Origin of the sequence: Alcaligenes sp. AB3, assembly GCF_031844565.1 — a bacterium.
Taxonomy (GTDB): Bacteria; Pseudomonadota; Gammaproteobacteria; order Burkholderiales; family Burkholderiaceae_B; genus Alcaligenes; species Alcaligenes faecalis.
The window spans coordinates 1-56,330 of record NZ_JAUZVM010000012.1 but is presented as its reverse complement, the minus strand read 5'-3'; the positions used below and the strand labels follow the sequence as shown (position 1 = coordinate 56,330).

The 56,330-nt window shown below is 56.7% G+C and carries 54 protein-coding genes (1 of these 54 running past the window's edge); 23 read left to right on the top strand and 31 right to left on the bottom strand.

Annotation, left to right across the window (positions count from 1 at the left end; translation table 11 throughout):
* The 5 genes from Q9R35_RS17545 to Q9R35_RS17525 form a co-directional block, all read right to left on the bottom strand.
* Positions 1-1,032: the 5' portion of an ABC transporter ATP-binding protein gene (locus Q9R35_RS17545; protein ID WP_233249502.1), read on the bottom strand. It extends 555 nt beyond the left edge of the window; 1,032 of the gene's 1,587 nt are visible here — the first part of the coding sequence; it begins with the start codon at positions 1,030-1,032; the stop codon falls past the left edge of the window.
* Positions 1,033-1,119: 87 nt separating this feature from the next.
* Entirely contained in the window at positions 1,120-1,311 is a 192-nt protein-coding gene (locus Q9R35_RS17540; protein WP_009454854.1) for a YqaE/Pmp3 family membrane protein, read from the bottom strand.
* Between the two features lie 133 nt (positions 1,312-1,444).
* The gene (locus Q9R35_RS17535; protein WP_042489282.1) at positions 1,445-2,431 is read right to left on the bottom strand and encodes a diaminopimelate dehydrogenase; all 987 of its coding nucleotides are present in this window, start codon (positions 2,429-2,431) and stop codon (positions 1,445-1,447) included.
* A gap of 63 nt (positions 2,432-2,494) precedes the next feature.
* Complete coding sequence (leuE, locus tag Q9R35_RS17530) at positions 2,495-3,130, bottom strand: leucine efflux protein LeuE (RefSeq protein ID WP_042489280.1); 636 nt, start codon at positions 3,128-3,130, stop codon at positions 2,495-2,497.
* Positions 3,131-3,276: 146 nt separating this feature from the next.
* Positions 3,277-4,800, bottom strand: a complete 1,524-nt coding sequence (locus Q9R35_RS17525; RefSeq protein ID WP_109089948.1) for an acetyl-CoA hydrolase/transferase family protein — start codon at positions 4,798-4,800, stop codon at positions 3,277-3,279.
* A gap of 263 nt (positions 4,801-5,063) precedes the next feature.
* Here Q9R35_RS17525 and Q9R35_RS17520 point away from each other — a divergent pair, with 263 nt between their 5' ends.
* A complete protein-coding gene (locus tag Q9R35_RS17520; protein WP_042489272.1) occupies positions 5,064-5,972 on the top strand; it encodes a LysR family transcriptional regulator in 909 nt (302 codons plus the stop codon).
* Positions 5,973-6,628: 656 nt separating this feature from the next.
* On the opposite strand, the gene ahpF is transcribed toward Q9R35_RS17520, so the two are convergent.
* The 3 genes from ahpF to Q9R35_RS17505 all read right to left on the bottom strand — a co-directional run bounded on the left by ahpF (position 6,629) and on the right by Q9R35_RS17505 (position 10,529).
* The gene (gene ahpF / locus Q9R35_RS17515; protein WP_042488723.1) at positions 6,629-8,221 is read right to left on the bottom strand and encodes an alkyl hydroperoxide reductase subunit F; all 1,593 of its coding nucleotides are present in this window, start codon (positions 8,219-8,221) and stop codon (positions 6,629-6,631) included.
* A 116-nt stretch (positions 8,222-8,337) separates the two neighbouring features.
* Positions 8,338-8,901 (bottom strand): alkyl hydroperoxide reductase subunit C, encoded by a 564-nt coding sequence (ahpC, locus tag Q9R35_RS17510; protein ID WP_042488726.1) that lies wholly within the window; start codon positions 8,899-8,901, stop codon positions 8,338-8,340.
* Positions 8,902-9,092: 191 nt separating this feature from the next.
* The gene (locus tag Q9R35_RS17505) at positions 9,093-10,529 is read right to left on the bottom strand and encodes a PLP-dependent aminotransferase family protein (protein ID WP_252605422.1); all 1,437 of its coding nucleotides are present in this window, start codon (positions 10,527-10,529) and stop codon (positions 9,093-9,095) included.
* Between the two features lie 152 nt (positions 10,530-10,681).
* On the opposite strand from Q9R35_RS17505, the gene Q9R35_RS17500 reads away from it, so the two are divergent.
* The 4 genes from Q9R35_RS17500 to Q9R35_RS17485 all read left to right on the top strand — a co-directional run bounded on the left by Q9R35_RS17500 (position 10,682) and on the right by Q9R35_RS17485 (position 14,718).
* Positions 10,682-11,572 carry a DMT family transporter gene (locus Q9R35_RS17500; protein WP_026485485.1) on the top strand — a complete coding sequence of 297 codons (891 nt, stop codon included), beginning with the start codon at positions 10,682-10,684 and terminating at the stop codon, positions 11,570-11,572.
* 186 nt (positions 11,573-11,758) lie between these two features.
* Positions 11,759-12,496: a phosphoadenylyl-sulfate reductase gene (locus Q9R35_RS17495; RefSeq protein WP_042488733.1), complete on the top strand. Its 738-nt coding sequence runs from the start codon at positions 11,759-11,761 to the stop codon at positions 12,494-12,496.
* A 9-nt stretch (positions 12,497-12,505) separates the two neighbouring features.
* Positions 12,506-13,417: a sulfate adenylyltransferase subunit CysD gene (gene cysD / locus Q9R35_RS17490; RefSeq protein WP_063692291.1), complete on the top strand. Its 912-nt coding sequence runs from the start codon at positions 12,506-12,508 to the stop codon at positions 13,415-13,417.
* Positions 13,417-14,718 carry a GTP-binding protein gene (locus Q9R35_RS17485; protein ID WP_311220200.1) on the top strand — a complete coding sequence of 434 codons (1,302 nt, stop codon included), beginning with the start codon at positions 13,417-13,419 and terminating at the stop codon, positions 14,716-14,718. Before cysD ends, Q9R35_RS17485 begins: the two co-directional genes overlap by 1 nt.
* Positions 14,719-14,766: 48 nt before the next feature.
* On the opposite strand, the gene Q9R35_RS17480 is transcribed toward Q9R35_RS17485, so the two are convergent.
* From Q9R35_RS17480 to Q9R35_RS17465, 4 genes are all read right to left on the bottom strand, one after another.
* A complete protein-coding gene (locus Q9R35_RS17480) occupies positions 14,767-16,170 on the bottom strand; it encodes an amino acid permease (protein ID WP_026485481.1) in 1,404 nt (467 codons plus the stop codon).
* Positions 16,171-16,324: 154 nt separating this feature from the next.
* Positions 16,325-17,854 (bottom strand): aldehyde dehydrogenase family protein, encoded by a 1,530-nt coding sequence (locus tag Q9R35_RS17475; RefSeq protein ID WP_404977961.1) that lies wholly within the window; start codon positions 17,852-17,854, stop codon positions 16,325-16,327.
* A 70-nt stretch (positions 17,855-17,924) separates the two neighbouring features.
* Entirely contained in the window at positions 17,925-19,229 is a 1,305-nt protein-coding gene (locus Q9R35_RS17470; protein ID WP_042488743.1) for an FAD-binding oxidoreductase, read from the bottom strand.
* Complete coding sequence (locus Q9R35_RS17465) at positions 19,226-20,614, bottom strand: VOC family protein (protein WP_042488879.1); 1,389 nt, start codon at positions 20,612-20,614, stop codon at positions 19,226-19,228. The genes Q9R35_RS17470 and Q9R35_RS17465 overlap by 4 nt, the downstream gene beginning before the upstream one ends.
* A gap of 244 nt (positions 20,615-20,858) precedes the next feature.
* Between Q9R35_RS17465 and Q9R35_RS17460 the strand changes: the two genes are divergently transcribed.
* Positions 20,859-21,764: a LysR family transcriptional regulator gene (locus Q9R35_RS17460; RefSeq protein ID WP_197313535.1), complete on the top strand. Its 906-nt coding sequence runs from the start codon at positions 20,859-20,861 to the stop codon at positions 21,762-21,764.
* A gap of 29 nt (positions 21,765-21,793) precedes the next feature.
* Here Q9R35_RS17460 and Q9R35_RS17455 read toward each other — a convergent pair whose 3' ends face one another.
* From Q9R35_RS17455 to Q9R35_RS17440, 4 genes are all read right to left on the bottom strand, one after another.
* Complete coding sequence (locus Q9R35_RS17455) at positions 21,794-22,981, bottom strand: acetate/propionate family kinase (protein ID WP_197313536.1); 1,188 nt, start codon at positions 22,979-22,981, stop codon at positions 21,794-21,796.
* Positions 22,978-23,967 carry a phosphate acetyltransferase gene (locus Q9R35_RS17450; protein ID WP_311220199.1) on the bottom strand — a complete coding sequence of 330 codons (990 nt, stop codon included), beginning with the start codon at positions 23,965-23,967 and terminating at the stop codon, positions 22,978-22,980. The genes Q9R35_RS17455 and Q9R35_RS17450 overlap by 4 nt, the downstream gene beginning before the upstream one ends.
* A 248-nt stretch (positions 23,968-24,215) precedes the next feature.
* Positions 24,216-24,683, bottom strand: coding sequence for a nuclear transport factor 2 family protein (locus Q9R35_RS17445; RefSeq protein WP_042488755.1), 468 nt, complete (start codon positions 24,681-24,683; stop codon positions 24,216-24,218).
* 61 nt (positions 24,684-24,744) lie between these two features.
* Complete coding sequence (locus Q9R35_RS17440; RefSeq protein ID WP_042488758.1) at positions 24,745-25,662, bottom strand: LysR family transcriptional regulator; 918 nt, start codon at positions 25,660-25,662, stop codon at positions 24,745-24,747.
* A 97-nt stretch (positions 25,663-25,759) separates the two neighbouring features.
* Here Q9R35_RS17440 and Q9R35_RS17435 point away from each other — a divergent pair, with 97 nt between their 5' ends.
* From Q9R35_RS17435 to iaaH, 4 genes are all read left to right on the top strand, one after another.
* A complete protein-coding gene (locus Q9R35_RS17435; protein WP_042488761.1) occupies positions 25,760-26,461 on the top strand; it encodes a pirin family protein in 702 nt (233 codons plus the stop codon).
* A 515-nt stretch (positions 26,462-26,976) separates the two neighbouring features.
* Positions 26,977-27,177: a hypothetical protein gene (locus Q9R35_RS17430; protein WP_009454811.1), complete on the top strand. Its 201-nt coding sequence runs from the start codon at positions 26,977-26,979 to the stop codon at positions 27,175-27,177.
* 132 nt (positions 27,178-27,309) lie between these two features.
* Positions 27,310-28,455, top strand: coding sequence for a diguanylate cyclase (locus Q9R35_RS17425; RefSeq protein WP_042488765.1), 1,146 nt, complete (start codon positions 27,310-27,312; stop codon positions 28,453-28,455).
* Positions 28,456-28,577: 122 nt separating this feature from the next.
* Entirely contained in the window at positions 28,578-29,996 is a 1,419-nt protein-coding gene (iaaH, locus tag Q9R35_RS17420; protein WP_311220198.1) for an indoleacetamide hydrolase, read from the top strand.
* Positions 29,997-30,069: 73 nt separating this feature from the next.
* Here iaaH and Q9R35_RS17415 read toward each other — a convergent pair whose 3' ends face one another.
* Complete coding sequence (locus Q9R35_RS17415; protein WP_157664305.1) at positions 30,070-30,399, bottom strand: hypothetical protein; 330 nt, start codon at positions 30,397-30,399, stop codon at positions 30,070-30,072.
* A gap of 15 nt (positions 30,400-30,414) precedes the next feature.
* On the bottom strand, positions 30,415-31,248 hold the full coding sequence (locus tag Q9R35_RS17410; protein ID WP_311220197.1) for an aminoglycoside phosphotransferase family protein: 834 nt from the start codon (positions 31,246-31,248) through the stop codon (positions 30,415-30,417).
* A 321-nt stretch (positions 31,249-31,569) separates the two neighbouring features.
* On the opposite strand from Q9R35_RS17410, the gene Q9R35_RS17405 reads away from it, so the two are divergent.
* From Q9R35_RS17405 to pyrF, 4 genes are all read left to right on the top strand, one after another.
* Complete coding sequence (locus tag Q9R35_RS17405; RefSeq protein ID WP_009454802.1) at positions 31,570-31,857, top strand: co-chaperone GroES; 288 nt, start codon at positions 31,570-31,572, stop codon at positions 31,855-31,857.
* 34 nt (positions 31,858-31,891) lie between these two features.
* A complete protein-coding gene (groL, locus tag Q9R35_RS17400) occupies positions 31,892-33,538 on the top strand; it encodes a chaperonin GroEL (protein ID WP_042488773.1) in 1,647 nt (548 codons plus the stop codon).
* Between the two features lie 154 nt (positions 33,539-33,692).
* Positions 33,693-34,076: a diacylglycerol kinase gene (locus Q9R35_RS17395; protein WP_042488775.1), complete on the top strand. Its 384-nt coding sequence runs from the start codon at positions 33,693-33,695 to the stop codon at positions 34,074-34,076.
* A gap of 5 nt (positions 34,077-34,081) precedes the next feature.
* A complete protein-coding gene (pyrF, locus tag Q9R35_RS17390) occupies positions 34,082-34,909 on the top strand; it encodes an orotidine-5'-phosphate decarboxylase (RefSeq protein WP_042488778.1) in 828 nt (275 codons plus the stop codon).
* A gap of 176 nt (positions 34,910-35,085) precedes the next feature.
* Here pyrF and Q9R35_RS17385 read toward each other — a convergent pair whose 3' ends face one another.
* Both Q9R35_RS17385 and Q9R35_RS17380 read right to left on the bottom strand, forming a co-directional pair.
* The gene (locus Q9R35_RS17385; protein ID WP_311220196.1) at positions 35,086-36,333 is read right to left on the bottom strand and encodes a CaiB/BaiF CoA-transferase family protein; all 1,248 of its coding nucleotides are present in this window, start codon (positions 36,331-36,333) and stop codon (positions 35,086-35,088) included.
* A 26-nt stretch (positions 36,334-36,359) separates the two neighbouring features.
* Entirely contained in the window at positions 36,360-37,346 is a 987-nt protein-coding gene (locus tag Q9R35_RS17380; protein WP_252605436.1) for a tripartite tricarboxylate transporter substrate binding protein, read from the bottom strand.
* Positions 37,347-37,495: 149 nt separating this feature from the next.
* Between Q9R35_RS17380 and Q9R35_RS17375 the strand changes: the two genes are divergently transcribed.
* Positions 37,496-38,296, top strand: a complete 801-nt coding sequence (locus Q9R35_RS17375) for an IclR family transcriptional regulator C-terminal domain-containing protein (protein WP_042488788.1) — start codon at positions 37,496-37,498, stop codon at positions 38,294-38,296.
* A 4-nt stretch (positions 38,297-38,300) separates the two neighbouring features.
* Here the strand turns inward: Q9R35_RS17375 and Q9R35_RS17370 are convergent, their stop codons facing one another.
* Genes Q9R35_RS17370 through ribBA form a run of 6 tightly spaced genes read right to left on the bottom strand, consistent with a single transcriptional unit; the run spans position 38,301 to position 42,479 of the window.
* Entirely contained in the window at positions 38,301-38,807 is a 507-nt protein-coding gene (locus Q9R35_RS17370; RefSeq protein ID WP_026485462.1) for a CinA family protein, read from the bottom strand.
* Positions 38,804-39,325 (bottom strand): phosphatidylglycerophosphatase A, encoded by a 522-nt coding sequence (locus Q9R35_RS17365; RefSeq protein WP_035275669.1) that lies wholly within the window; start codon positions 39,323-39,325, stop codon positions 38,804-38,806. Before Q9R35_RS17365 ends, Q9R35_RS17370 begins: the two co-directional genes overlap by 4 nt.
* 9 nt (positions 39,326-39,334) lie before the next feature.
* Positions 39,335-40,297: a thiamine-phosphate kinase gene (gene thiL, locus Q9R35_RS17360; RefSeq protein WP_042488792.1), complete on the bottom strand. Its 963-nt coding sequence runs from the start codon at positions 40,295-40,297 to the stop codon at positions 39,335-39,337.
* Between the two features lie 13 nt (positions 40,298-40,310).
* A complete protein-coding gene (gene nusB / locus Q9R35_RS17355) occupies positions 40,311-40,826 on the bottom strand; it encodes a transcription antitermination factor NusB (protein WP_042488795.1) in 516 nt (171 codons plus the stop codon).
* Positions 40,780-41,298, bottom strand: a complete 519-nt coding sequence (ribH, locus tag Q9R35_RS17350; protein ID WP_042488798.1) for a 6,7-dimethyl-8-ribityllumazine synthase — start codon at positions 41,296-41,298, stop codon at positions 40,780-40,782. The genes nusB and ribH overlap by 47 nt, the downstream gene beginning before the upstream one ends.
* A 14-nt stretch (positions 41,299-41,312) precedes the next feature.
* Positions 41,313-42,479, bottom strand: a complete 1,167-nt coding sequence (gene ribBA / locus Q9R35_RS17345; protein ID WP_042488800.1) for a bifunctional 3,4-dihydroxy-2-butanone-4-phosphate synthase/GTP cyclohydrolase II — start codon at positions 42,477-42,479, stop codon at positions 41,313-41,315.
* 115 nt (positions 42,480-42,594) lie between these two features.
* Here ribBA and Q9R35_RS17340 point away from each other — a divergent pair, with 115 nt between their 5' ends.
* Both Q9R35_RS17340 and Q9R35_RS17335 read left to right on the top strand, forming a co-directional pair.
* A complete protein-coding gene (locus tag Q9R35_RS17340) occupies positions 42,595-43,422 on the top strand; it encodes an IclR family transcriptional regulator (RefSeq protein WP_045931249.1) in 828 nt (275 codons plus the stop codon).
* A gap of 119 nt (positions 43,423-43,541) precedes the next feature.
* On the top strand, positions 43,542-45,071 hold the full coding sequence (locus tag Q9R35_RS17335; RefSeq protein WP_086069599.1) for a CYTH and CHAD domain-containing protein: 1,530 nt from the start codon (positions 43,542-43,544) through the stop codon (positions 45,069-45,071).
* A gap of 141 nt (positions 45,072-45,212) precedes the next feature.
* Here the strand turns inward: Q9R35_RS17335 and ftsY are convergent, their stop codons facing one another.
* Complete coding sequence (gene ftsY / locus Q9R35_RS17330; protein ID WP_311220206.1) at positions 45,213-46,265, bottom strand: signal recognition particle-docking protein FtsY; 1,053 nt, start codon at positions 46,263-46,265, stop codon at positions 45,213-45,215.
* 499 nt (positions 46,266-46,764) lie between these two features.
* Here ftsY and rsmD point away from each other — a divergent pair, with 499 nt between their 5' ends.
* The 3 genes from rsmD to Q9R35_RS17315 all read left to right on the top strand — a co-directional run bounded on the left by rsmD (position 46,765) and on the right by Q9R35_RS17315 (position 48,264).
* Positions 46,765-47,394, top strand: a complete 630-nt coding sequence (gene rsmD, locus Q9R35_RS17325) for a 16S rRNA (guanine(966)-N(2))-methyltransferase RsmD (RefSeq protein ID WP_045931251.1) — start codon at positions 46,765-46,767, stop codon at positions 47,392-47,394.
* 20 nt (positions 47,395-47,414) lie between these two features.
* The gene (gene coaD, locus Q9R35_RS17320) at positions 47,415-47,921 is read left to right on the top strand and encodes a pantetheine-phosphate adenylyltransferase (RefSeq protein ID WP_045931252.1); all 507 of its coding nucleotides are present in this window, start codon (positions 47,415-47,417) and stop codon (positions 47,919-47,921) included.
* Between the two features lie 85 nt (positions 47,922-48,006).
* Positions 48,007-48,264, top strand: a complete 258-nt coding sequence (locus Q9R35_RS17315) for a YfhL family 4Fe-4S dicluster ferredoxin (RefSeq protein WP_009454772.1) — start codon at positions 48,007-48,009, stop codon at positions 48,262-48,264.
* 70 nt (positions 48,265-48,334) lie between these two features.
* Here Q9R35_RS17315 and Q9R35_RS17310 read toward each other — a convergent pair whose 3' ends face one another.
* A complete protein-coding gene (locus tag Q9R35_RS17310; RefSeq protein ID WP_199264956.1) occupies positions 48,335-48,727 on the bottom strand; it encodes an MOSC N-terminal beta barrel domain-containing protein in 393 nt (130 codons plus the stop codon).
* The gene (locus Q9R35_RS17305; protein ID WP_199264957.1) at positions 48,724-51,441 is read right to left on the bottom strand and encodes an AsmA family protein; all 2,718 of its coding nucleotides are present in this window, start codon (positions 51,439-51,441) and stop codon (positions 48,724-48,726) included. The genes Q9R35_RS17310 and Q9R35_RS17305 overlap by 4 nt, the downstream gene beginning before the upstream one ends.
* A gap of 273 nt (positions 51,442-51,714) precedes the next feature.
* On the opposite strand from Q9R35_RS17305, the gene Q9R35_RS17300 reads away from it, so the two are divergent.
* Complete coding sequence (locus Q9R35_RS17300; protein WP_199264958.1) at positions 51,715-52,995, top strand: bifunctional O-acetylhomoserine aminocarboxypropyltransferase/cysteine synthase; 1,281 nt, start codon at positions 51,715-51,717, stop codon at positions 52,993-52,995.
* 154 nt (positions 52,996-53,149) lie between these two features.
* Here Q9R35_RS17300 and Q9R35_RS17295 read toward each other — a convergent pair whose 3' ends face one another.
* Entirely contained in the window at positions 53,150-53,566 is a 417-nt protein-coding gene (locus Q9R35_RS17295) for a YidB family protein (RefSeq protein WP_063691411.1), read from the bottom strand.
* Between the two features lie 215 nt (positions 53,567-53,781).
* On the opposite strand from Q9R35_RS17295, the gene Q9R35_RS17290 reads away from it, so the two are divergent.
* Positions 53,782-54,702, top strand: coding sequence for a delta(1)-pyrroline-2-carboxylate reductase family protein (locus tag Q9R35_RS17290; RefSeq protein ID WP_311220195.1), 921 nt, complete (start codon positions 53,782-53,784; stop codon positions 54,700-54,702).
* Between the two features lie 111 nt (positions 54,703-54,813).
* Positions 54,814-55,554 carry a flagellar brake protein gene (locus Q9R35_RS17285; protein WP_311220194.1) on the top strand — a complete coding sequence of 247 codons (741 nt, stop codon included), beginning with the start codon at positions 54,814-54,816 and terminating at the stop codon, positions 55,552-55,554.
* On the opposite strand, the gene Q9R35_RS17280 is transcribed toward Q9R35_RS17285, so the two are convergent.
* The gene (locus Q9R35_RS17280) at positions 55,551-56,165 is read right to left on the bottom strand and encodes a nucleotidyltransferase family protein (RefSeq protein WP_311220193.1); all 615 of its coding nucleotides are present in this window, start codon (positions 56,163-56,165) and stop codon (positions 55,551-55,553) included. The two genes, Q9R35_RS17285 and Q9R35_RS17280, sit on opposite strands and share 4 nt — an antisense overlap.
* Positions 56,166-56,330: the final 165 nt, after the last annotated feature.

The following is a 56,330-nucleotide window of genomic DNA, read 5'->3' as shown; positions in this document are numbered from 1 at the left end:
ACGCTGGGCAATCGCCTGGCCATCCAGCAAAATCATGTCTGCCTGCGCACGGGTATCTTCACCCGACAAGGCCGCCAGCAACTCCTGCTGACCATTACCGGAAATACCGGCTACCCCCAGAATTTCACCCTGGTGCAGATCAAAACTGACATCCTGCAATTCACAGGCAAAAGGATGGGATTTGCTCAACTGCAGATTACGTACCTGCAAGAGCGTGCCGCCTTGTTGCATGCTGCGTTCACCCAGAGACTGGGGCTCGGCACCAATCATCAGGCGCGACAGGCTGGCCGTGGTTTCCTCACGAGGATCGCAGTAACCCGTGACCTTGCCCATGCGCATGACCGTACAGGCATTGCACAATTCGCGAATTTCATCGAGCTTGTGGCTGATATAGACAATGCTGCAACCTTCTGCGGCCAGTTGGCGCAAGGTGCCAAACAAACGGCGCACGGCCTGCGGCGTCAGCACTGACGTGGGTTCATCCAGAATCAGCAGCTTGGGCTTGCCCAGCAAAGCCCGCACAATTTCCACCCGCTGGCACTCGCCCACAGACAAGGTGTGAATGTGACGTTGCGGGTCCAGGTCCAGCCCGTACTGGCTGGCAGTCTCGCTAATGCGGCCCGCCAGCTCCTGCATATTGGTGGAAGCAGGCAAACCCAGCGCAATGTTTTCCGTGACAGTCAGGGTGTCAAACAAGGAAAAGTGCTGGAACACCATGCCAATGCCCAATTGTCGGGCTGCAGCCGGGCTGCTGATCTGAACGGGCTGACCGTCCCACAGAATCTGACCCTGATCCGGTTTGACCACCCCGTAAATAATCTTCATCAGGGTGGACTTGCCTGCGCCATTCTCCCCCAGCACGGCGTGAATCTGCCCCGGAAGAATAGACAGGGAAATATTGTCATTGGCCACCACCGCGGGATAGGCCTTGGTGATATTGCGAAGTTCGAGGCGTGGCACAGCCTTGGGGTCTGGGGATACCGTTTGCTCACCGGACTCAGAAGAATGGCCCACGGGAGACGATGGGGTCATGGCTGTATCAGCAAAAAAATATAAAACGCCCGAGCAAGCGCTGCATGGCCTGCTCAGACGTACAAAAAGGGAAGAAGAACCTGGGGCTTAACGCTTGCCCAAGGCTTGCTCTATTTTCTTATCAGTCTTGTATTGGCTAAGAGAATATACCGCCCAAATGGCGGCAGGAATCCATCCAATGACGGTCAACTGCAAAATCAGGCAAATAATGCCTGCTACAGGCCGACCAATCGTGAAAAAAACCAGCCATGGCAACAGCAGTGCGATCAGTAAGCGCATGAGAACACTCGCAATAATCTGAGAAGAGCGCTATTTTACCCTTTATTGCCCGACTGATTCATTTGCCTTCCAACAAGTACAACAAGAGGCCCGGATCAGCCGTGCTGAGCCGGGCCTGGATCACGAACAAAATTTACAGCAGTTCTTTGCGCAGTTGAGCTGGCGTCTTGGGCGAGAGCAGGCCTGGGGCCACGTCCAGGACAGTCTGGGCACCAGTCTGACCGTTCTTGTTCATGCGGTACGCGGCGCGCGCATAAGCGACCAGTACGCTGGACGTGAATTCGGGATTGCTGCCCAGATTCAGTGCGTACTCCACCACCTGCTGCGAACCCGAGCCGGACTGACCGCTACGAATCACAAAACCACCGTGCGGCATGGCGGCATGGTCGCGAGCCAGAGTTTCGGCATCAATGAAGTTCACTTCGGTGTCGTAGTCTGCAAAATAGTCAGGCATGGTGACAATTGCTTCACGCACGGTATCAGCATCCGCGCCCTGCTCCAGCACGACAAAGCACTGACGTTTGTGCTTTTCACGGGTACTGAGTTCAGGCTGTTCGCCATTGCGCACACGCTGTACCGCAGCTTCGATAGGCAAGGTGTATTGCACACCACCGGCCACACCAGCCACACGACGGATCGCATCCGAGTGGCCTTGGCTCAGGCCCTTGCCCCAGAAGGTGTAAGTCTGGCCAACCGGCAAAACGCATTCGCCGTACAGGCGATTCAGGGAGAACAGGCCTGGGTCCCAGCCCACCGCGATCAGAGCCGTGGTGCCAGCGCCCTGAGCGGCCGCATCGACAGCCGCGTAGTACTCGGGGATACGGGCATGGGTATCAAAGCTGTCCACCGTTGTGAACCAGCGCGCCAAGGCCGGGCCTTGCTCGGGCAGGTCATTTTTAGAGCCACCACAGAGAATCAGCACATCAATATCATTGCGGTACTGTTCGATCTGGTCCAGGGCGCGCACGGGCACGCCTGCACTTTGCAGACGCAGGGAAGCAGGGTCACGACGAGTAAAAACGCTGACCAGCTCCATGTCCGGGTTTTGTGCCAGGGCCAGCTCTACGCCTCGCCCTAAATTGCCGTAACCTGCAATACCGACACGGATTTTGCTACTCATGGTGTTTTCCTTAAAACTGATAAATAAGTGCTGTCAGAACTGCTGCGCTCTGAAGCGGCTGGCCTAGTCGCTGATCATGCGGGCGGCAAAGCCCATGAACAACAGCCCCACCGAGCCATTGCCCATACGGGACAAACGCTGATGACGTCGGAAAATTCCTGCCAGACGGTCACCGCCAAAAATCAGCAAAGACAAATAACAAATGCTGATCAGCTCCACCACCAGACCCAACAGCATAAAGGCCAGGCCTGTGTGACCTTTGGACGGGTCCACAAACTGCACGAAAAAGGACAGGAAGAACAAGATGGCCTTGGGATTCAACAAGCTCAGGAGCAAGGCCTTGCGAAAGCGGGTTTCGTGACGCAAACGCGTGTCCACGGACTGGACCGGGCCGCCTTGCCTGAAGGCTGACTGTAACAGCCGCACCCCCAAATACAACAAATAAGCCGCGCCCAGCCAGCGTATGCCCATATACAACATGGGCAGCGTCTTAAGCAGCGAGGCAGCGCCCAAGGCTGTCAGCGTCATCAAAATACCATCGCCCACGACAACACCCAAGGCCGCTTTATAACCTTCGCGCACGCCATGTCCGGCGCCACTGGCCAGAACGTATAAAGAATTGGGTCCGGGCAATAGCACGATAAACACCGTACCCACCACAAAGGCCCAGAAATTGATAACACCGATTTGTTCGAACACGCCGGCCTCGCTAAACGCAGCAGAATCCGCAATTTTAGCGCTAAAAAAATGCCCCTGGCACGGGTGGAATGCCAGGGGCGATCAGGTCAATTTGTAAGGTCTACGCTGCCGGACTGACTCGGCTACGCATTACCGGACCTGATGGACTACGCAGTCGCTAGTTCCTGGGTCTGGAACTGCTCCTGTTTCATGGTGCCTTCCTGCTGGAAACGAACGTGCCAGGACAAGGCCTCTTCCAAAATGTGGGGCGTATGGCCGCCACGTTGGCTGGCGCGTTCAACGTAGTCCAGCAAGGCAGGACGATAGTCGGGGTGAGCACATTTTTCGATGATGACGCGGGCACGCTCACGGGGAGCCAAACCACGCAAATCAGCCAGGCCCCATTCGGAAACCAGCACGGCCACATCGTGCTCGCAATGGTCTACGTGCGATGCCATAGGCACCACGCTGGAGATAGCACCATCTTTGGCGACGGACTTGCTGACAAAAATGGACAGGTGCGCATTACGGGCGAAATCACCGGAGCCGCCAATGCCATTCATCATGTGGGTGCCACAGACATGGGTGGAATTCACGTTGCCGTAGATATCAAACTCCAGGGCGGTGTTGATCGCGATAATGCCCAGGCGACGCACCAGTTCCGGGTGATTACTGATTTCCTGAGGACGCAGCACCAGCTTGTCGCGGTAGTTTTCCAAACCTTCCAGGAATTGCGCCATTTTGGGAGCCGACAGGGTCAAGGACGAAGCCGAGGCAAAGCTCAGCTGGCCGGAGTCCAGCATGGCAATCGCGCTGTCCTGCAAGACTTCCGAGTACATTTTCAGGTCGGTGAAGGGAGAATCCAGCAGGCCATACGTCACGGCATTGGCAATCGTGCCGATACCAACCTGCAAAGGCAGCAAGGAGTGGCTCATACGGCCAGCATCTACTTCGCCTTTCAGGAATTCAATAATGTGACCGGCAATTGCCTTGGTTTCTTCATCAGGTGGCAGCACGCTGGAGGGGCTGTCCAAAGCATCGGTCACTACAATACCCACGATGCGGGACGGATCCACCTGAATGGCGGTGCTGCCAATACGCTGGTCCACATCCGTCAATTCAATAGGCTGACGATTGGGGCGAGCCTCGGGCACGTAGATATCGTGCAAGCCTTCCATTTCCACCGGCATGCTCAGGTTCAGCTCAACAATGATTTGTTTGGCTTGCTGGGCAAAGCTGGCCGAATTGCCTACCGACGTCGTTGGCACAATCGCGCCGGTTTCAGTAATGGCAACAGCTTCGATAACAGCGATGTCGATGGCGGGCAGGTTGCCCGAACGCATGTGCTCCACCGTCAGGGACAAGTGCTGGTCGGTGAACAGGACCTTGCCTTCATTGATATGACGGCGCAATACCGAGTCCACTTGAAACGGCGAGCGGCGGGCCAGCACACCGGCCTCGGCCATCATGCCGTCGCTATCATTACCCAGCGAAGCGCCGGTAACCACATTCAGTTTTAATTGCTCGGTCTGGGCGCGCTCGGCCAAGGCACGAGGCATGACCTTACAGTCCCCAGCGCGGGTAAAACCGCTCATCCCGACATTCATCCCGTCCTTGAAGAAGGCGACTGCCTCCTGAGCGGTCATGACTTTGCCTTCCAATTCGGGGGAACGAATGCGATCCTTGAACATCGTGTGCTCCTGTCTCTGTGTCATTGATCTACCTGTTGTTGCTTTCGGAAGGAGCCGGGGCCGAAAGCGCCAGGCGAGATCTTCACGCAACAGAACGACATCACGCTTTAAAAATAGTGGCTGTATGAGCCGGAGATAAAAAGCCGAAATCGCCCTGACAACAGGCGTTTATGTTTTTTGAACAAAGCCAGCATAGCATCGCCATAATGAATAAAATAACTCATACGAAGTCGTAAAAGTCATAGACAAAAGGCCAGCTAATCATGGACATTCGATCCTTGCGATACTTCATTGAAACCGTTAAACATCAAAGCTTTACGCAAGCCGCACAGAGTCTGAACGTGACGCAATCGACCATCAGCAAGATGGTGAAGCAGTTGGAAGATGAGCTGGGCGAGCCCTTGCTGATCCGCGATCATCGTCAATTGCAGCTGACCGATTGCGGCAAAGTGGTGCTGGAGCGAGGGCAGGAAGTTTTGCAGAGCATGCAGGGCTTGCTGCGAGAGGTTCATGAAGTTCAAGCACTGCAACGCGGTCGTCTGGATGTCGGTATTCCACCCATGATTAATGTGCTGTTTACAGAGGTGCTCAAGACCTTCAAGAACCGGCATCCGCAGATCGAGCTGATTCTGCATGAGGAAACCGGCATGGGGATCGAGCGCATGGTCGCGGCGGGCACGGTTGAAATGGGGCTAAGTATTCTGCCTTTGGGGCCGGAGTTGAATGTGTCGGCTACTCCCGTGGCCAAACATGCTGTTTGGGCGATTGGCCATAAAGATACGCTGGCCGGTGCACAAAAGAAGATCAAGCTGCGGGAGCTGGAAAAGCATCCTTTGATTTTCCTGGGCGAAGACTATGCCCTGACCCGTATGTTGCGGCGTGCTTTTGCTCACGCAGGCTTGCGGGCGAATATTGCGGCGCAAAGCAATCAGTGGGATTGGGTGGCTTCCATGGCGCAGGCAGGCATGGGGGTGGCTTTACTGCCCCAGCCGTTTCTGTCTCGGCTGGAACCGGGGGACTGGGTTGCCAAAGAAGTGGTGGAGCCGGCGTTGAACTGGGAAGTGGCGCTGCTGTGGAATGGACGGTATCTGTCGCAGGCGGCCAGAGCGTGGCTACAGGTCTGTGCGGATGTGTTGGGCGGGAACTGGCCGGAGCTTGAAGGAGATTTATAGCAGGACTATTTATTAGCCCTTGAATGCTCATCGTGTATTCAACACCAGGCTAAGGCCGGCCCAATTGCATTGAATTGTCATGTACATGCAGGAGCATGTCTTTCTTATTTGACATCGCTTCGGTTTGGAAGAGCCTGGATTAATGCGTAGGCAATCTCTATGAAGCACCACATGGAACATAAAGCGTCAAACACCTCTTTGGTTCCACATCCCTGCCAATTTCTCGTACATGAAACGACTGAAAAATCGCGCCATCTCATGCATCGAGCCGCTCAAGCCGTCTGCCCCTGACTCGGGGCGATTCAGACTGCTTGCCGCGGGCTGTTCTGGAATCCGGGATGCAAGCCCTGTGTTGTTCGAGCGGGACGCTTGTACTTGGTCCGGGGGACCAAGTACCCCGGGAGTTCACAGGGCGCCCGGACTCCAGAACAGACAAGGGTACCGGTGCGCAGCACCGGCAAGTAGTCAAGCCCCGAGTCAGGGGCAGACGGCTTGAGCGGCGTCTTTCCTGAGACGACTTTTCTCAAAGAACCCGATCAATGCTGAAGCATTCCCGATACACAACAACTACTTGTCACCCCACCCCCAGACAAAAAAAAGAGCCACCCCAAACAGGGTGGCCCTCTTGAACAGCCAGGTCCAACAATCAGAAAGACTTAAGCAGTCACTTTCTCTGCAACCGTCTCTTCAACGTCAGCCGAACTACGGATCAGGTAATCAAATGCGCTCAAAGCAGCTTTGGCACCTTCACCTGCAGCAATAACGATCTGTTTGAAAGGAACGGTCGTTACATCACCAGCGGCAAACACACCAGCCAGCGAAGTCGCACCGCGAGCATCAACCTCGATCTCGCCATGACGCGACAGACCCACATCGCTATCCTTCAACCATTCCGTGTTGGGCACCAGACCAATCTGAACGAATACACCATCCAGCTTCAGGCTCTTGGCTTCCTGAGTAGCACGATCCAGATAATTCAGACCCACCACCTTGGTGCCATCACCCAGAACTTCAGTCGTCTGAGCCTGCATGATGATCGACACGTTAGGCAGACTGCGCAGCTTGGTCTGCAAAACCTGGTCAGCACGCAAGGCATCACCGAACTCGATCAAGGTAACGTGCTTGACCAAACCAGCCAGGTCAATCGCCGCCTCGACGCCGGAGTTACCACCGCCGACCACAGCTACGTCCTTGCCCTTGAACAAAGGACCATCACAGTGCGGGCAGTACGCCACACCACGGTTACGGTAATCCTGCTCACCAGGCACATTCAGTTCACGCCAGCGGGCACCGGTAGCCAGAATCACGGACTTGGCCTTGAGCTGAGCGCCGCCATCCACATCTACAATGACCTGCTTGCCTTCACGACGAATGCCCTTGGCACGATGCAGATTCATGATGTCCACATCGTAGGCTTTGACGTGCTGCTCCAGCGCCGTTGCAAACGCAGGACCATTGGTCTCAACCACCGAGATGTAGTTCTCGATAGACATGGTGTCCAGCACCTGACCACCAAAACGCTCGGCCAGCACACCCGTACGAATACCCTTGCGAGCAGCATACACAGCAGCGGCTGCACCAGCAGGACCACCGCCGACGATCAGCACATCAAACTCGTCCTTGGCATTCAAGGCTTCAGCACGAGCCGAGTTATCGCCCGTATCCAGCTTGGCCAGCAACTCTTCAGCACTGGCACGGCCTTGATGGAACATTTCGCCATTCAAGAACACGGCCGGAACCGACATGATGTTGCGCTGCTGAACCTCATCCTGGAACAGGGCACCGTCAATCGCCACGTGCTTGATACGTGGGTTGATCACGGACATGGCGTTCAAGGCCTGCACCACGTCAGGACAGTTCTGGCACGACAGCGAGAAATACGTTTCAAAAACAAAGTCGCCGGGCAGATTACGGATCTGCTCAATCACAGCGGCATCCAGTTTGATCTCATGGCCACCCACTTGCAGCAGGGCCAGAATCAAAGAGGTAAATTCGTGTCCCATCGGGATACCCGCAAAGCTCACGCTAATGTCGGTACCGGGACGGTTGATTTGGAAGGAAGGCTTGCGCTCTTGCGCATCCGCATCTTCGCGATAGCTGGTCTTGTCGGACAGACCATCAATTTCTTGCAACAGTTCGCGCAGCTCGACGGACTTGGCGCCAGTATCCAGCGTCGCAACGATCTCGATCGGTTGCGTGATCTTCTCGAGGTATGCCTTCAATTGAGTTTTGATGTTTGCATCTAACATGTGAAACGCCCTTTATCCTGTACTGAACGAAACAACTTGAGGTGCCTGAACCGGTCAGGCACCGGGGTGGCGGCGCAGCGCGCCGACCACCGCTTAAGACCCGTGTTTAAAAGGTCTTAGATCTTGCCAACCAGATCCAGGGAAGGAGTCAGCGTCTTGGCGCCTTCTTCCCATTTAGCTGGGCAAACTTCACCGGGGTGAGCGGCGATGTACTGGGCAGCCTTAACTTTGCGCAGCAGCTCGGAAGCCACACGGCCGATACCGTTGTCGTGGATTTCCAGAACCTTGATTTCGCCTTCTGGGTTCACTACGAACGTACCGCGCAAAGCGATACCTTCTTCTTCGATCAGCACGTCAAAGTTGCGCGACAGCTGATGAGTTGGGTCACCGATCATTGGGTAGTTAACTTTGCTGATGGCTTCCGACGTGTCGTGCCATGCTTTGTGAGCAAAGTGGGTGTCGGTGGACACGGAGTAAACCTCTACGCCCATTTTTTGGAACTCGGCGTAGTTGTCGGCCAAGTCTTCCAGTTCGGTTGGGCAAACAAACGTAAAGTCGGCTGGGTAGAAAACAAAAACAGCCCACTTACCGGCAACGGTTTCGTTGCTGACTTCGATAAATTTGCCGTTGTGAAAAGCTTGTGCTTTAAAAGGTTTGATGACGGTGTTGATCAAAGACATATTTGCTCCGGTGAGTGATTAATCATTGACAGTAAAGCCATTATAGGAAGCCACTGCCGATTAGTAAAATTGATTAATGCAATAACGTTAATTGCTATTAGCTATCGCACGTCGCATAAAAACTTCTTTCTATGCGTCGCACAGACTTATGCTAACAGAGCTAGATGACAGTGCAACTATCAGCGTTCAAGCTATAAGGCTACTTCGCTGGGCACGGGGCTGGAGGACTGCTTGGCGTTGAACAAACAACGGGCAAAATCCTGCCAAAACTGCGCATCGTCGCCTAAAGAAACATTAATACGTATATATGTAGATGGTTGCTGTTGCGGGGAAAACAAGGCCCCCGGTACTAATAAATGGCCGGGTCGCCCCAAGGCGCGCACCAGACTTTCCGTATCCACACCCGTATCCACCCAAACAAACATGCCTGCCTGGGGTGGTGCGTCCGGTGCCAGCCCCACATGAGCCAATTGTTCCAGGGTTCTATGCCTGTCGGCATCTGCATGACGGCGCAGTCGCTCCAGGTGCTTGCGATAGGGACCGTCTACCAGCACCCGGTGGATGACCCGCTCGCCCAGCTCCGGCGAGGTCAAGCCCGCCAGCATTTTCAGATTCACCAGGGCTTGCAAAAGCTCGGGAGCCGCTGCCATATAAGCCACCCGCAGGCCCGCAGCCATCACCTTGGAATAGCCCCCTACCAATGTCACCCGGTTCAACTGATCCAATTGGGCCAGACGGCAGGCAGGATTGGCATGCAGCTCACTATAGGTATCGTCTTCAATAATGTGGAAGTCCCAGGTCTGGGCCAAGGTCAGAATGCCGTGTGCCACCGCCGGGCTCAAACTAAACCCGGTAGGGTTATGCACCACGGTATTCAGGATGACCAGACGTGGACGATGTTCACGCGCCAATTGCTCCAAGACCGCCAGATCCGGACCATCTGCACGGCGCGGCACACTCAGCACTCGCACATCGACCACGGCCAGACGGGCGAACAGCAGATACCAGGCCGGATCTTCTACCACCACGGCATCACCGGGCCGCAACCAATGGCGCAAGAGCAAATCCAGCGCCTGCGTAACACCACTGCACAATAAGAGCTGGGTATCAGGGTCCGCCTGTATGCCGCTATCTTCCAGTTGCCCCGCAATATGTTGGCGCAAAGGTCGATAGCCATGAGAGTGCCCATAGCCCAGCAGGTTGGAGCCTGCACTACGACTGACCTGCCGCAAAGCAGCCAGAATCATCTCGTTATCCAGCCACTGACGGGGAATACCCGCGCTATCACTCTGCCCCATGAAGCTGTTCAGCATCCAGTTCACATCAATCTTGCGCGGCTCATTCTTTTCTACATGCAGGGATTCAGAACGCAAACGCCGGGGGCTGCGCACCCGCACAAAAAAACCTGAACCAGGCCGAGACTCCACCAGGCCCAAAGCCATCAATTTGTCGTAGGCGGCCACAACGGTATGCGTGCTGACGCCAGCAGACTGTGCCAACCGACGCACCGAAGGCAAGCGACTGCCACCCCGATAGCGAAAATGCAGAGCCTGCTGCACCCAGGCAACCAACTGATCGCTAAGCGTCACGTCCGAACCGCGCACGGGCTGCCAATCCAACCATTCCATGATGCTGACCTTTAAGCGAGAAAACCGACTGTAGCGGAAGTTTGACCAGTACAGCCTGGCCGACTGATTGATGAACTGTATCGCAACTGTATTGCTTATTTATTTTAAGCTCAAAGCTGTGATAAACCTATTTCTTATCCGTGGTGATTTTCATGAGCCGCAGCACCAGTCTTCCCATGCCTAGTACCGCCCCAGCATTGCTGATCTATCTCTACGCTTTTATCGGGGTTACCGTCTTTGCCTTCACCTTGCCCATGACGCGGCTGGCGGTGCAAAGCTTTGACCCCTGGCTGGTCGGGATGGCGCGAGCCAGTATCGCGGGGGTGTTTGCGGCCATCATTTTACTGGCTACCCGCAGCCGCCGCCCCACTGCTTCGGAATGGCGCGGTATTGCCCTGTCCTGTACAGGTGTGATCGTGGGCTGGCCCGTGTTTTCATCGATTGCCATGCAGACCGTGCCGTCCTCGCACGGGGCCGTGTTAAGCGGCCTGATTCCCCTGGCTACCGCCATTGTTGCCTCTGCCCGTAGCGGTGAACCCTTGAGCCGCCGCTTCTGGATGCTGAGCCTGCTGGGTGCCGTACTGGTGCTGCTCTACGCTTTCTATATTGGTGAAGGCGCACTGCAAACCGGGGATATCTGGTTGGCTCTGGCCGTGTTCATGTCCGGCGTGGGCTATGCCGAAGGTGGCCGTGTGGCTCGTACCCTGGGTGGATGGCGCACCATTTGCTGGTGCCTGGCAGCCAGCTTGCCGCTGACCATTCCTGCCACCTTGTGGCTGACCTTTCCTATGACAGAAATGCCTTCTTCCCAATCTGTCATGGCCCTGCTCTACCTGGCCCTGTTCTCTTCCCTGCTGGGCTTTTTCCCCTGGTACAAGGCCATGGCCATGGGTGGTGTGGCTCGTATCGGGCAGGTACAACTGGCCCAGCCCTTTCTGACCGTGCTGATTTCAGCAGTGTGGTTAAGCGAGCAAGTGGACTTGCTGACCTGGCTGTCCTGCATCGTCATCATCGCCATTATTGCGGCCAGCCGTCGCGCCTGAAAACACAATGGCAAGGCGGCTAAATACAGCAAGGGCATATTCACCTAACTAATACTTCGTTCCCAGCGGGGGCTCGCGCAAGCACACTGGCTCATCATTCCATGAACCATGTAAGGCAATAGCGCGGCCCACGTGACTCCGTTTTGAGCAGGGCCGGTACTGGTATTGCCGCAAGGACATCTGATCATGCCCGCCCAAGCCCCTGCCGCGCTTGCCCTGAGCGCCCGGCCCCTGATGCTGTGGAAACAGCTGCGCGACGACCTGCAAGTCATCGCACACGAACATGCTGATGCCGTTCTGGCCAGTTCCCTGGCCGCGGAAGACATGGTGCTGTTTCATGCCATGTCCATCTACACCCCCGAATTGCAAACTGTCACCCTGGATACCGGTCGTCTGCACGAAGAGACCTTGCAATTGGGGCGCGACATCCAGCAACACTACGAACGCCCTATCCTGTTTTTTCACCCTGACCCGGACCGGGTTCAGGAACACGTCACCACGCATGGCACACACGCTTTTTACGAAAGCGTGGAGCTGCGCAAAGAGTGCTGCGCGATCCGCAAGGTGGAGCCGCTGCGCCGTGCCTTGCAAGGCCGATCGGCCTGGATCACCGGCCAGCGTCGCGAACAGACCGCCAGCCGCACCGAACTGTCCAGCAAGGAATACGACAGCGTCTTTGGGCTGCAGAAATTCAACCCCTTGATCGAATGGACTCAGGACGATGTCTGGGCCGTGATCCGTGGATTAAGCATCCCCTACAACCCACTGCACGACCAGGGCTACCCCTCCATAGGTTGCGAGCCCTGTACGCGCGCCATTCGCCCCGGTGAAGACGTGCGCGCCGGGCGCTGGTGGTGGGAACAGCGCGACAGCCTGGAATGCGGCCTGCATGCCAGCAATCTGAATAGCAGTGTCAACACCTGAAGGAACCCCATGGGCGAACCACTCTCTACCCGTACTCATCTGGACTGGCTGGAAGCCGAGGCCATTTTTATTCTGCGCGAAATCGCGGCTGAAGCTGAAAAACCCGTGCTGCTGTTCTCCGGCGGCAAGGACTCCGCCGTGCTGCTGCAACTGGCCCAGAAAGCCTTTGCGCCCGGCCCGCTGCCGTTTCCGCTGATGCACGTGGACACCGGTCACAACTACCCGGAAGTGATTGAATTTCGGGATCGCCGCGCCGCGGAGCTGAACGCCGAGCTGATTGTGCGCAGCGTGGAAGATTCCATTGCGCGCGGCACCGTCGTGCTGCGCAATGAAACCGCCAGCCGCAACGGGGCCCAGGCCGTCACCTTGCTGGAAGCCATTGCCGAATTTGGCTTTGATGCCTGTTTCGGTGGTGCCCGCCGTGACGAGGAAAAAGCCCGCGCCAAAGAACGTATCGTGTCCTTTCGCGACGAATTCGGCCAATGGGACCCCAAAGCGCAACGCCCCGAGCTGTGGCACTTGTTCAACACCCGCATCCACAAGGGCGAGAACCTGCGTGTCTTCCCGATTTCCAACTGGACCGAACTGGACGTCTGGCAATACATCCAGCGTGAGGCCATTGATCTGCCATCCATCTACTACACCCACTCACGCGAAGTGGTGGAGCGTCAGGGCCTGGTCGTTCCCATCACCCCGCTGACTCCCCTGCTGGATGGTGAAACTTCTGAATGGCGCGATGTACGTTTCCGCACCGTAGGCGATATTTCCTGCACCTGCCCGGTGCTCTCTACCGCCGCCTCCGTGCAAGACATTATTGCTGAAACCGCCTTGGCCACCATTACCGAGCGCGGCGCCACCCGCATGGATGACCAGACTTCCGAAGCCTCCATGGAACACCGCAAGAAACAAGGATATTTCTAATGAACACAGTCAATGACGCCTGGCTGCAGGCTGCCGATCAGGGCGTGCTGCGTCTGATTACTGCTGGCTCCGTGGACGACGGAAAATCCACCTTGATTGGCCGCTTGCTGGTGGACAGCCAGGGCGTGTTTGCCGACCAGATTGCGGCTATCCAACGCTCCAAATACAAGCGTGGCGAGGACGCCGAACCCGATCTGGCCCTGCTGACCGACGGTTTGGAAGCCGAGCGCGAACAAGGCATCACGATTGATGTGGCCTATCGCTACTTCGCTACCCCCAAACGCAAATTCATCGTGGCCGACACCCCCGGTCACGAACAGTACACCCGCAACATGATTACGGGAGCCTCCACCGCCCAGGCCGCCATCATCCTGATTGATGCGCATCGCGCCAAAGACGGTGAACTGCTGACCCAGACCAAGCGCCACAGCACCGTTGCCAAGCTGCTGGGCCTGCGTCATATCGTGGTCGCAGTGAACAAGATGGACCTGGTCGATTGGGACCAGGCCGTGTTCGACCGTATCCACGAGGCCTATCGCCAACTGGCTACGCAGCTGGGGATTGAGCACTTTCACATCATTCCGCTTTCGGCCTTGAAGGGCGAGAACATCACCCAGGCTTCGCCCCACACACCTTGGTATCAAGGTTTGCCGCTGTTGCCTTTGCTGGAATCGCTGGATCTGCGCGAGAACATTCAACGCCCTGCCCGTTTGTTTGTGCAATGGGTGGCGCGTCATGGTGGCAGCAGCGCTGAGGGCTTCCGTGGCTATGCCGGCCAGCTCAGTGGTGGCCGCATCCAGGTAGGCGACAGCGTTCAGGTGTGGCCTAGCGGGAAAACCGCCGTCATCACGCAACTGTTCCGCGCCGGTACAGAACAAGTTTCCGTCAGTGACGGGGACGCAGTAACCGTGGTACTGGATCGTGAGCTGGATATTTCGCGAGGCGATTTGCTGACGCTGGCCCATGAAGCCATCAGCACCAGCAAACACTTTGATGCACAGCTGTGTTGGCTGGATGAGCAGGCCTTGAACACCACCCGCTCTTACTGGTTAAAGCAAGGCACGCGTCTGACGCAAGCCAAGGTGCAAGCCGTGCATGCCTTGCGCGATGTGCATAGTTTGCAAGAGCAGCAAGCCACTGGCACCTTGTCCTTGAATGATATTGGCCGTGTCAGCCTGGTCAGCCGTGATCCGCTGGTGCTGGACGATTATCAGAATCATTCCAGCACGGGCTCTTTCATCCTGATTGACCCCAGCACGAACCAGACCGTGGCTGCTGGTCTGGTCCAGAAGCGCGTATAAAGAACAGCCTGCGGCAGACCCACGTCTTGCCGCAGGCACCGTATAAGATCACGACGCCTCTTGCTGCCTGACTGACCGGCCCCGTGCTGAACCGCGCCTGAGCCTCATTAATGCCGCCAGCACAATACACGCGCTCACACCCAAAGTCATGGCTAACTGATAGCGGTACGCCTCCACCATCGCCATATACACCAGCACCGCCAAGATCAGCACGATGGACAAATAGGTCAGCCAGGGGAAAAACCACATCTTGAATGGCAAATCTATGCCTGAGTTTTCTGCCTGGCGACGCGACAGTAGCTGGGACACAGCAATCACCAGATAAACGATCAGGGCAATCGCACCCGTTGTGGATAGCAAGAACGAAAACACCTGTCCCGGCAAGAGATAGTTCACCAGGCAGCCTGCAAAACCGGCCAAGGTTGATACGAGTACGGCGTTATAAGGCACACCTTTGGACGATACCCTGGCAATACAAGCAGGAGCATCACCACGGACGGACAGGGAATAAATCATTCGAGAGGCCGTATACAAGCCGGAGTTCATGCAGGAAGTCACCGCAATCAGTACCACGACATCCACAACTAGCTTAGCCCCAGGCAAGCGAAGAACTTCCAGCGTGCGCTGAAATGACCCCACCTGCATCAGCCTGGGATCGTCGTAACCGACGATCAGCACAATCAAGGAAATCGACAACACATAAAACAGGGAAATACGGTAGACCACCAGATTGGTCGCCTTACGTATCTTTTCCTGCGGGTTATCAGTTTCGGCGGCGGCAATCGTCACAATCTCCGCCCCAAAAAATGAAAACATAGTAATTAGGATACCCGCCAACACGGCGCCCATGCCTTGCGGCGCGAAGTTGCTGAACACGGGAATCATCGGCACCTTCCCCCCGTCCACCCAGGGCCAGAATCCGGTCAGGGCGCAGAGACAGGCCACAATGAACACAATGATGGCCAGCACCTTGATCAAGGCAAACCAGAACTCAAACTCGCCAAAATTCTTGACACTAAACAGATTGGTCATCGACAAGGCGACCATGATGACAATGGAAAACTGCCACGAAGGGATATCCGGCATCCATTGATGCAAGATATAAGCCCCGGCAATGGCTTCAACGGGAATGATCAAGCCCCAGAACCACCAATACAGCCAGCCAATGGAAAAACCCGCCCAGGGCCCGATCGCCCGCGCGGCATAGGTGGAAAATGAACCACTATCAGGATTGGCGACAGCCATCTCGCCCAACATCCGCATGACCAGCAGCACCAATGCTCCCGTCAAGATATAGGACAGTACCGCTGCCGGCCCGGTCTTCGCGATGGCATTGGCTGATCCAATGAACAGTCCGGCACCAATGATCCCCGCGATAGAGATCATGGACATCTGTCTTGAGTTCAGGCCGTGCGCGAGCGCACCCTGGCCTGCCTGTTCAGGCATGGTCATTATTGTCTCCTCGCTTTTTATTCAATGGCGGGGCAGTTCTGACCCGCCCGGTGCGCCCCGACGATATGCTTCGCTTGCTATAGGCGCACGTCACCCGACAGCCAGGCCCTGCCGATCATCGCCCAGGACCCTCCGTCCGAACACTCAGGCAGCGTCAGAGGTCAAACTTCACCCCCTGCGCCAAGGGTAATTCTCGGGAGTAGTTGATGGTATTGGTCGCCCGGCGCATATAGGCACGCCAGGCATCGGAACCGGACTCGCGGCCCCCGCCGGTTTCCTTGTCCCCACCAAAGGCGCCACCGATCTCCGCCCCGGAAGTACCAATATTGACGTTGGCAATACCGCAGTCCGAACCACTGACCGACAGAAACTCCTCTGTTTCACGCAAGTCATTACTGAAAATGGCAGACGACAAGCCTTGCGGAACATCGTTTTGCAGCGCCAGAGCCTCGGACAAGTCCTCATAGCGCAGCACATACAAAATAGGTGCAAAGGTTTCCTGCCGTACCGTATCGGTCTGGCTGTCCATTTCCACGATGGCTGGTCTGACGTAATAAGCCGATGCGAACTCATCCTCCAGCACCCGCTCTCCACCGCTAACCCGCCCCCCTTGAGCACGCGCCGCATCCAGTGCGGTCTGCATCGCCTCAAAAGAGGCCCGATCGACTAAAGGTCCCAGCAGCGTTCCTTCCTGCAACGGATTGCCAATCCTGAGCTTGCCATACACCTGCTTGAGCCGTTCTACCAGTTGCTCACTGACACTACGATGCACAATCAAGCGTCGGGTACTTGTACAGCGCTGCCCCGCCGTCCCGACCGCCGCAAAGACAATCCCCCGGACCGCCAGATCCAGATCCGCATTAGGCGTGACAATAACGGCATTATTGCCCCCCAGTTCCAGCAAAACGCGCCCGAAACGACGCGCCACACGAGGCCCCACTTCCCGACCCATCCGTGTGCTGCCGGTGGCCGACACCAGCGCCACCCGAGGATCATCAACCAGTAGCTCTCCGGCTTCGCGCCCACCAATCAGCACTTGGCTCAGGTGCGCCGGCCCGGCCTCATACCGCGCCATTGCCCGCTCAAATACAGCCTGGCACGCCAGGGCGGACAAGGGTGTTTTTTCGGAGGGCTTCCAAATCACGGCATCGCCACACACCATGGCCAGCGCAGTATTCCAGGCCCACACCGCCATGGGAAAATTAAAAGCGGTGATCACCCCGACCACTCCCAATGGATGCCAGGTTTCCAGCATGCGATGACCAGGCCGCTCAGAGGCAATCGTCAAACCGTAGAGCTGTCGGGACAAACCCACCGCAAAGTCGCAGATATCAATCATTTCCTGGACTTCACCCAAGCCCTCACTCGTAATCTTTCCAGCCTCCAGGGAAATCAACTGGCCCAAAGCCTGCTTCTCGGCCCGCAGCTCCTGGCCCAGCAGTCGAACCAGCTCACCTCGTGCCGGCGCAGGCACGGTACGCCACACCTGCCAGGCATCATGGGCACGAGCAATCGCCTTGCTAAGCTCCTCGCTGCTGTGAGGCCGCAGATGGGCCAGAATGCCCCCGTCGATAGGCGAGCGCACCGACATTCCCCCTTGAACATCCAGCGCAGCCGTCACACCCAATTGGGCCAGGGTGGAATGGGCCAGTTCGCTTGTCTGCGTCATGCTTGTGTAAGTCATACGTGTACCCCATAAAAAATGCGGAATATCGGCTTTCAGAAGCACGCCCATTCCTCAAAAAAGTCTGCCTTCAAGACCGACGCCGCCCTTGGGCGCTGCGGGCACCGACAAGATGCGCCAACTGTGCGCCATATTCATAAGCGGCCTCCTTCACAGGCTTGCACGGGACCGACTTGAGCGGAGACAGAGGTAAAGGCAGCTCTTCCACCTTGATCCGCCCCAAAACCAGATGCGCCAGCTCGCGTCCAAAGACCGTTCCAGGAGCAATGCCACGCCCGTTGTAGCCGCTAAATGACAAGACCTGTCGCCCCAGCTGATGCAGGCGGGGCACGGCATCCGACGTCATGCCTATCCAGCCATACCATTCATAATCAAACTGCACGTGCTTCAAGGCCGGAAACAAGTGCTGCAATGCGCGTTGCGCCCACGCCTTATGTATTGCTTGTCCGCGTCCGCGCAATGCCCCCACACTGCCAAACACCAGGCGACCGGCTTGATCGAAGCGGTACGAGGATAAAACCGAACGCGTGTCCCACGCTCCCTGCCCCCCCGGCAGAATCTGAGCGCGCAGTGCAGTATCCAGCGGTTGCGTGGCCACATTGAAATAAGGCAGACGCACCAGTTCTGCGGGCAAGGCTGGCCAGATATCGCTGGTATAGGCATTGGTCGCCACAATGACCCAAGGTGCCAGCACCTCCCCGTCCTGCGTTTGCAACACCCAGTGCGTGCGGCCATCCTCAACCCGCCTGACGGCACTTTGCTCGCAAATGCGGGCCCCCGCCGTGATCGCTGCCCGCGCCAGTCCTCGAACATAGGCTAAAGGCTGGAGCGTGCCCGCGCGCCGGTCCAGCAAGGCACCCGCATAGGCGGTGGTTCCCGTTGCCGCCGTAGCCTGTGTGTGATCGAGCAACTCCACCGGCGCCCCGAGAGCTTGCCATTGCTGCCAACGCTTCCGGATGTTGCGAAGGCCACCCGCGCCGACCGCGCAGTGCAAAGTACCATTCTGCACGGCCTGACAATCAATCCGGTGTTGGGCTACCAATTCATACACAGCAGCCGGCGCCCCGCTTAACAAGTGCAATAGGCGGCCCCCGTAATAAGAACCCAAGGTTTTGAGCAACGTCTCTGGCTCAAGCCACAAGCCAGCATTGACCAGCCCCACATTTCGTCCCGATCCGCCAAAGCCGATCTGCGCCCCTTCCAGGACCACCACCCGCGCTCCAGCCTGTGCCAGATTCAGGGCTGCGGACAAGCCGGTAAATCCAGCGCCAATAACTGCAACATCCGCTTGGACTTGGCCTTGTAAACGCTGGCAGGCCACAGGGGCTGGAGCTGATGCCTGCCAGAGTCCATGGCTGCGCCCGTCCGCGTTCATAACCTCGACTCCGCCAGAAAACGTTGCTGCAAGGCGTGCTCGGAACGCATCTGAGCAGCGCGGTAAAGTTCAATTTCATCCAGCACGGGGCCACCCAGATCGCGTTCAAACTCAGACCGAGCCGCTTGCGATACATAGTTTCTCTGTTCAGCATCACCCAAGTTGGACTGGAAAATCCCCGCCGCGCTAACTGGCAGAAAATCCTCGTAAGTAATGGGGTTCAATGCGACTACGCCGCGCTTGATCAAATCAGGCAGATTCCAGGGCCGGCCGGCAGCCAGTTCCTGCTGCCAGATAGCAGGGTCCCGTGGTTCAAATCGAAAAAAAGCCAGCCCACGCTCGTACATTTCATCGCTGTCATCTGGAAACTGAGCAAACACGTGCTGGAGACGTTCGGCATACGTCTGTGTAGTAGCGGCTTGCTGCCCGGCATCTCTGGCTTGCGCCAACAAGGAGTCATAAAGTGCCCGGCCCGCCTGGGTCAAAGCCACGCCACGTTGCTCTATCTCACCAAAACGTGCGGTATGAGACCCTACCCTGGCTTGACCGGCAAACTCAATCTCCTCCTCCAAGGCTTTGAAACTGGTTTGGCGCAACAGGATGGGATGGCGCCTGCGCGGTGGGCCTTCAATCAGTTCTTTGGCAGGGATCCCCCGTTGGGGCATGGCCTCTTGTACCGCATCAATATCCAGGGTTCTGGGAGTCAGGTGATTGATATGGGGGCCCTTGAAACAAACAATATCGGCCACCAGACGATGTGCCTCATGCAACTTGCGATACGTGTCCTGATCGACAGTCGCCTGGCGATGCCAGCGAAAAACGGCGGTGGCGGCAGCCACAAACTCCGTGACCTGCAGTTCGGTCAGGCCACCAGACATGTGCGCCTGTTCCGCCAACTCCAGCAACCCTGAGGGAAAAATAGTCCGTTGCGATAAGATTGCAGCTGCCTGCGCTCGCAGATTCGCATCCTCTATCAGCTCCAGTCTGAGCAGAGAGGTGAACACCCGGAAGGGATTGGTTTGTAACGCATGGTCGTCCACAGGGCGAAACGCGGTGGAGTGGACGGGTACACCCGCCACCGACAGATCGTAATAACCAACGGGATACATACCCATGACGGCAAAAATCTTTGCAATCCCTTTGAGCTCCGCCGCTGTACCAACCCGAATGGCGCCATGGCGCTCCACATCCAGACGGGTCAACTCCGACTGCTGCTGTAAGGCGCTGCGTAATGCTGGGTCATGCTTGAGCACACTGGCATTGATCTCGTGCACCAGGCTCAACAAGGCCCCGTACTGCGGCACCTCCTGCTGATACATGGCCGACATGGCGCCTGAGAAACGGGAACGGATTTCGTCCTTAGAAACAAAAACAGAGGTGTCCATAGAACCGCCAGCAAATTGCATGACCTGTCGACAAGGCAAGGTCAGTCCATTAGTGAATCACTTCCGTGTACTCGTATGCACTCCTTCACACCACAGCCAGCGGAAGCCCGTCATCTTATAAGCCTGAAATACTTAGCAATCTTGCAACTCATTCTGTGAGCAGTGGCAAGAGGGGTCAAACGATGATTCCAACTCAAGTCATTCCTAAATAGAATGACTAAACGTTTTCCCTTAGCAAACCAGCATGTCCATTCCCAAACGTTTTCTTCCTCCCATGCACGTCCTGATTGCCTTTGAAGCCGCCGCACGGCTGGGCAGCTTCACGGCAGCAGCGGGCGAGCTGAATCTGACCCAAAGCGCCGTCAGCAGACAGATCAGACTGCTGGAAGAAATATTGGGCGCGGAACTTTTCGTCAGAGAACGCCAGACGGTTCGTTTGACTCAGGCGGGTAGCACTTACGCCCAAGAGCTAAGCGATGCTCTTCGACGCATTGCCAACGCCACCCTGGGATTCAAAGCCAATCCGCATGGCGGAACGCTGAACCTGGCCATCCTGCCCACGTTCGGGACTCGTTGGCTTGCCCCCCGGCTGCCAGAGTTTGTGGCTGCATACCCCGGCATCACCATTAACCTGCTAACGCGCCTGCAACCGTTTGACTTTCAAATGGAAAATGTGGATGCCGCCATCCATTACGGCCTGCCCGACTGGCCGGGGGCGAATCTGGATTTTCTGATGTCAGAAACCGTGGTACCTGCCTGCAGTTCCGCCCTTCGCGAGCACTATCAGTTCCAGACGGCAGCTGACTTGCTCAAGGCACCTTTACTGCATCTGGTTTCAAGGCCCGATGCCTGGGAGCGATGGTTCAATGCCAACGGTGTGGACAACGTGAAAATTCACGGCATGCTGATTGACCAGTTTGCGCTGATTACACAAGCAGCTATCTCCAACCTTGGAATTGCCTTACTGCCCACATTTCTGTTCAAACAGGAGCTCAGTCGCGGTGACTTGGTTCTAGCTCTGGACTCGCCCTGCCTGAACACGGAGGCTTACTACCTGGCCTGTCCGGCGGGACGCTGCGACTACCCACCATTGATCGCATTTCGACAATGGCTACAAGCGGAAATCACGCGGGAACGCGCCCCGGACTGAGGCCGGGGCTTCAAACCGCCGCGGTGGTGCTATGAACTTTTCCTCACCAAGGCGAGAGATTGCTCGGCGATAACCCGCTCTTCGTTGGTGGGAATGACCAGGACCTTGACCCGACTGTCGACTGTCGAAATGACGGCTTCCCCAGCCTGATTGCGAACCGGATCAATCTCCACCCCCATCCACTCCAGGTGCCTGGCGATGCCTGCACGAATGGATGGGCTGTGCTCGCCAATCCCCGCCGTGAACACCAAGGTATCCAGGCCCTTCAAGGCCACGCACAAGCCCGCCAGATTCTCTGCCGTGTGATAGCAGAAGTACTCCACTGCCAGCTTGGCACGAGGGTCATCCGAAGCCTCCAGCGCGCGCATATCTGCCTGATCACCGGACAGGCCTTTCAAACCGGATTGGGTATACAGCACAGACTGAATCTCGTCGTGCTCCATGCCCTGCTCCAGCATCCACAAGACCACACCGGCATCCAGACGCCCTGGTCGTGTGCCCATCGGCAAGCCATCCAGCGCCGTAAAACCCATGGTGGTGTGAACGCTGCGGCCTTCTTTCAGAGCGCAAGCCGATGCGCCGGAACCCAGGTGGGCAACGACAACACGCCCATCGACCAGCTCGGGCATTTCGCGGCGCAGGTGCTGGGAAATATAGTGATAGGACAAGCCGTGAAAACCATAGCGGCGCACGCCCTGCTCAAAAAAACGCTCCGGCAAGGCAAAATGCTGCAAATACGGAACATGCCCTTGGTGGAAAGCCGTATCCAGACATGCAACCTGGAAAATTTCCGGGTAGTGTTCAAAGATCACGCGGACAGGGGCCAGATTGTTTTGCTGATGCAGCGGTGCCAAGGGCGACAGGCTGTCCAGATACTCCAGCACCTGCGGCGTCAGGGGCACACTGCTGTCGTAGCGGGCGCCCCCGTGCACAATGCGGTGGCCAACCGCAATAGGCCGACCATCGACATGCTCCAGCAACCAGCGTGCCACCAAAGCCTGAGCCGTATGCAAGTCCTTGGCCTGCTCGCCATCCAGGTCCTGCTTGACCATGGATTGACCTTGCGCATCCTTGACCTTGAACGCAGGCAGGCTGCTGCCAATGCCCGAAACCTGACCGCCAAATTCAAAGTCCAGCTGGTCGCCCGGCTGAACCTTGTACATATGAAACTTCAGGCTGGAACTGCCTGCGTTAATGACCAGAATCTGCTCGCTCATGAGTGCTTGGCCTCCACAGCCACTTTACGCTCCAGATAACCTGCGTAAATGCTGGCGACGGCGCACGATGCCATGCGGGTCTGGGCGCTATCAGCACGGCTGGTCAGAATAATCGGCACACGAGCGCCCATCACAATGCCGGCAGCCTGCGCACCAGACAGGAAAGTCAGGTTCTTGGCCAGCATATTGCCGGCTTCCAGATCGGGCGCCACCAGAATCTGTGCCTTGCCAGCGACGGGCGACACAATACCCTTGATACGCGCCGCTTCGGGGCTGATGGCGTTGTCCAGTGCCAGGGGGCCGTCCAGCACTCCACCCGTAATCTGGCCACGGTCAGCCATCTTGCACAAGGCAGCGGCTTCCAGTGTGGTGGGGATTTTTTCCGTCACCTGCTCGACCGCAGACAGGATAGCGACCAGCGGTGTGCCTAGGCCCAGACCGTGGTGCAGATCAATGGCGTTCTGCACGATATCTGCCTTGGTGCTCAGGTCGGGGAAGATATTGATGGCGCCATCCGTCACGAATAAGGGTTCGGAATAGCTGGGCACATCCATGATGAACACATGACTCAGGCGGCGGCCCGTGCGCAAGCCTTTGCCCTGGGTGCAAAGCACGGCCTGAATCAGTTCATCCGTATGCAGGCTGCCTTTCATCAGCAACTGCGCGCGTCCGGCCAGTACTTCTTCGACGGCGCGCTCTGCCGAGGCATGGCTGTGAGGGGTATCAATCAAGGTTACCCCTTCCAGGCTCAAACCATGCTCTGCCGCCACGGAATGCAAACGGGCCTGCGGGCCAACCAGCGCGATCTCGAACAGGCCTTGAGCCCGTGCCTGCAAGGCGGCTCCCAGAGACACATCGTCGCAGGGATGAGCCACCACACAAATCCGGCTGTGTTCTTTGCGAGCTTGCTCGATCAAGCGGGAATAATGACTGGAAGGCCCAGTGCGATCCACGGCGGCCGTATCCAGGCCAGCAGGGTGATTCATGATAGATGACTCCTTGGAGATGAACGAAGCTAACCCAACACTAAACCATTTATCTGCCCGCATGTCTTTGATTGCGAACAGGGAAACTTCAATAGTTTGCCCATCATTCTTTTAAGCGCGCCAAGAACGAGGCATAAAGATTCAATATTTAAAAAAAATCCGGTTTTGCAAAGCGCAAACCGGACTTTTATTTTTATGGCTGTTTATTCATCACGATAGCCCAGATCCGCCAGTATCCGGGCCGGATGTTACAGGCCTAATTCACTCAGGCTGGGATGCTCGTCGGGGCGTCGCCCCAAGGGCCAATGGAATTTGCGCTCGGACTCGGTAATGTCCAGATCATTAATGCTGGCATGGCGCACTGCCATATAGCCATTCTCATCAAACTCCCAGTTTTCATTTCCATAACTGCGCCACCATTGCCCGTATTCATCTTGCCATTCGTAGGCAAAACGCACGGCAATTCTATTTTCATGCCAGGCCCAGAGTTCTTTAATCAAACGGTATTCGCGTTCTTTTTGCCATTTGCGTTCTAAAAAAGATTGAACCTGATCGCGTCCCTGTGGAAATTCGCTGCGATTGCGCCAGCGCGTATCCACGGTATAAGCCTGCGAAACCTTGACTGGGTCGCGGCTATTCCAGGCATCCTCGGCAGCACGCACTTTCTGGCGAGCACTCTCCAGATCGAAAGGTGGCAAGGGAGGACGTTTATCCATAGTGATCTCCTAGAAAACAAGAGTGGACCAGACAGTCTAGCGGCAAAACGTAAGCAGTCTCTTACTGGCCGGTATCGGCCCAGGGTGCTTGTTCAAATCCGGCAACCAGAAAGTCGATAAAGGCTTGCACTCGAGCCGAGCGGGACCGACCCGGAGGCGTCAGCAGATGCAAGGTCAGGCTGGGTAGATCCCATTGCGGCAATACGACCTCCAGTTGCCCTTGCTCGACCATATCGCCCAGCAGAAACTGGGGCAGCACGCTAAGCCCCAGGCCCTGGAGCAAGGGTGGGATCAAAGCTTGAGCGTTGTTGACTTGCAAGGCGCAGGGCACGGTTTGGGAGTAATACTCTTCCCCTTGCTGAAAGCGCCAGACACTACCACGACGCTCGTAGGCGTAGCGCAGGCTCATATGCTGGGCCAGGTCACTGGGGTGAGTGGGTCTGCCGTACTTGGCCAAGTAACTGGGGGCTGCGACCAGGCGCAAGCGCAGATTGCACAGGCGACGCACCAGGAGGCTGGAGTCATCCATGGTCGAGATACGCAAGGCCATGTCGAAGCCTTGTTCAACAATGTTCACCTGGGCGTCGTTAAAGTGCAGGTCCAGCAGAACGGCCGGGTGCTTTTCCATGAAGGCTGGCAGCAAAGGGGCCAGATGCTCCAGCCCGAAAGACATGGGAGCAGCAATTTTGATGCGTCCTTGCAGGCTTTCTTTCTGGTCGCGTGCCAGGGCTTCGGCGCTTTGTCCGGCCGCCAGAACGGCCTGGGCCTGCTCCAGGCTGGCTTGCCCGGTTTCTGTCAGGGACAGGCGTCGGGAGGTGCGGTGAAACAGCGATACGTGCAGCTGTTTTTCCAATCTTGTGATTGCCTTGGAGACAGTGGGCTGGGACAGACCCAGCACTTCGGCTGCCTGGGCAAAAGAGCCGGTCTCCGCCACGGTGGCGAAGATGGCCCATGCCTGTAGATCAGGAAGTGTTTTCATGTCAATTTTGGAATGAATTCTATGCTATTGATTCTATTTTATTCAATCAGCTAGACGCTTAGAATTCTTTTTAGTATCCAATATTAAGGAGCGCATCATGATTGAACATCGGCCTTTTAATGAACTGGGCGGCGCCAACCACGGCTGGCTGGACGCCAAGCACCATTTTTCTTTTGCCAATTACTACGATCCCGCTCGCATGAGCTGGGGTGCCCTGCGTGTCTGGAATGACGACACGATTGCGTCCAACACCGGGTTTCCGCCTCACGATCATGCCGATATGGAGATCATTACGTATGTGCGTGAAGGGGCGATCAGCCACCAGGACAGTTTGGGCAACAAAGGTCGTACGGAAGCGGGCGATGTGCAGGTAATGAGTGCCGGCACGGGTATTCGCCATGCGGAGTACAACCTGGAAAATGGCACGACGCAGATTTTCCAGATCTGGATTCAGCCAGAGCGTCGTGGTTTGCCGCCTGCCTGGGGTGCCAAGCCTTTCCCCAAGGATGAGCGTTCGGGGCAGTTTGTCGCCCTGGCCAGCGGTTTTGAGGGTGACGCAGAGGCTTTGCCGATTCGTGCCCAGGCCCGTGTGCTGGGAGCGACCTTGAAGAAAGGTCAAAGCACGACTCTGTCTTTGCCTGCCGAGCATCTGGCTTATCTGGTGCCCGCCACAGGGCGGGTTTCGGTAAATGGTCTGGAGTTGAATGCCCGTGATGGGGCGGCGATTCGCAATGAAACGACGCTGGAAATTCAGGCGCTGGAGGATGCGGAGCTGGTGCTGGTTGAGACGGCGCAGTAATTGCGGAAGGGCTGTTTTGAAGATGGGGGGGGCCGTTTGAGCGCTCCCCCCGCTTCTTTTTGCTGTTCTGGTGCTCTGAAAATAAACGCAGGTAAGAGAAGATATATGTCTTTTTAAGGTCATATGTCAGCTCGGAAATTAAACAACCCAATAGAACGCTTGGGTTGCCTTGCCGTTTGCTGGCGTAATGTCGTTTGTTCAGTACTCCACCTTGGCAGAAAGACGCCACTTGGAGCCCTGCCTGGGTGTCCGGGCTGAGCACTTGCCGGTGCTGCGCACCGGTGCCCTTGTCAGGAGATAGCTACGGGCGCACCCTGAACTCCCGGGGTGGTTCGTCCCCCGGACGAACCACAAGCGCCCCGGTCAAACAACAGGGCGCTTGCACCCCTACGCTATCTCCTGACCGCGGCAAGTACTCCGAATCGCCCCGACACCCAGGCAGGGCTCCAAGTGGCTGGCATCGTGAGCAATTTGAGGGCGAAACGTAACTGTAATGCCGCTCTATGAGCTAATTGATGATGGATTCAGGGGTATTTTTCGTGGCTCAATTTCCTGCCATGAAAAATACAGTTGGAGGTGGGCTGTCTCAACTGTCTGTTTTCGGTGTGGTTTTGAAAAGTATTCCTGATTTTTTGTTTAGCTTAGGTAAACAATCCTTCCCCTTGTCTGTCCTTCTCATTCTGCGCAGCCTTCCCTTAACGGAAACCGGCTCATAAAGCAGATCAAAACTTCCTCTTTTCTCTGATTAAACTGTTTGTTCTCAATCGATAAGCGTCTGCCCTGCAGCAATATCGTTACAATTGTTGTAACGCCAGTTTTCAACTCTTCTTAATGCACGCGAACACACCGTGTCCTCTCCCAACCAGTATTTCGTTCTGATCGTCCCTGCCTGCGCGGCATTGCTGGGCATCGCGATGATTTACTGCTGGAGCCGTCTACGCGATCACCGTTACCTGCTCTGGATTGCCTCGGGGTATATCTCCACGGCTATTCCTATGGGGATCCATAGCCTGATGCCCAATGAGCAACTCGCCCGCTGGACTCTGCCCTTGTCTGCTATGTATTTATATGGTGTCTGGGCCTTGTCTCATGGGGTCGCTTTACGTTTTGGCGGACGTGCTCATCCCAGATTGGCTGGAGTAATCGTCCTCGTCACGCTGGGGCTGCTTTTTTATTTTTCCCAGATTGATGATGATCTCTGGCTGCGTTTACAAATTCTGAACTGGGGCCTGGCCTTGTTGGTTGCTTTGCCCATCAAGTCGATCTTGTCCGGCAGGTCACGCACGATTCCTTTGGCAACGCTGTTGCGGGCCTCTTACCTGACAGCCTTGCTTTATGCCTTTGTTCGTGTATTTGCGCTGGCCACACTGATCCCTCGCGAGATGCAGCCAGAGCTGACCCGCTCCGGGTTTTGGCTCTTGATGCTGGCGACCAATATGTTCATCAGCATTTGGGTCGCGCTGGCTATTTTGACCAGTACGGCCATGTCGATTGTGCAGACGCTGGATCATGAGCGCAGCCGGGACCCTTTGACCCGTTTGTTGAACCGTCGTGCTTTTTTCGAGCAGGTCAAAAAACGGCTGGAGCTGTATGGACATAGCGGCTGGGCGGTCATGACCTGCGATCTGGACCACTTCAAGATGGTCAATGACACCTGGGGCCATGTGGCGGGCGATCGGGCCTTGAAGGAGTTCGGGGCCTTACTGGCTCGCACGGTTCGCCAGGACGATTTGGCAGCCCGCTTTGGGGGCGAGGAGTTTGTCTTGCTGATACGCAGCACCAGCTTGCATACCGCCGTGCTGGTTGCCGAGCGTTTGCGCAGCAGTGTGATGAATCTGCATATCCCGGCCACGGCGCATACGCTGACGGCCAGTTTCGGTGTGGTTCAGCTAAACAGCAATGGCGACATCAACCAGGCCATTGAGCAAGCTGACCGGCTTTTGTACGAAGCCAAGCATGCTGGCCGCAACAAGGTCGTTTGGAAGGCGTCCTGAGTTATTCCTCCTGCTTGCTGATACCCTTACAGTCTCTTTTTTCAAGACAGCCCCGTTAGATGCTGATTGATAGGACTATCACAGCAAAAGCCGGGGGCGTTCACGCCTCCCCAGGAGACCCCATGTCACTTACCGAACTTAGCGCCAGCGAACTGCTGGCAGGTCTGGAAAAAAACCAGTTCAGCGCCCGTGAGATTGCCGACGAGCTGCTCAAACAGTCACAAGAAATGGCCCATTTGGGCGGTCTGGCACATTTGGATTCAGAGCTGTTTTACCAGCAGGCCGATCAGTCTGACGCACGCCGCGCCCGTGGCGAAGCCTTGGCGCTGGACGGTGTGCCTTTGGTGATGAAAGACAACCTGAACACCACGGACATGCCCACCACGTCCAGCACCGGCGCCCTGCAAGGTCGCGTGCCGCTGAAAGATGCAGATGTAGTCGCACAATTGCGCAAGGCCGGTGCCGTGCTGCCCGCCAAGTCCGTGATGCACGAACTGGCTTTTGGGATTACGACCAATAACGCCACTACGGGCCCCAGTCGCAACCCTTATGATCCAAGTCGTATTCCCGGCGGCTCTTCCGGTGGCACTGCAACGGTTGTGGCAGCTCGTCAGTTCCCGGCTGGCCTGGGCACGGATACGGGCGCTTCGGTGCGTTTACCTGCCGCGCTTTGCGGCCTGTACGGTTTCCGTCCTACAGTGGGCCGTTATTCGGGCCAGGGCATTGTGCCTTTGTCCCCTACCCGCGATACAGCAGGCCCCATGACTCGCAGTCTGGCTGACATCAGCTTGCTGGACAGCCTGCTCTGCCAGAAGGCCCCCACTGTGATTGCCACTCCTTCCTTGAAGGAGCTGCGTCTGGGCGTACCCCGTGACAGCTTCTGGAAGGATATGGATGCCGGTGTGGCCGACGTGACCCTGGCGTTTCTGGATGATTTGCAAAAAGCCGGTGTCACGCTGGTCGATGTAGACCTGTCTCCGGTTCTGAAGATCAATGCCCGCGTCGGCATGCCGATTGTGCTGTATGAAACCTTGCAGAACCTGCCTTTGTACCTGGCCGAAAACAAGTACGACATTAGCTTGGACGAGTTGATTGCTGGCATTCACAGCCCGGACGTAAAAGAGATTTTTGATGCCATTACCGGCGACTACACCATCAGCCAGGAAGCCTACGAAGAAGCGCTGAATGTAGACCGCCCCCTGATGCAGCAAGCCTATGCAGACCTGCTGCGCCAGTCCAATGTGAGTGGCTTGATCTTCCCGACCAGCCCGCTGACCGCCTGCCCGATTGGTGATGATGAAACCACCATGGTGAACGGCAAGGCTGTGCCTACCTTCAACACTTACATCTCGCGTACCGACCTGGGTTCGAACCTGGGCGCACCGGGCATCTCACTGCCTATCGGTCTGTCAGGTGGTCTGCCAGTGGGGATGCTGATTGAAGCGGCTATCGGTGCAGATGATCAGTTGCTGGCTCTTTGCCAGGCGATTGATCCTTTGCTGCCAACGACACCGGCACCGGATTTGAGCAAACGGGCATAAACGACGTAAAGACGGATTAAGCAATCTGCAGGCTACTGCACCAGGCTGAATAGCAGGCCATGTCCCAATGCCCTCAGCCCAACAAAAAATAGGCCGACTCCCCAAGAGGTACGGCCTGTTTTTTAACACAGCATAAAATAGCGGATTGAAACTCCCGCCTGCGCGACAGCATCACCACTTCACAGCAAGCACACACCATGAATACACAGATTCTTTTATTGCGTGGTGTCATGCCCCGGATCAGGTCCGGGGCATTGATGACATCGCCTATATCGTGTGCGCAAGCCGGTATCGAGACCTGAAAGCCAACAATAATTTCATCGAGAAAAAGCTCAAGGTCGTTGCTACTACACGCAACTTCAATACGGTGAGCAAGCTGATTGCCTTGAGTATGGGCAATCACATAGAGATGCAATCCTCAAGTTAAGGCCTGTCGAGCAATATCCGCAACGGCCAACTCTTCGCTGGCCTCGGTGCGCAATCCGTCCTCCAGAAACCAGGCGGCTGACAAAGCAGCATGGGCCATCACCCATCTAAGCAAGCGTTGACGTTCCAGCCCAGTAACATCGATGACAACCGCCAACTGTCGCGCAAAGCGCGCTGGATCGGTGCTCGTTTTAAGGCCTGGGTTGCACAGCACATTAACGTAGTCGTAATAGTGCTCACCAATGACGCGCTTGGGATCTATCGCCAGCCATCCACGCTGCTCGAAATCGAGGATATTGCTATGGTGCGCATCCCCGTGCAGGATGACCTGCTCACGCTGATCACGCAGCAGCTCATTGGCCACTATTGCGCAGTCAGCCATAAGCCCGCCTTCCTGCTGTGCCATGGGTGCTAGCGACTTAAAAAAATCGCTCAAGGGCCGCAGATTTTCAGGCGGTGCCGAGGGTCTGTGCGAATGCAGTTGTCCGATGGTGTGGCAAATACATGCCGTCGCTGCATCATCCTCCCCTTCCAAAGCCATGCGTAATAGAACCCTTGAGCCCGTGGCACGCTCCATCAGTAGTGTTCCTGAATCCGGGTCGCGGGCATAAACATGTGCCGCGCCCTCACCAGCCCACCATTGCAGCACTTGCCCGCCGATGCGCTCGTCAAGGTCTCGTGTGATCTTGATCATCGCTGGCTGCCCCTCCAGCTTCCCGGTTAGGCGTACAGGCAGAAGATCACTGGTCGCGGTGCGGAAAGGCTGGCCGACGGCCTGAGCTCCCCAGCGCTGGAGAAAGGTATTGAATAGCTTGAGCGTGGACATCGACCTTGTCTTCGTAGAAGTTCATGTAGATGGAAAGAGATCCCGTTGCTCGATCATGACAGACCGCCCATGACCGAAAGCGGTCAGCTTAACCGAAGGTGCTCTGTCAATAAGAGTCCGAGCCCGGACAGTCCCAAAACCAGGGGGTTTCCCTTCCTCATGCTTCACGCCCCAGGACAAATATGTAACAGCCCGACCCTGGTGCTCTTGAAATTAGAAAAGTCGTCCCTATAATTAGCACTCGAAGGGGTTGAGTGCTAAAACGCCTCGTCCCCAAAATCGGACCAACAACTAAAGTCATCTTTAAACAGGAGTTTCTCCATGGCACTGCGTCCTTTGAACGATCGTGTGATCGTCAAGCGTCTGGACAACGAACGCACCACCGCTTCCGGTATCGTTATCCCCGAGAGCGCGACTGAAAAGCCCGATCAAGGCGAAATCCTGGCCGTTGGCCCCGGTAAGAAAACCGAGGACGGCAAGGTTCTGGCGCTGGACCTGAAGGTCGGCGACAAAGTTCTGTTTGGCAAGTACTCCGGCCAAGCCGTCAAGATCGACGGTGAAGAGCTGCTGGTGATCCGCGAAGAAGAAATCTTCGCCGTGATCGAATAAGTACCGCCAACGAAAATTCAATAGGATTCAAACCATGACCGCAAAACAAGTTTACTTCGGCGACGACGCACGTACCCGCATCGTGCGCGGCGTTAACGTTCTGGCCAACGCTGTTAAGACCACCATGGGCCCTAAAGGCCGTAACGTTGTTCTGGACCGCTCTTTCGGCGCTCCTACCGTTACTAAAGACGGTGTGTCCGTTGCCAAAGAAATCGAACTGAAAGACAAGTTCGAAAACATCGGTGCTCAACTGGTTAAAGAAGTTGCTTCCAAGACTTCCGACAACGCCGGTGACGGTACCACTACCGCTACTGTTCTGGCTCAAGCCATCGTTGAAGAAGGCCTGAAGTTTGTTGCCGCCGGCATCAACCCAATGGACCTGAAGCGCGGTATCGACAAGGCCGTGGGCGTTGTGGTTGACGAACTGCGTCAACTGTCCCGTCCTTGCACCACCAGCAAAGAAATTGCTCAGGTCGGTTCCATCTCCGCCAACAGCGACCACTCCATTGGTGAGATCATCGCCAATGCCATGGACAAAGTGGGTAAAGAAGGCGTGATTACCGTTGAAGACGGCAAATCCCTGGAAAACGAACTGGACGTGGTCGAAGGTATGCAGTTTGACCGCGGCTACCTGTCCCCTTACTTCATCAACAACGCTGACAAGCAAGTTGCTGTTCTGGACGATCCGTTTGTGCTGATTTTCGACAAGAAAATCTCCAACATCCGTGATCTGCTGCCCGTTCTGGAACAAGTTGCCAAGACCAGCCGTCCTTTGCTGATCGTTGCTGAAGACGTGGAAGGCGAAGCCCTGGCTACTCTGGTTGTGAACAACATCCGTGGCATTCTGAAGACTACCGCCGTTAAAGCTCCTGGCTTTGGCGATCGTCGCAAAGCCATGCTGGAAGACATCGCTATCCTGACTGGCGGTACCGTGATCTCCGAAGAAACCGGTATGTCCCTGGAAAAAGCGACTCTGGACGACCTGGGTCAGGCCAAGCGCATTGAAGTGGCCAAGGAAAACACCACGATCATCGACGGCGCTGGCAATGGCACCGACATAGAAGCTCGCGTGAAACAAATCCGCGTTCAGATCGAAGAGTCCACTTCCGACTACGACCGTGAAAAACTGCAAGAGCGCGTGGCCAAGCTGGCTGGCGGTGTTGCCGTGATTCGCGTTGGCGCTGCCACCGAAGTCGAAATGAAAGAGAAGAAAGCCCGCGTTGAAGACGCCCTGCACGCTACTCGCGCAGCCGTCGAAGAAGGTATCGTTCCTGGCGGTGGCGTTGCACTGATTCGTGCCCGCGCAGCTGTTGCCCAACTGAAAGGCGACAACACCGACCAAGACGCCGGTATCAAGCTGATCCTGCGTGCTATCGAAGCTCCTTTGCGCACCATCGTCTCCAACGCCGGCGAAGAAGCCAGCGTGGTTGTCAACCAAGTAGCCAGCGGCACCGGCACCTACGGTTACAACGCCGCTACTGGCGAATACGGTGACCTGGTCGAGCAAGGCGTTCTGGACCCAACCAAGGTGACTCGTACTGCTCTGCAAAACGCAGCTTCGATCGCCAGCCTGTTGCTGACCACCGAAGTGGCCGTAACCGAAATCGTGGAAGACAAACCTGCTCCAGCCATGCCTGACATGGGTGGCATGGGTGGTATGGGTGGTATGGGCGGCTTCTAAGCCACACATCAGCACCCCGATCCGGGCGGAAATTGATCACTTCTGCCCTGATCGCCACGCTTTTAGTACAAAAACCGGATGGATTTTTCCATCCGGTTTTTTTTCGTCCAAGCAAACCCCTATAATCAGGGCACTTCAATCAGCAGCTTCCTTCATGTCAGACTCTCCATTCAAAAGCAAAGGTGGTTTGGGCCGCCTGTTCAATGCCTTGCGCTACTCCGGGCAAGGCCTGGCCGCCGCCCTGCGCCATGAGGCTGCCTTTCGCCAGGAACTGGCACTGGCCGTCGTCCTGACGCCACTGGCATTCTGGCTGGGACAAACCCCGGCGGAGATTCTGGTCTTGCTGGGCACACTGATCTTTGTGCTGGTGGTGGAACTACTGAACTCGGCCCTGGAAGCCCTGGCCGACACGATTACCCTGGAGCACCACCCCTTGATCGGGCGGGCCAAGGATCTGGCCAGTGCTGCCGTGCTGCTGTCCCTTATTTTTGCTGGTGCCGTCTGGCTCAGCTTTTTGTATAGCCGTTTACTTTCCTGATTCCCATGACATTCATAGAAAAACTGAACCGTGCCTGGACGGACAACCAATCCATGCTGATGGTGGGTCTGGACCCAGACCCTGCCCGCCTGCCTTTGGAGCTGGCCGACAAACCCGGCGCGATTTACGAGTTCTGCAAAACGATTGTGGACGTCACCGCCGACTACACCTGTGGCATCAAACCGCAGATTGCCTACTTTGCCGCTCAGGGTGCCGAGGATCAGTTGCAAGACCTGTGCGACTACATTCGCAGCCGCTACCCTCACCTGCCCATCGTTCTGGATGCCAAGCGTGGGGACGTGGGTTCGACAGCCGAGCAGTACGCGCGCGAAGCCTTTGAGCGCTACCGTGCAGATGCCGTCACCGTCAGCCCTTACATGGGTTTTGACTCGGTAGAGCCGTATCTGGAGCACAAGGACAAGGGCGTGATCGTGCTGTGCCGCACCTCTAACCCCGGCGGCTCGGACCTGCAATTCATGGAAATGGCCGACGGCACCCCACTGTACTTGCACGTAGCCAGCCTGGTGGCAGAGAAATGGAATACGAACGGCCAATGTGCTTTGGTGGTGGGCGCAACCTTCCCTGATGAAATTGGCAAAGTGCGCGCCCGTATTGGTGACATGCCTTTGCTGGTGCCCGGCATTGGCGCGCAAGGTGGCGACGTGGTCGCCACGGTTGCCGCTGGTATGGACTCCCAAGGCAACGGCATGATGATCAACTCCTCGCGTGCCATTCTGTACGCCAGCCGTGGCGATGACTGGCGTGATGCCGCACAAGCTGCAGCAATTGCTACGCGCAATGCCATTAATGACGCACGCAACAAGCAGCGTTGATTGATGGCCCTCCCGGCTTGTCGAACAAGTCCGGGGATCGCGACAGCGACAGCGACAGCGACAGCGACAGCGACAGCGACAGCGACAGCGACAGCAATTAGTGTAGATACAAGAAAGCCCCACTCACTTGGATTCAATCCCAAACGAGCGGGGCTTTTTATTTTGAACTACGCAATCTAGTTCCGGTTACGCCACTGCTTCAGTTCCAGGCTATCCGCCCCCAGCAAACTCTCCAGCGCCTGCTCGGTATGCTCGCCCAACTGCGGTGGAGCCATGCGGTAGGACACCGGGCTATCTGAAAAACGCATGGGGCTGGCCGTCATGCTGACCTTGCCAGCCTGGCTGTGGTCCAGCTCGATCCGCATGTTCCGGGCCTGGACCTGCGGGTGCGAGAACACACCATGCAGATCATTGATAGGCCCGGCTGGCACGCCAATCTTATCCAGGGCGTCCAGCCAATAAGCACTAGGACGTGTTTGCATTGCGGCGCTCAGGATTTGCTCCAGCTCATCCCGGTGCTTGACCCGCTGACTGTTAATGTTGAAACGCGAATCCTCAACAATCTCCGGGTGACCAATCGCTTCGCAGTACGCCGCGAACTGACGGTTATTGCCGATAGCCACAATGATGTGACCATCTGCCGTCGGAAACACCTGATACGGCACCAGATTCTGATGCGCATTGCCCGCCCGCTTCGGTGCCTGACCACTGACCAGATAGTTCATGTTCTGGTTTGCCAGCATGGCAACCTGACAGTCCAGCAGAGCAATGTCGATATGCTGCCCCAAGCCACTGCGCGAGCGTTCAAACAAGGCGGCCAGAATGCTGCTGGTGGCATACATGCCCGTCATCAGGTCCGCCACCGCAACCCCCGCTTTCTGGGGGCCACCGCCGGGCTTGTCGTCACGCTCGCCCGTCAGGCTCATCATGCCGCCCATGGCCTGGATCATGAAGTCATAACCCGGACGCTCGGCATAAGGACCTGTCTGGCCAAAGCCGGTAATCGAGCAGTAGATCAGACGGGGGTTGATCTCTTTCAGGCTGGCGTAGTCCAGGCCGTACTTGGCCAGGCCGCCTACCTTGAAGTTCTCGACCAGGATGTCGCATTCCCGTGCCATGGCACGCACCACATCCGCCCCTTCCTGACTGGCAATGTCCAGGCTGATTGATTGTTTGTTACGATTGGCCGACAAGTAGTAGGCCGCTTCAGCCGTATCTTCCTTTTCAGGTGTCTGTAAAAAGGGCGGGCCCCAGGCGCGGGTATCGTCGCCGGTTTCGGGCCGCTCTATCTTGTAGACATTGGCCCCCAGGTCAGCCAGGTTCTGTGTGCACCATGGACCAGCCAGAATGCGTGTCAGATCCAGAACCCGGATGCCATCCAAAGGGGCAGGACGCGTCGCCTGCGAGGCGTGCTGATCGCTCACGTTACAGTGCTCCATTCAAAAAACGATTAGTCCAGCGTGATATTGGCTTGCTTGATCAGGCTGCCAAACTTCTCGTCTTCCTGACGCAGGAACTCGGCGTATTCAGCAGGGGTAGAGGAAATGATGTCCACACCCTGGCGACGGAAGGTTTCAACAAATTCGGCATTCTGGCTAACAGTTTTCATGGACTGGCTCAGACGCTCGACAATTTCAGCCGGAGTGCCGCTGCTGACGTGGAAACCAAACCAGGCTGTCACGTTATAGCCCTGGTCCAGACCCAGCTCTGCGAAGGTAGGAACCTCTGGCAGCAAGGAGGAACGCTCGGGACCGGATACGGCCAAGGGACGCACGGTATTAGCGTGGATGTGCGTAATTGCCGTGCCCATGCTGTCGAACATGAAGGAGATGTGACCACCCAGCAGGTCCGTCATGGCCGGTGCGCTGCCACGGTAGGGAGCATGGATAACATCGATATTGGCCATCGTGGTAAAGGCCGCTGCCGACAGGTGCGAGGACGAGCCATTACCAAAGGACGCATAGGTCAGATCTTCGGGATTGGCGCGAGCGTGACTGATCAGCTCCTCACCCGTATTGAAGGGACTTTGCTTGGCATTTACCACCAGCACGTTCTGCCCTTCGGCCACCAGCGAAACAGCCGTCAAGTCCTGCGCGGGATCGTAAGGCAGTTTCTTGTAGAGGTGGTTGTTCACCACCGCCTGACCCACCGCGGCCAGCAAGACGGTGTAGCCATCAGGGGCGGATTTTGCGACAAAGTCCGTAGCAATGATGCCACTGGCGCCGGGCTTGTTTTCCACAATGATGATCTGGCCCAGATCCTTGGACATTTGCTGCGCAACACCGCGGGCAATCACGTCAGTCACCCCACCCGGCGTAAAGGGCACAACCAGACGGATAGGCTTGTCCGGGTACGCGGCTTGCGCGCTCAAGGAACAAAACAACAGACCCATTCCGGCCAGCAGAGGAGCCACTTTACGGGCGAGCACTTTTTTCATGAATCACTCCAAACTTATTTTGTTCGATAAACGAACTTGATTATTAAATTGCTAAGTCTTGTTTTTTTTACAATTTATCATCGATAATTCTTGTGAATCCCATCAGGTTCGTTAATCGAACAAAACTAGGCCTTGCCCCTTACTGAGCAATGACAACGAATAAAGAGACAGGTCCCGCCCCCAACAGCTACAAGGGCGACCCGGACTATATGCAGTCGCTGGCCCGTGGCCTGCAGGTAATTACGGCTTTTTCAGACAGAAGACGACCATTGCGGGCCGCAGAAATTGCTCTGAAAACTGGCCTGGCGCGGGCAGTGGTGCAACGCTGCCTCTATACCCTGCAAGCCCTGGGCTATGCGGAGCAGGAAGGTGCGTTCTGGAAACTGCGCCCAGCGATTTTGCAACTGGGCCATGCCTATTTTTCGTCGACCTCCATCGTCAGTCTGGCCCAGCCCATACTGGACGATTTAAGTGATCGCGTCGGTGAAACCTGTGCGCTGGCCTTGCTGGACGGGGACGAGATCCTGTATCTGGCACGCGCACAACGACAGCGCGTACTGACCGTGTCTTTGGGCCTGGGCAGCCGCCTGCCTGCCCACTGCACTTCGATCGGGCGCATGATGCTGTCGCAGTTGCCACAAAACAGGCTGGACGCCTATCTGGAGCTGGCTCCCTTCAAGATCATGACGCAATACACCGCCCATACTCGCGAGGCTTTGCTGCGCGAATTAAAGCAGGTACAGGAAAAGGATTATTCCTTGATCAAGGAAGAGCTGGAACTGGGCTTGACGGCGATTGGCGTACCCGTGCGCAGTGCCAGCGGGCGCGTCGTGGCCGGGATGAGCATCAGCATCAAGGACTGGCAGGATACAGAAGAGAAATTGATCCAGCGCTGCCTGCCCGAACTACGTTCGAGCGCCAGGCAGCTGGGTTTGATGTTGCCGGCCTGAGCAATCAGGCGGGATTGAGCATGGTCAGCGCACTGGCCAAGGCGTATTCCACGGCCTGCTGACGGATTTGGGCCCGGTCTCCATCAAAGATACGGGCAGAGGCGCGGGTCACAATACCGTCGCCCCGGCGTTGTGCAAAACCAAAGCACACCAGGCCAACCGGCTTGCCCGCGGTGGCTCCGTCCGGGCCGGCAATGCCGGTCGTGGAAATAGCCAGCTCTGCATCTGCTGTAGCTTCCAGCGCACCCGCCGCCATTTCCATGGCGGTTTCTTCGCTGACTGCACCAAAGCGATCCAGGGTGTCCTGGTTCACACCCAGTTCCTGAACCTTGGCCTTGTTGCTATAGGTGACCAGACCGCGCTCGAACCAGGCGCTGGAACCGGGCAGGTCCGTCAAGGCAGCAGCCAGCAGGCCACCTGTACATGACTCGGCGCAGGCGACCATCCAGCCGCGATCTTTAAGGGCTCGCCCCAGGGCCAGGGCGGCATTGCCGTGCTCGTAATCGCTCATGAGAAAACTCCAAAACGTACCAAGACAGCCATCAGCAACAAGGTATAGCCTGCCGCCAGGAGATCGTCCCACATAACGCCAAAACCATTATGCAGACGACGATCAAAATAGCGGATCGGCGGTGGTTTGAGAATATCAAAGAAACGAAATAAAACGAATGCGATGCCCTGTGCCAGCCAGGTCTGCGGAATCAGCCACAGCACCAGCCAGAAAGCGACCATCTCATCCCAGTTCATGCCGCTGTGATCGGACACACCCAGATCGTAGCCTGTGCGGTGACAAGCCCAACAACCAATGAAAAAGGTGACCGGCAAGAAAATGGCCATTTGCGTGTCGGTCAGCACATGCAGACCCAAGACCCACAAGACCCAGGCCAGCACCGTGCCCCAAGTGCCCGGCCCTGGACGCAATACGCCAGTACCGCCACCAAAAGCAATCAAGCGCCAAGGCTTTTTCACCACCCAATCCAGGGTAGGACGTTGAATCGGATTCAAGGAAGGATCAGGAAATGTGCTCATGACACAGACTCAGCCACCAAAATGATCGAAACCGCCCTGGGCAGGGGCAGGATGCAGTCCCTGTTGATCACGCACATGCACCCCGCTACCGGCATGCATGGAGCCAATACGGCTGAGCTGCACACCTTCGCGCTGAGCCAGCGTCAAGATGGACTCGCGGCGCAGGGGATCTGCGGTGAAACACAGCTGAAAAACGTCGCCGCCCACCAGAACCGCTTCACGTTGCAAGTCGGCAGGCAAGCCTTTCAGGGAAGGGTCCAGCGGCAAGGCATCCCAATCCAGATGGGCAGCACATTGGCTGGCTTTGGCGATATGGCCCAGATCCTGGACCAAACCATCCGATACATCAATGGCGGCATGAGCCAAACCTGCCAGAGCATGTCCCAGGCGATACGGCGGCCAGGGTTGCTCCAGGGCTGGGCGGCTGGCAGCCAGTCGATCCGGATCCGAAGCCAGGCGACCTTGCAGGAGACGCAAGGCAATGTCTGCCGCCCCCAGGGTGCCCGTCAACCAGATATCGTCACCAGGCCGGGCCTCACTGCGTTGCAAAGCCTGCCCCGCCGGGACTTCACCCAGCACCGTGATGCTGATGACCACACCTTGCTTGCTGCGCGTGGTATCACCGCCAATCAAGGGACATTGCGCCTGATCGGCCAACTGGAACAAACCTTTGGAGAATGCGGCCAGCCATTCGGGCCGGACTTCGGGCATGGATAAAGCCAGCAGGCAGGCGCGTGGTTTGGCTCCCATGGCGCCCAGGTCCGACAGATTCACGGCCAGCGCCTTGTGCCCCAAGAGAAAGGGGTCCACGTCAGGAAAGAAATGTTGCCCTTCGATCAGAAGATCCACGCTGCTGGCCAGTTGCCAACCGGGTGTCGGAGTAAAAAGGGCACAATCGTCACCCACTCCCAAATAACCTTCGGGAGCGGGACGATTGAAATACTGCTGGATAAGACCGAACTCGTTCAGCACGGCACGCCCCGTTTTAGCGGCGGGCCTGCTTGGCAACTTCCGGTGCGCGTACGTCGGCGGCCAGTTTGTCCAGCACGCCATTCACGAATTTGAAACCGTCCGTACCGCCAAAAGATTTGGCCAGTTCAACGGCTTCATTAATGGCAACGCGGTAAGGCACTTCAACGTGATGCACCAGTTCGTAGCTGCCAATCAGCAAGATGCCATGTTCGATGGGAGAGAGCTCTTCCAAAGGACGATCAACATAAGGCAAAAAGCGTTCGCGCAGCACGGGGGCTTCGCGCATTACGCCGAACAGCAAGGTTTTGAACCAGGCGGCATCGGCTTCGCCAAACTCCTCGTCACCCCGGATATGGGCGTCGATGGAGGTAGCTTCCTGCAGGCCATCTGCCCCTCGCAAAAGCCAGGAGTAGATGCCCTGCAGGGCAAATTCGCGCGAGCGGCGGCGCGCGGATCGTCCGTTGGCCTTGCTGGCCGGGACTTTATTTGTCGTCGTCAAGATCTTCGTCCTCGTAATCTTCGTCCTCATCGTCGTCCAGCTCGGGTTCGAGGACGGCGATAAGATTGCCCAGCTCGACCGCTGTACGGGCGCAATCGCGACCCTTTTCAGCAGCGCGAACTTCGGCTTGTTCATCTGTGTTGGTGGTCAGTACACCGTTGGCAACAGGAATACCGGTTGCCAGGGAGACTTGGGTAATGGCCGAAGCGCTTTCATTGCTGACCACTTCAAAGTGGTAGGTGTCGCCGCGGATAACGGCGCCCAGAGCGATCAGGGCATCAAACTCGCCGGTTTCGGCCATCTGGCCCAGAGTAATGCCCAATTCCAACGCGCCAGGTACGGACAGAACAGTCACGTCGCGCTCGTCCACACCCAGAGCCTCCAGCTCTTTCAGGCAGGCTTCCAATTCGGTCAGGCCGATGGATTCGTTAAAACGTGCACGCACAATACCAATGTGCAGACCTTCCCCGTTCAGGTCAGGGGTAACAATGTAAGGATTCATGTTGGAAGCTCCGCTTAGGATTGAGAGTCTGGTTCGCTATGGTAACCCGTCACGGTCAATGCAAACCCGGCCATGCTTGGCATTTTACGTGGTCGCGACATCAAACGGGCTTTGCCAACATTGAGGTCACGCAAAATTTGTGCACCAATTCCATACGTGCGCAAATCATTGCGGCTAGGACGACCGCGTGGCGTTTGTGCCGGGCTGTCTGCGCCCCAAGCCTGGATCTGCTCAAAACTCTCTTCTTCGGAGTTCTGACAATTCATCAGCAACACAACACCGCTGTCGGATTTGGCCACGGTACGCAGCGCAGTGGGCAGGGTCCAGCTGTGGCCCACATCGCCCTCAATCAAGACATCCAGCACGGTAGTCGGTTCATGCACACGGACCAGAGTTTCCACGTCGGGGCTGATTTCACCGTGCACCAGCGCCAGATGCAGGCCACCAGAAGACAGATCACGGTAGGCGTGGCACTCAAATTCACCGTAAGGGGTCTTGACGGGTTTCTTGTGCAGACGCTCGATCATGGATTCGTGTTCGCTGCGGTACTGGATCAGGTCCGCAATGGTGCCAACCTTGATGCCATGCTCGCGGGCGAACACCAGCAAATCCGGCAAGCGCGCCATGGTGCCGTCAGGATTAAGCACTTCGCAAATGACAGCAGCTGGGGTCAAACCGGCCATTGCCGTCAGGTCACAGCCCGCTTCGGTATGACCGGCACGCACCAGCACGCCACCTTTGGCCGCCTTCAGCGGAAAAATGTGGCCTGGCTGCACCAGGTCAATCGGACGCGCATCACGGGCCACGGCCGCTTGCACGGTACGGGCACGGTCAGCCGCAGAAATCCCGGTTTCCACGCCTTCAGCCGCTTCGATCGACACCGTGAAGTTGGTGCCAAAACGCGTGCCATTACGGGTGGCCATCAAAGGCAGGTCCAGTTGGCGGCAACGCTCTTCGGTCAGGGTCAGGCAAACCAGACCGCGACCATGAGTCACCATGAAGTTGATCGCTTCGGCATTCACGAATTCGGCGGCCATGACCAGATCGCCTTCGTTTTCGCGGTCCTCTTCGTCAACCAGAATAACCATGCGACCTGCGCGCAGCTCTTCAACAATCTCTGGAACGGGAGCGATTGGACTGGCGCCCAGTTGACCAGCGTCGGACTGAATTTCTTGATTCATCGTGCTCTTTGCTCAGACAGATAATAATTAAGGCCATTTTACGACACCCAGGCCCCGGCGGGCAGCTTCATTAGTCGGTACACTTGAAGACCGTGCCAAACCGCCCCAAACCCCTATGACCGAACCCATTTTGCCTGCTCTGGACGAAAAACGTCGCCGTATCCAATCCATTGAAACGGGTTTTGGCCTGTTGAAAGTGCTAGTGGACAGCGGACAACCCATGATGTTGCGTGATCTGGCTACTCAGGCGGGAATGAGCTCGGCCAAAGCCCACCCTTATCTGGTCAGCTTTACCAATGTAGGACTGGTGCAGCAGGCTCCGGCGACTGGGCTGTACGAGCTGGGGCCCTTTGCCTTGCAGATGGGGCTGGTCAGCCTGCAAAGCCAGAACCCGGTCAAGATCGCCCTGCCCCTGGTTCAGGCCTGGGCCTCGCGCATTGGGCATACCCTGGGTTTGGCGGTGCTGGGCTCACACGGTCCCACCATGGTTCATATCAGCGAGGCCAGCTACCCGGTCCACGTGAACATGCGCTGCGGCACGGTGATGTCCATGTTGCATACGGCTACCGGCCACGTCTTTGCCGCCTGGCTGCCCCCGGAAGTGGCACGTCACTATATTGAGCGCGAGGCAGGCGATAGCGCGGTTGTCACCAGTATCAGCCCGCTGCGCCCCAGCCCCAAAGAACTGGCGGCCATGCTGGAAAAAATCCGTGAACAAGGCGTAGCGCAGGCGCTGGGCAACCCCTTGCCCGGCATTGATGCCCTGTCCGTCCCCGTATTCGATCACTCTGGCCAAATTGTGCTGGCCCTGACCAGCCTGGGCCCCAGCACGCTGTTTGATGCCAGTATTGACAGCCCCATCCTGGCCCAATTGCGACAGTGCGCCAACAGCATTTCGCATCAGCTGGGCTGGCGCGAGCCGCTGGGCACTCCCCCTTTATAAAACTTGACATGACTACACACACTTATACGGGTGTCGCTACTTCAAGTTTGGTCGGTTTACATGCAAAATAATTGTTTTATCCGCCCACCTGTTGTGGGCGATTTCTCGAGTGCGATGCTGTGCTAGAACAAGAACTGAAATTTTTTGTACCCGAGAGTGCCCGTCCCGGTTTATTGACCGCTTTTGACGCAGTACGCACGGGTAGCATTACCTTAAATGCCATTTACTTTGACACGCCCGAACGTGATCTGGCGCGCTCGAGTATCGCCCTGCGTCTACGCAAGGAAGGCGAACAATGGGTTCAGACCGTCAAACTGCCCGGTCCTGACACCCTGTCCCGCATTGAAATCAATCACCCCAGACCCGGCCCGGAACTGGACCTGAGTCTTTATCAGAACACGCCTGCCCACGCGGCACTGGCTCGCTACGCGAATCAGATTCAAGCCCGTTACCAAACCCGCATCCAGCGCGAGCTGGCCCTGATCAAGCAAGGCCAGTCGGAACTGGAACTGGCCTACGACGTAGGCCATATCGAATCCAATGGCTTGAAACTGCTGGTCAACGAGCTGGAAATTGAACTGATCAGCGGCGAGAGCCTGACCATGTTTGAAGTCGGCCAACGCTGGCTGTACAAGCATGGCCTGATTCTGGAGATGCGCAGCAAGTCCGAACGCGGCGATGCACTGGCCAGTCTGGCGGATCGTCGCCGTGCGAAATCCGAAAGCCTGGACCTGTCGCCAGAGCAAGTTGCTGCCGCCTTGACGCGCAAGGCCTACGATTTGCCCAAGCCCCATTTTGTCGATACCGAGGACCTGGAGCAGTTCTACAGCCTGAGCGCCACCATGAGCCTGGAGCAGGTCATTCGCAATGCGGCTTTGCTGGCGGGCGTGGATGGCATACGCCCAGACTCTTCCCGTCAGGCAGACTACCTGGCCTTGATGCGTGTCGGTCTGCGCCGTCTGCGCTCCTGCCGCAAGCTGTTCAAAATGTGGCTGTCGGCCAGCGAAGGTTATGCCAATACCCGTCTGACACATTACTTCGGTCTGTTTGGTCAGGCGCGTGACCACGACCTGGTGCAGCTGGAGATTACCCCCTTGCTGCTGCAAGCTGGCATGCCCGGCCCCGCTCCCGAACCGACTCCAGCCCACCTGGAACACGACCCTGTACAACTGGCCAGTGCCGCCGAGTTCCAATCCTTGCTATTAAGTAATCTGCAAAGCCTGATCTGCGGCCCCACGCTAGAACTGGATGGTGTGCCCCAGCCCGAGCATCTGGTCGAAGCCCGTATCAGCCGCTGGTTTCAAACCATTCAATTGCGCAGCCAGCGCTTCGCACAGATCAGTCAGGACAAGCAGCATCGTTTGCGCAACCGGATCAAGAGCCTGCGCTACTGCCTGGAGTTTTTGCCCAGCGCTGCCGACAAGCAAGGGCTGCACAAAGTGCTGCGCGAATGTCAGGCCTTGATTGGCGCGGTTACCGATGTGGACGTGGCACTGGATTGGTATGCTCAACATGCAGCCAATCCCGAGCAGGCGCAATTTGCGCGGGACTGGCTGACTCATGCCCGCCAAGGGCGTGCCGCCCATGCCCAGCATGCTCTGAATGCCTTGGATCAGCATCAGCCACAGACTGAATTGCTACGACGCTAAGCAGCAAGGCCACTAAAGCCGATCCGCAGGTCAAGCCTTTGGTTTCTATCGAGTGCCGCTTGTCACCTTGGACAGTTCAGTAATAAAAAACCGGCGATGCCTACAAAGACATCGCCGGTTTTTTGTAGCCAAACGCGACTGTCAGGCGTTCATGCCCAACAAGGCCGACGCGAACTCTCGTGCCACAAAAGCCTGCAGATCCTGCATACCCTCGCCCACGCCAATCCAGTAAACCGGGATAGGACGTACGCCTTGCGCACAGGCTGCAACGGCAGCCAGCGTACCGCCTTTGGCTGTACCGTCCAGCTTGGTGACAACCAGACCAGTCAGCCCCAAGGCCGCATCAAACGCACGGATCTGGGAAATGGCGTTCTGGCCGGTGTTGCCGTCTACAACCAAGAGAATTTCATGGGGAGCCTGGCCATCGGCCTTGCCAATCACACGCTTGATCTTCTTAAGTTCTTCCATCAGGTGCAGCTGAGTCGGTAAGCGACCGGCAGTGTCCACCATGACCACACCCATATCACGTGCACGGCCTGCATGTACCGCATCAAAAGCCACGGCGGCGGGGTCGCCACCATCCTGAGCAATAACGCTGACGTTATTGCGGGTGCCCCACTCAATCAGCTGTTCACGAGCCGCAGCACGGAAGGTATCGCCGGCGGCCAGCAAGACTTTTGCGCCCTGCTCCTGGAAGGTGTGGGCCAATTTACCGATAGACGTGGTTTTACCTGCACCATTCACCCCGGCAATCATGACAACCAGCGGCTTGCTCGACTCCAGAGGGAACGATTTCTCCAAGGGCTTCAAGTGGTCAGTCAGGATGTCGCACAAGATTTGTTTGACCTGAGCCGCATCACTGACTTTTTCCTTGCGAACACGGGCACGCAAGGCGGTAATCAGTTTCTCGGTAGCCTCAACGCCCGCATCTGCCATCAGCAAGGCATCTTCCAGTTCCTCGAACAGTGTTTCATCAACCTTGGCACCGACAAACAGGCTGCTCAGGCTCTGTCCTGTACGCGACAAGCCCTGTTTCAGGCGGGACATCCAGGAGGTTTTCACCACAGGTGCGGCGGCTTCTGGCTCTGGGGCCGGAGCTGGCTCAGGCTGGGGTGCTGGTGCGGGAACGGGAACAGTCTCTGGCTGTGGCTCCGGTTCAGGAGTCGGCGGCACCTCGGGTTCTGGCTGCGGCACAGGCTCAGGAGTCGGCTGAACCTCAGGTTCTGGCTGCACCTCTGGCTCAGGAATCGGTTGCACCTCGGGTTCAGGCACCGGCACAGGCTGTACTTCCGGTTCAGGAGTACGGACAGGTTCAGGTACGGGCTGTACCTCAGGCTCGTAGACACGTGCAGGCTCTGGGACAGGGACACTGGCCGGGGCCGGTTGTGGCACCTCTGGCTGCGTGGGCGTGGTCTGCGAAGCAGCGCGATGTTCAGCCTGACTGGCTGCCTGGCGATCCAAAGCCACAGCCGGCGAGACCGCCGGCGTTTGAACCGGCGTGCTTTGCTCCTGCGATACCGCAGGGGATGCGTCTGCCCCGTCAGCCTCGGGCTGGGCAGGAGAAAGCGGCTCGGTCAGCTCCGTTTGAGTGACTTGTGGCTCTGGCTTGGCCTTCTTTCTTTTAAAAAAACTGAACATACGATTTACACTAGAAAATTCTGTTGAATGACCACATTATCCGATCAAAGCGCTAATGAGAAAACATGCTGTCCGTATTGTAGGTGGTGATTACCGCCGCACACCGATTTCAGTCGTCGATGCACCCGGCCTGCGCCCCACCCCGGATCGTGTGCGCGAAACGCTGTTTAACTGGCTTAACCACTTCTGGGGCGGACAATTCAGCGACAAGAACGTACTGGATCTGTTTGCCGGTAGCGGAGCCCTGGGCTTTGAAGCGGCCTCGCGCGGTGTCGCCTTTGTACAAATGGTGGAACGCCACGGACCCGCTGTTAGCAATTTGCGCAGCCTGCGTACCAAGCTCAAGGCAGATCACGTCCGTATCCATGCGGGAGACGCCCTCCATATTCTGGAGCGCAGCCAGATGCGCTACGATCTGGTCTTTATAGATCCGCCCTTTGCGCACGACTGGATGGAACGTATCTGGCCCTTGCTGCCCAATGTGCTGGCACCGGACGCACTGGTTTACATTGAGTCCGAAACCCCTATACAAGCCCCGGATCAATACGGGATACTACGACAGGATAAGGCAGGGCAGGTACATTATCATTTGTTGCGATTTGCTGCGATGCAAAAAACAGTCAATAATGCCGAATTTTCCGGGACGCCTGCACCGCTCTCCCCGGATTCCGACCTACCAACTTGAACCCCTTACGCGGATGCACCATGATCACAGCTGTTTACCCCGGCACCTTCGACCCCCTGACCCGAGGCCATGAAGACTTGGTCCGGCGAGCCGCCAACCTTTTCGATCACGTCGTGGTTGGTGTGGCCTCCAGCCAGAACAAGCGCCCTTTCTTCACTGTTGAAGAGCGTGTTGAGATCGCTTCCGAAGTGCTCAGCCACTACCCGAACGTGGAAGTGAAAAGCTTTTCCGGCCTGCTCAAGGACTTTGTACGCGAGCAAAATGGTCGCGTGATCGTACGTGGCCTGCGCGCCGTGTCCGATTTTGAATACGAATTTCAAATGGCGGGCATGAACCGTCACCTGCTGCCCGAAGTCGAGACCATGTTCATGACTCCTTCGGACCAGTACCAATTCATCTCCGGCACCATCGTGCGCGAAATTGCCATTTTGGGCGGCGACGTGGGCAAATTTGTTTTCCCGTCCGTGGAGCGCTGGCTACAAACCAAGGCCCAGGAACGCAAGCAACAAGCGGTTTCTGCCGGCTGAACTCGCCCTGCGCAGCGGTCCGTACTACACTGTAGGGTGACCGACTGGTCAAATCCAAGGACCACGCTTATCAGGACACTGCGCTATGGCACTGCACATTACTGAAGAATGCATTAACTGCGACGTTTGTGAGCCGCAGTGCCCCAATCTGGCTATTTACATGGGCGAGGAGATCTACGAGATCAATCCCAACCTGTGCACCGAATGCGTCGGCCACTTTGACGAGCCACAGTGTGTGGTGGTGTGTCCGGTCGAGTGCATCGAGGTTCACCCCCAGCATCAGGAAAGCCAGGAAACCCTGCTGGCCCGGTATCACCGGCTGCAGTCCGAACCCACAACATAAGTAAAAGAATGAGAAAAAGCCCTGCCATGAGCAGGGCTTCTTGTATGTAGAGACAGACTCTGCCGACGACTTAGACAGCCTCGGGCAGACGTTTCAACAAGCGCAAGGGCTGGCCTGTATAGCGGCTGAACCACTGTGCAGGCAGGTCCCCTTCATCCACCAGTTGTACGGACTGCCCATTTTCCTGCCACAGGGAAAAAGAATCCGGGTCATCCTCAATGACGTCAACTTCAATATCCAGACGCAACATGCCAGGGGCACGAAGCACCAGCTGACCGAACCGCAGTTCCATGCTTAGCTCGGCCAACGCTGGCAGCGCCTGAGCGGCCAGAACCTGCCCCTTATCATCGCCCAAAACCCAGCGCCCCTTGCAGGCCAGTGCCTTGCTGTCGCTTAGAGCCGGCCCGCCTTGCAACAAACAGACCGACTCTTGAAGCTCATTTACCTGTGGACTGGTGCTCATGGCTTGAACCATTGCTTCATGGCTTCGCCTACTGTCTGTGGAACCTTGGCCCCCAACTCTTCCTTGATGATCTCTTTCACCTCGGATTTCACATCGGGCCTGGACTCTGTCTTGGCCTCCGAGACTTGCTGGCTCAACAAATCCAGCAAACCGTCCTGCAACGCTTTCTTGATGGAGTTGCTGGCAATGTCCTTCCATTGAATCTGGTAGGACAGCGCTGCCCAAGGGCCAGAAATATGGATAGGAATCAGCACATTACGCAGATCCTGAAATGATTTGCGCTCATCAGCGGCCAGGTTGTTATGGTTCAAGCGTGCTTGCAAGGTCACGTTAGCGTGCTGCGTTACCAGATCCAGCGTGGAGCCTTTAGCCGTCGTCACCGTCAAGATCGGCGTCGTAGCCCGGAAATTACGGAAAGTAGCCTGCCCTTTCTTGATATCCAGGCTGCCCTGCAAACGGCTCAGTACCGTGCGACGCAAAGGATCGGACTCGGGCAAGAGCAAAGGAATCTGGCCGCTAAATGCATTGCGCACGGCCTCATTGATATCCCGCACGCTCTGATCCAGATCGACACTGCGCCAGCTGCCGTCACGCAAATCAACGGTCAGGCCACCTTCCAGAGCATTCAAACGCTCTTCCTGCGTGTTGCCTTGCGCCTTCAGGTTCAGGTCCACATTACCCTTGCCGGCCAGGTAATCATTACCGAAGGCATCCAGCAAGAGCGAGCCGACCTGCATTTGCTGCAACTTAAGGCCCATTTCAAAGCGCTTGCCTGGCTCTACCTTGGCCTTGGCCTGGAGCTGCCCCTCATAAGCCTGAGCATTGAACTGCGACAGATTGATCAACTGCCCCTGGTTCTTGACCTGGGCCTTGACCTGATCCATCACCACGCCCAGGCTGCGCAGTTTTTCGATTTCAAAGCGCAGGTCAAACGTGATCTTGTCCAACCATGCGTAGGAAGTGGTCTCTTCGGGCGCTTCCTCTGCTGGTGGAGCGGCATCTGCCTCTGCGGCCTTGGGCTGCTGCTCGGTTTGCTCACCGCCCTCTGCAGCAGGTTCCTGCTCGGCAGCGGCTTCTGGTGCCTCCGCCTGGGGCTCGGGTTCGGTTGCAGGGACTACCTCAGGCGCCGTCACCCAAAAAATCGAACGCAGTTCATCCAGATCCAGCTTGTCTGCTTTCAGCACGGCATCCAGCAGGGGACCCTTGCCCTTGTCCTGCAAGGTCACATCCAGACTGCCTTGAGCCTGCTCAGTACTGCTGCTTAACTGGGCACTGTAGTGTTGTTTGCCTTTGTTCAGGTCAGCTTGACCGGTGACCGGCATTTCAAAACGGCTACCTGCATCCGCTTCATCTTCGACACGGATATTGGCCTGAATCTCGGGCAAGCGCAGCCATTCATTGGATGGCTGCCATTGCATGGGGGAGCTGGCCTTCAATTGCGCCACACGGCTGCCTTGCTTGATCGCCCCATCCAGCTTGGCCTGTTCAAACAGCAGCTCCTCGCTGTTGCCGGACAAACCTTGCAGGGTCAAGCCCAGGCCCAAAACTCGTGGGCCGCTGACTTTCAGGCTGGCAACAACAGGCGAGCCTTCCGCTTGGGCAGGCGATACCTGGATACGTGGCACATCCAAGGCCAGGTCCAGATTCTGATCTTCATTCTTGCCACGCACGCGCAAAGCCAGCTTCTCGAAAGACACCAGATCGCTGACACTGTCGATTTGCATCTTGGGCGTGCTCAGCGTAGCGTTCAGATCGCTGACCGGATAGGCACCCAGCCATTGGCCTTGCAATTGTGTATCCAGATTGGTGGCGCTGAACTGACGCTGGGCGGACTTGTAAGCCACATTACCCTTGACGGCCAGGCTTTGCGCCTGGAGTTCGTCCAGATCCCCCACAAAGCTCAAACTCAGCTTTTGTGCGCTGTAAGATTTGGAAGCCGGGTCCAGACTCAACTGCCCTTGCCCTTCCAGCACGCCATCGGCCACGGGATAGTCACCCGACAAGCGGCTCTTGAAAGCCACATCAAAAGGCTGGCCAAAGGTCATGCGACCCGTGTTCACTTCCAGTTGCAACAGGCGACCAATCACATTGCTGCGTTTGCTGAAGTAATGGATCTCGCCACCTTTCAGGCTCAGCCCCGCAATATCAATCTGGAAATCCGTTTCGCTGCCGGAACGCTTGGCAATCAACTCAGGGACGGGCAAGGACTCAGGTGCGGGCTCAACGGGTTTTTCCTGTGGGGCCTCGGCAGCTTGTGCTGCGGGCAACAAGGACACGCCGGAGCGGGCAACAGGCAATTGCGGACCCGCCGGTGGCGCTTGCAGCAGGTCGTCAAAATTCAGCTTGCCTTCTTCATCGCGCACAATCCAGGCCTTGAAGCCGGTAACGGCGACGTGATCAACCACCAGGCGGTTATTGATCAAAGGCCACAGGGCCACCGCAAAGCGGGCGCTTTCCAAAGAAGCGAAGGGATCTTCCGAATTGCGGTCAGACAGGGACAGCCCCTGCACGGACAGGCCAATGCGGGGAAATAAAGAAAGTTCGATATCACCGTCAATCTTGAGCGTACGTTGATACTTTTGCTGGACGATGTCAGCCAGCTTCTGTTTGTACGAATTGGGATTGAATGTCAGCAGGAAAATCGCCCCGCCTACCACCGTGACAATAGCTAAAACGACGAGGCTGAATAAGCCCCGCTTAAACCATACTTTCATGTAAGCCTCTAGGACCTCAAGGCAGGATGCAACACGCCATCTGCCCGGATACGAAATGCTAACCCATGTAGGGCCATTGCGAAGTAACGAAAATAAGAAATATCCACCCGCACTTTAAAAAGCAGAGTTTGCTGTCAGCAATACGCCATTATTACCGAAAGAAATAAAGGCATAGTATTAATGTCTGCGCCCTTAGATGCATTTCTCTACTTACAGGGGTTATGCTTGCTCTGTCTTATATAAGCCACTTGATAATCAATTCCAAAATCAACCATGAAACTAGAGACTCTTGCCATTCATGCTGGCTATCAGCCAGATCCGACCACAAAAGCCGTTGCTGTTCCGATTTACCAGACCACTTCCTACGCTTTCGACAACACGCAACACGGCGCGGATCTGTTTGACCTGAAGGTACCCGGCAATATTTACACCCGCATCATGAACCCGACCAATGCCGTGCTCGAAGAGCGCGTAGCAGCACTGGAAGGCGGGATTGCGGGCTTGGCAGTCGCCTCTGGCATGGCGGCCATCACGTATGCTATCCAAACGATTGCAGAGGCCGGTGACAACATTGTGTCCGTCAGTAAGCTGTACGGCGGCACGTACAACCTGTTCGCGCATTCATTCCCGCGTCAGGGCATTACCGTCAAATTTGCCCAGCCCAACGACATCGAAGCGCTGGAAGCGCTGATCGACGATCGCACTCGTGCCGTGTTCTGCGAAACCATCGGCAACCCCGCTGGCAACATCATTGATATCCGTGCGCTGGCCGATGCCGCTCACCGTCATGGCGTGCCCCTGATTGTAGACAATACCGTTGCCTCCCCGGCCCTGTGCCGTCCTATCGAGCACGGTGCCGACATCGTGGTGCACTCGCTGACCAAATACATGGGCGGCCACGGCACCACCATCGCCGGCATGGTGGTGGACTCCGGCAAATTCCCCTGGGCCGAGCACAAAGAGCGCTTTGCCATCCTGAACACACCTGACCCGTCCTACCACGGCGTGGTCTACACCGAAGCCTTCGGCCCCGCTGCCTTCATCGGCCGCTGCCGCGTGGCTCCGCTGCGCAATACCGGCGCAGCCCTGGCCCCCTTGAGCGCCTTCCAGATCCTGCAGGGTATCGAAACCCTGCCGCTGCGCATGGAGCGTCATACAGAAAACGCCCTGAAAGTGGCCGAGTACCTGAACAAGCACCCGCAAGTGTCCTGGGTGAAGTACGCCGGTCTGCCTGACCATCCGGATCACGAACTGGCCAAGCGCTACATGGGCGGCAAGCCTGCCGCGATCCTGTCCTTCGGGATCAAAGGCGGTATTGAAGCCGGTACCCGCTTTATCGACGCACTGAACCTGGTCCTGCGTCTGGTCAATATTGGTGACGCCAAATCCCTGGCTTGCCACCCCGCCAGCACTACGCACCGTCAGCTGAACGCCGAAGAACTGGCGGCGGTAGGCGTGAGCGAAGACATGGTGCGCCTGTCCATCGGCCTGGAACATATCGACGACATTCTGGCCGATCTGGAACAAGCGCTGAAAGCAGCGGCACGAGGCTAAGACCAGAAAGCCTGTACAGGCCGGAATTGCTGTACAGGTTTTTCTGCATCAAGCTAAAAAAGCCTGGAATCGGTATGGCACCGACTCCAGGCTTTTTTGCATTTCGCGCGTTACATACAGCCTTCAGACAGGCCGTATCACGGGCGCAAGCTGATCAGGACTTGCGAAACAGCTGCGTCAAACCGCCCAGCAAGCTGCTGGCATCGGTAATGTGGGACGGATCAAACTGGCCATTCGGGCTGGCTTGGTTGATCAGAGAAGGCAGCATGATCTTCAGGTTATCCAGCACGCTTTGCTGATTCAAACCAGACAAGTCCACCAATTGCTTGATCGCAGGTTGGCCCATCACACCCAGCAAATCCTGCTGGCCAATTTCCTGATTGCTGCCCTGCGAGATCCAGGACGACACCACATCACCAAAGCCGCCTGTGCGAAAACGTTCGATCAGGCCGCTCAAGCCACCTGGGTAGGTGCTGATCACTTGAATCAGCGCGGGCAACAAGGCGCCCTGCTCTTTGGATTTGGAATCCGTAGCTGACAAGGCCGACACAACAGAATTAAGCAAACTCATTATTTTTCTCCCCAATGCACGGCACCGCGCGTGGGCAGGTGCTGATACCAGGCCTCATTATGCCGTGGCAGGCCGCTGGACGGGGCGGATTAATTGTCAAGGTGGGTCAATAGATCACTGGCGGAAAGGCCCTATTGCTCTGGGCGGAGCCTACGCTACACTGGATTATCGATAGTTCGGCACGCCCCACAGATCGACTCCCTGGAGATTCTGGAATGACGCACGCTTCCTATACCGTCCTGTCCTCTGAAGAGACTGCTCGCGCCCTGCCTTATCCGGAGCTGGTCGCCCAACTGGGCAAAGCCATGGCCCAATATGCCGCCGGCACTATTGTTGCTCCCACCCGTCAGGTTCTGGACTATCCCAGAACAGGCAAAATGCTGTCCATGCCTGCTATCTCGCACGATATAGGCGTGCATAAACTGGCTAATGTGATGCTGGACAATCAGCAACAGGGTCTGGGCAGTATCCAGGGCCTGGTCAGCGTGTACGATGCTCAAAGTGGCTTGCCCATGCTGGTCATGGATGCACCCACCTTGTCCGAGCGGCGTACTGCCGCCGTATCCATGCTGGGCATTCAGGCATTGTGGCCTCAGGGGCCCGAGCACATCACCCTGCTGGGGTACGGGCAGCAAGCCCTGGCGCACTGCGATGCCGTCATGACGCTGTACCCCAAAGCCCATGTCACCCTCACAGGCCGCAATATTGACCGCGCTCAAGCGGTGGCCACCTCCTTGCAAACCAGATTTGGAGAGCGGGTTCAGGCCGCGGCGGCCATCCCTGAACAAACGGATGTTCTGATTGCCCTGACATCCAGCCTGACGCCGGTCTACCACGAGCCCGCCCGCCTGGATCGCCTGTTGATTGGCCTGGGGGCCTTTCAGGCTGATATGGCCGAGTTCGAGGCCCACACCCTGCTGGCCAGCCGCCTTTACGCGGACGATGTCAGCGGAGCCCGCCACGAGGCCGGCGATCTGATTCAAGCCGAAGTGGACTGGGAGCAGGTACACAGCATCCATCAGGCGCTGCGCACACCCGCGCCCAGAGACAAGCCTTTATTCTTCAAATCCGTGGGTTCTGCTGCCTGGGATTTGGCAGCTGCACGCTGTGCTTTGCAGCATTTGAACCAGGCCTAAATACTTAGGCTGCTAACTAGATAACACGACACACCAAACAAGGCCCAGAGTGTTAATCTGGCGCCTACAATCCCTTACAGTTATTTACCGATCTTTTTTCCTGCGCTCCTCATGACCTCTCAGTTGCCTCCTGTCGAAGACGATCCGTACAAGATCCAGTCCAAGTTTGAAATTCTGCGTGTTTTACGGGCCATCGAAAAAGGAGGCCTGCTCCTGCACATGGAAGCCAATCAGGGTAATGACCGGATTGTCACCACCATTCTGAATATTGATCTGGACAACAATGTGGTGATCATTGATACCGCCAACAAAGAAGAAAAAACCCGCAATCTGCTGCAGTCCGAACACACCAGTTTCGAGACCTCGCTAGACAAAATCAAGGTGACATTCCAGGGCCCTACCCCCGAGGTTGTGTCCCATGAAGGGCAGCCGGCCCTGGCGATCCCGATCCCCGAGTCTATTCGCCGTCTGCAGAGACGTGAATTCTTTCGCGTCAACGTGCCTGTCAGCGAACCAGCCATGGTGATCTTGCGCCTGAATAACGAATCCAAAAGCTTTCTGCTGCACGATATCAGCGGTGGCGGCTTGTCCTTGGTGGACGAATCGCAAAGCCTGGCAGAGGTGATCGGCACGCATAAAACCGAGTCCCTGCTGGAACTGCCGCAGGCCGGTTCTTTTGTAGTGGCACTACAAGTAGCCCGTACTGAAACGCAACAACTGCCCAATGGCAAACAGATTCAGCGTTTAGGCTGTACCTTCATTGACCTGTCTGCCTCCACGCAAATGGCGATTCAGCACTATATCGGCCGTCTGGAACGCCAGCAGATCGCCAAACAGCGCGGTCACGGCTAATCCGATGCCTGGGACACCCCAAAATCGCTGGGGGTGTCCACATCGCGCAAGATCCCCTCATCCACTAAAGGCACAAACAAGGTCTGATCCTTGTTGGCTTGCAACAAGTCGCGCGCACCCTGCTCGTCAGGAAGCTCCAAAAGCGGCTGACGCCATTCCAGACCAAAGCCCACAGGGTTGCCGGGCTGGCCATTCAAAACGGGACGCACAATCCCGGCCCCATCCTGCACCGCCTGAGCCACCGCCGCTACGGTGCTTGGCCGCAGCCAGGGCATGTCCGCCAGCAAAACCACATAGCCATAACGGGGACTGCACGCCTGTATCCCGGCCTTCAAACTGACACCCATCCCGCGGATAGCATCAGGTGCCTGAACGAAGCTGATCGGCAAGTCACCCAGCTCCTGACGCAAAATCTGCTCATGAACATCACAAACAAGCAGCACCTCATCGAGCACAGACAAAGCCGTCTCACAGACACAGCGCACCATCGTCCTGCCATCGTCAGTCTTGGCCAACAACTTCAACTGCTGGCCCGACGGGTCAAACCGCCGCCCCAAGCCTGCCGCCAGAATAATGCCCGTCACCCCAGATACATGCTGCTGCCCTGCCATCCTGGCTCCTTTTGAGCTTTGTAATGCCCCGTCAAAAATGCGTATTGCTTCATTCACTAGACTAATAGAAAGAAGAGTGAAGGGACAAGCGTGGTTGAAGAACAGTGATTAGGGGATAAAAGAAGTCTCTTTGAAGACGCCGTTCAGTCGGCCTGCTGGGGTGTC

Excerpts from the sequence above, each read along its gene's own strand:
- Q9R35_RS17540 (WP_009454854.1), bottom strand. The coding sequence starts at position 1,311 with ATGCGCTTACTGATCGCACTGCTGTTGCCATGGCTGGTTTTTTTCACG.
- Q9R35_RS17535 (WP_042489282.1), bottom strand. The coding sequence starts at position 2,431 with ATGAGTAGCAAAATCCGTGTCGGTATTGCAGGTTACGGCAATTTAGGG.
- Q9R35_RS17525 (WP_109089948.1), bottom strand. The coding sequence starts at position 4,800 with ATGTTCAAGGATCGCATTCGTTCCCCCGAATTGGAAGGCAAAGTCATG.
- Q9R35_RS17520 (WP_042489272.1), top strand. The coding sequence starts at position 5,064 with ATGGACATTCGATCCTTGCGATACTTCATTGAAACCGTTAAACATCAA.
- ahpF (WP_042488723.1), bottom strand. The coding sequence starts at position 8,221 with ATGTTAGATGCAAACATCAAAACTCAATTGAAGGCATACCTCGAGAAG.
- ahpC (WP_042488726.1), bottom strand. The coding sequence starts at position 8,901 with ATGTCTTTGATCAACACCGTCATCAAACCTTTTAAAGCACAAGCTTTT.
- Q9R35_RS17505 (WP_252605422.1), bottom strand. The coding sequence starts at position 10,529 with ATGGAATGGTTGGATTGGCAGCCCGTGCGCGGTTCGGACGTGACGCTT.
- Q9R35_RS17500 (WP_026485485.1), top strand. The coding sequence starts at position 10,682 with ATGAGCCGCAGCACCAGTCTTCCCATGCCTAGTACCGCCCCAGCATTG.
- Q9R35_RS17495 (WP_042488733.1), top strand. The coding sequence starts at position 11,759 with ATGCCCGCCCAAGCCCCTGCCGCGCTTGCCCTGAGCGCCCGGCCCCTG.
- cysD (WP_063692291.1), top strand. The coding sequence starts at position 12,506 with ATGGGCGAACCACTCTCTACCCGTACTCATCTGGACTGGCTGGAAGCC.
- Q9R35_RS17485 (WP_311220200.1), top strand. The coding sequence starts at position 13,417 with ATGAACACAGTCAATGACGCCTGGCTGCAGGCTGCCGATCAGGGCGTG.
- Q9R35_RS17480 (WP_026485481.1), bottom strand. The coding sequence starts at position 16,170 with ATGACCATGCCTGAACAGGCAGGCCAGGGTGCGCTCGCGCACGGCCTG.
- Q9R35_RS17475 (WP_404977961.1), bottom strand. The coding sequence starts at position 17,854 with ATGACTTACACAAGCATGACGCAGACAAGCGAACTGGCCCATTCCACC.
- Q9R35_RS17470 (WP_042488743.1), bottom strand. The coding sequence starts at position 19,229 with ATGAACGCGGACGGGCGCAGCCATGGACTCTGGCAGGCATCAGCTCCA.
- Q9R35_RS17465 (WP_042488879.1), bottom strand. The coding sequence starts at position 20,614 with ATGGACACCTCTGTTTTTGTTTCTAAGGACGAAATCCGTTCCCGTTTC.
- Q9R35_RS17460 (WP_197313535.1), top strand. The coding sequence starts at position 20,859 with ATGTCCATTCCCAAACGTTTTCTTCCTCCCATGCACGTCCTGATTGCC.
- Q9R35_RS17455 (WP_197313536.1), bottom strand. The coding sequence starts at position 22,981 with ATGAGCGAGCAGATTCTGGTCATTAACGCAGGCAGTTCCAGCCTGAAG.
- Q9R35_RS17450 (WP_311220199.1), bottom strand. The coding sequence starts at position 23,967 with ATGAATCACCCTGCTGGCCTGGATACGGCCGCCGTGGATCGCACTGGG.
- Q9R35_RS17445 (WP_042488755.1), bottom strand. The coding sequence starts at position 24,683 with ATGGATAAACGTCCTCCCTTGCCACCTTTCGATCTGGAGAGTGCTCGC.
- Q9R35_RS17440 (WP_042488758.1), bottom strand. The coding sequence starts at position 25,662 with ATGAAAACACTTCCTGATCTACAGGCATGGGCCATCTTCGCCACCGTG.
- Q9R35_RS17435 (WP_042488761.1), top strand. The coding sequence starts at position 25,760 with ATGATTGAACATCGGCCTTTTAATGAACTGGGCGGCGCCAACCACGGC.
- Q9R35_RS17430 (WP_009454811.1), top strand. The coding sequence starts at position 26,977 with ATGATGGATTCAGGGGTATTTTTCGTGGCTCAATTTCCTGCCATGAAA.
- iaaH (WP_311220198.1), top strand. The coding sequence starts at position 28,578 with ATGTCACTTACCGAACTTAGCGCCAGCGAACTGCTGGCAGGTCTGGAA.
- Q9R35_RS17410 (WP_311220197.1), bottom strand. The coding sequence starts at position 31,248 with ATGTCCACGCTCAAGCTATTCAATACCTTTCTCCAGCGCTGGGGAGCT.
- Q9R35_RS17405 (WP_009454802.1), top strand. The coding sequence starts at position 31,570 with ATGGCACTGCGTCCTTTGAACGATCGTGTGATCGTCAAGCGTCTGGAC.
- groL (WP_042488773.1), top strand. The coding sequence starts at position 31,892 with ATGACCGCAAAACAAGTTTACTTCGGCGACGACGCACGTACCCGCATC.
- Q9R35_RS17395 (WP_042488775.1), top strand. The coding sequence starts at position 33,693 with ATGTCAGACTCTCCATTCAAAAGCAAAGGTGGTTTGGGCCGCCTGTTC.
- pyrF (WP_042488778.1), top strand. The coding sequence starts at position 34,082 with ATGACATTCATAGAAAAACTGAACCGTGCCTGGACGGACAACCAATCC.
- Q9R35_RS17380 (WP_252605436.1), bottom strand. The coding sequence starts at position 37,346 with ATGAAAAAAGTGCTCGCCCGTAAAGTGGCTCCTCTGCTGGCCGGAATG.
- Q9R35_RS17375 (WP_042488788.1), top strand. The coding sequence starts at position 37,496 with ATGACAACGAATAAAGAGACAGGTCCCGCCCCCAACAGCTACAAGGGC.
- Q9R35_RS17370 (WP_026485462.1), bottom strand. The coding sequence starts at position 38,807 with ATGAGCGATTACGAGCACGGCAATGCCGCCCTGGCCCTGGGGCGAGCC.
- Q9R35_RS17365 (WP_035275669.1), bottom strand. The coding sequence starts at position 39,325 with ATGAGCACATTTCCTGATCCTTCCTTGAATCCGATTCAACGTCCTACC.
- nusB (WP_042488795.1), bottom strand. The coding sequence starts at position 40,826 with ATGAGGACGAAGATTACGAGGACGAAGATCTTGACGACGACAAATAAA.
- ribH (WP_042488798.1), bottom strand. The coding sequence starts at position 41,298 with ATGAATCCTTACATTGTTACCCCTGACCTGAACGGGGAAGGTCTGCAC.
- ribBA (WP_042488800.1), bottom strand. The coding sequence starts at position 42,479 with ATGAATCAAGAAATTCAGTCCGACGCTGGTCAACTGGGCGCCAGTCCA.
- Q9R35_RS17340 (WP_045931249.1), top strand. The coding sequence starts at position 42,595 with ATGACCGAACCCATTTTGCCTGCTCTGGACGAAAAACGTCGCCGTATC.
- rsmD (WP_045931251.1), top strand. The coding sequence starts at position 46,765 with ATGAGAAAACATGCTGTCCGTATTGTAGGTGGTGATTACCGCCGCACA.
- coaD (WP_045931252.1), top strand. The coding sequence starts at position 47,415 with ATGATCACAGCTGTTTACCCCGGCACCTTCGACCCCCTGACCCGAGGC.
- Q9R35_RS17315 (WP_009454772.1), top strand. The coding sequence starts at position 48,007 with ATGGCACTGCACATTACTGAAGAATGCATTAACTGCGACGTTTGTGAG.
- Q9R35_RS17310 (WP_199264956.1), bottom strand. The coding sequence starts at position 48,727 with ATGAGCACCAGTCCACAGGTAAATGAGCTTCAAGAGTCGGTCTGTTTG.
- Q9R35_RS17305 (WP_199264957.1), bottom strand. The coding sequence starts at position 51,441 with ATGAAAGTATGGTTTAAGCGGGGCTTATTCAGCCTCGTCGTTTTAGCT.
- Q9R35_RS17300 (WP_199264958.1), top strand. The coding sequence starts at position 51,715 with ATGAAACTAGAGACTCTTGCCATTCATGCTGGCTATCAGCCAGATCCG.
- Q9R35_RS17295 (WP_063691411.1), bottom strand. The coding sequence starts at position 53,566 with ATGAGTTTGCTTAATTCTGTTGTGTCGGCCTTGTCAGCTACGGATTCC.
- Q9R35_RS17290 (WP_311220195.1), top strand. The coding sequence starts at position 53,782 with ATGACGCACGCTTCCTATACCGTCCTGTCCTCTGAAGAGACTGCTCGC.
- Q9R35_RS17285 (WP_311220194.1), top strand. The coding sequence starts at position 54,814 with ATGACCTCTCAGTTGCCTCCTGTCGAAGACGATCCGTACAAGATCCAG.
- Q9R35_RS17280 (WP_311220193.1), bottom strand. The coding sequence starts at position 56,165 with ATGGCAGGGCAGCAGCATGTATCTGGGGTGACGGGCATTATTCTGGCG.